This window comes from Micromonospora sp. NPDC007208, from assembly GCF_042869175.1.
Taxonomy (GTDB): Bacteria; Actinomycetota; Actinomycetes; order Mycobacteriales; family Micromonosporaceae; genus Micromonospora; species Micromonospora foliorum.
The window spans coordinates 56,659-113,092 of record NZ_JBIAFG010000020.1; the positions used below are offsets into that span (position 1 = coordinate 56,659).

Annotated in this window: 56 protein-coding genes and 1 pseudogene (2 of these 57 running past the window's edge); 45 read left to right on the forward strand and 12 right to left on the reverse strand. The window is 73.1% G+C overall.

Going from position 1 to position 56,434, the window contains the following annotated elements; translation table 11 throughout:
• The 19 genes from mraY to ACFYL6_RS29430 form a co-directional block, all read left to right on the forward strand.
• Positions 1-987 carry the 3' portion of a phospho-N-acetylmuramoyl-pentapeptide-transferase gene (gene mraY, locus ACFYL6_RS29340; protein ID WP_030334519.1) on the forward strand. It extends 138 nt beyond the left edge of the window, so 987 of the gene's 1,125 nt are visible here — the last part of the coding sequence; the start codon falls outside the window, past its left edge; it ends in the stop codon at positions 985-987.
• Between the two features lie 223 nt (positions 988-1,210).
• Positions 1,211-2,656, forward strand: a complete 1,446-nt coding sequence (locus tag ACFYL6_RS29345; RefSeq protein ID WP_387176310.1) for an FtsW/RodA/SpoVE family cell cycle protein — start codon at positions 1,211-1,213, stop codon at positions 2,654-2,656.
• A complete protein-coding gene (gene murG / locus ACFYL6_RS29350) occupies positions 2,656-3,762 on the forward strand; it encodes an undecaprenyldiphospho-muramoylpentapeptide beta-N-acetylglucosaminyltransferase (protein WP_328652834.1) in 1,107 nt (368 codons plus the stop codon). The genes ACFYL6_RS29345 and murG overlap by 1 nt, the downstream gene beginning before the upstream one ends.
• A complete protein-coding gene (gene murC, locus ACFYL6_RS29355) occupies positions 3,759-5,324 on the forward strand; it encodes a UDP-N-acetylmuramate--L-alanine ligase (RefSeq protein ID WP_387176206.1) in 1,566 nt (521 codons plus the stop codon). Before murG ends, murC begins: the two co-directional genes overlap by 4 nt.
• Positions 5,321-6,139, forward strand: coding sequence for a cell division protein FtsQ/DivIB (locus ACFYL6_RS29360; protein WP_387176208.1), 819 nt, complete (start codon positions 5,321-5,323; stop codon positions 6,137-6,139). The genes murC and ACFYL6_RS29360 overlap by 4 nt, the downstream gene beginning before the upstream one ends.
• A gap of 244 nt (positions 6,140-6,383) precedes the next feature.
• Positions 6,384-7,499, forward strand: a complete 1,116-nt coding sequence (gene ftsZ, locus ACFYL6_RS29365; RefSeq protein ID WP_238660715.1) for a cell division protein FtsZ — start codon at positions 6,384-6,386, stop codon at positions 7,497-7,499.
• Between the two features lie 9 nt (positions 7,500-7,508).
• Entirely contained in the window at positions 7,509-8,252 is a 744-nt protein-coding gene (locus ACFYL6_RS29370; protein WP_387176210.1) for a YggS family pyridoxal phosphate-dependent enzyme, read from the forward strand.
• Positions 8,253-8,443: 191 nt separating this feature from the next.
• Positions 8,444-9,136 (forward strand): cell division protein SepF, encoded by a 693-nt coding sequence (locus ACFYL6_RS29375; protein WP_387176212.1) that lies wholly within the window; start codon positions 8,444-8,446, stop codon positions 9,134-9,136.
• A 30-nt stretch (positions 9,137-9,166) separates the two neighbouring features.
• Positions 9,167-9,472, forward strand: a complete 306-nt coding sequence (locus ACFYL6_RS29380) for a YggT family protein (RefSeq protein ID WP_030334503.1) — start codon at positions 9,167-9,169, stop codon at positions 9,470-9,472.
• 44 nt (positions 9,473-9,516) lie between these two features.
• Entirely contained in the window at positions 9,517-10,326 is an 810-nt protein-coding gene (locus tag ACFYL6_RS29385) for a DivIVA domain-containing protein (protein WP_387176214.1), read from the forward strand.
• An 80-nt stretch (positions 10,327-10,406) separates the two neighbouring features.
• Positions 10,407-11,201, forward strand: coding sequence for a hypothetical protein (locus ACFYL6_RS29390; protein ID WP_387176216.1), 795 nt, complete (start codon positions 10,407-10,409; stop codon positions 11,199-11,201).
• A 10-nt stretch (positions 11,202-11,211) separates the two neighbouring features.
• Complete coding sequence (locus ACFYL6_RS29395) at positions 11,212-11,517, forward strand: DUF167 domain-containing protein (RefSeq protein WP_196918900.1); 306 nt, start codon at positions 11,212-11,214, stop codon at positions 11,515-11,517.
• A 22-nt stretch (positions 11,518-11,539) separates the two neighbouring features.
• Entirely contained in the window at positions 11,540-13,039 is a 1,500-nt protein-coding gene (locus ACFYL6_RS29400; RefSeq protein WP_387176218.1) for a potassium/proton antiporter, read from the forward strand.
• A gap of 227 nt (positions 13,040-13,266) precedes the next feature.
• Entirely contained in the window at positions 13,267-13,686 is a 420-nt protein-coding gene (locus ACFYL6_RS29405; protein WP_238660711.1) for a TraR/DksA C4-type zinc finger protein, read from the forward strand.
• A gap of 64 nt (positions 13,687-13,750) precedes the next feature.
• Positions 13,751-14,365: a signal peptidase II gene (gene lspA / locus ACFYL6_RS29410; protein WP_387176221.1), complete on the forward strand. Its 615-nt coding sequence runs from the start codon at positions 13,751-13,753 to the stop codon at positions 14,363-14,365.
• Positions 14,362-15,306 carry an RluA family pseudouridine synthase gene (locus ACFYL6_RS29415; protein WP_387176223.1) on the forward strand — a complete coding sequence of 315 codons (945 nt, stop codon included), beginning with the start codon at positions 14,362-14,364 and terminating at the stop codon, positions 15,304-15,306. The genes lspA and ACFYL6_RS29415 overlap by 4 nt, the downstream gene beginning before the upstream one ends.
• A gap of 42 nt (positions 15,307-15,348) precedes the next feature.
• Positions 15,349-16,380 carry a hypothetical protein gene (locus ACFYL6_RS29420; protein WP_387176225.1) on the forward strand — a complete coding sequence of 344 codons (1,032 nt, stop codon included), beginning with the start codon at positions 15,349-15,351 and terminating at the stop codon, positions 16,378-16,380.
• A 74-nt stretch (positions 16,381-16,454) separates the two neighbouring features.
• The gene (locus tag ACFYL6_RS29425; protein WP_387176227.1) at positions 16,455-18,236 is read left to right on the forward strand and encodes an AAA family ATPase; all 1,782 of its coding nucleotides are present in this window, start codon (positions 16,455-16,457) and stop codon (positions 18,234-18,236) included.
• A gap of 56 nt (positions 18,237-18,292) precedes the next feature.
• Positions 18,293-19,117, forward strand: a complete 825-nt coding sequence (locus tag ACFYL6_RS29430; protein ID WP_387176229.1) for a DUF2567 domain-containing protein — start codon at positions 18,293-18,295, stop codon at positions 19,115-19,117.
• On the opposite strand, the gene ACFYL6_RS29435 is transcribed toward ACFYL6_RS29430, so the two are convergent.
• Positions 19,032-19,736: an LON peptidase substrate-binding domain-containing protein gene (locus tag ACFYL6_RS29435; RefSeq protein WP_387176231.1), complete on the reverse strand. Its 705-nt coding sequence runs from the start codon at positions 19,734-19,736 to the stop codon at positions 19,032-19,034. The genes ACFYL6_RS29430 and ACFYL6_RS29435 overlap by 86 nt on opposite strands.
• 106 nt (positions 19,737-19,842) lie before the next feature.
• Between ACFYL6_RS29435 and hisD the strand changes: the two genes are divergently transcribed.
• From hisD to hisF, 12 genes are all read left to right on the forward strand, one after another.
• Positions 19,843-21,165: a histidinol dehydrogenase gene (gene hisD / locus ACFYL6_RS29440; protein WP_387176233.1), complete on the forward strand. Its 1,323-nt coding sequence runs from the start codon at positions 19,843-19,845 to the stop codon at positions 21,163-21,165.
• Positions 21,162-22,235 carry a histidinol-phosphate transaminase gene (locus ACFYL6_RS29445; protein ID WP_387176235.1) on the forward strand — a complete coding sequence of 358 codons (1,074 nt, stop codon included), beginning with the start codon at positions 21,162-21,164 and terminating at the stop codon, positions 22,233-22,235. Before hisD ends, ACFYL6_RS29445 begins: the two co-directional genes overlap by 4 nt.
• The gene (hisB, locus tag ACFYL6_RS29450; RefSeq protein ID WP_030334475.1) at positions 22,232-22,843 is read left to right on the forward strand and encodes an imidazoleglycerol-phosphate dehydratase HisB; all 612 of its coding nucleotides are present in this window, start codon (positions 22,232-22,234) and stop codon (positions 22,841-22,843) included. Before ACFYL6_RS29445 ends, hisB begins: the two co-directional genes overlap by 4 nt.
• Positions 22,843-23,013 carry a hypothetical protein gene (locus ACFYL6_RS29455; RefSeq protein ID WP_354945317.1) on the forward strand — a complete coding sequence of 57 codons (171 nt, stop codon included), beginning with the start codon at positions 22,843-22,845 and terminating at the stop codon, positions 23,011-23,013. Before hisB ends, ACFYL6_RS29455 begins: the two co-directional genes overlap by 1 nt.
• Positions 23,014-23,026: 13 nt before the next feature.
• Positions 23,027-23,659 (forward strand): imidazole glycerol phosphate synthase subunit HisH, encoded by a 633-nt coding sequence (gene hisH, locus ACFYL6_RS29460; RefSeq protein WP_387176237.1) that lies wholly within the window; start codon positions 23,027-23,029, stop codon positions 23,657-23,659.
• A gap of 36 nt (positions 23,660-23,695) precedes the next feature.
• On the forward strand, positions 23,696-24,019 hold the full coding sequence (locus ACFYL6_RS29465) for a hypothetical protein (protein ID WP_355423004.1): 324 nt from the start codon (positions 23,696-23,698) through the stop codon (positions 24,017-24,019).
• A gap of 14 nt (positions 24,020-24,033) precedes the next feature.
• A complete protein-coding gene (gene priA / locus ACFYL6_RS29470) occupies positions 24,034-24,759 on the forward strand; it encodes a bifunctional 1-(5-phosphoribosyl)-5-((5-phosphoribosylamino)methylideneamino)imidazole-4-carboxamide isomerase/phosphoribosylanthranilate isomerase PriA (protein ID WP_238661682.1) in 726 nt (241 codons plus the stop codon).
• A complete protein-coding gene (locus ACFYL6_RS29475; RefSeq protein ID WP_350861187.1) occupies positions 24,756-25,145 on the forward strand; it encodes a RidA family protein in 390 nt (129 codons plus the stop codon). Before priA ends, ACFYL6_RS29475 begins: the two co-directional genes overlap by 4 nt.
• Before the next feature lie 80 nt (positions 25,146-25,225).
• Complete coding sequence (locus ACFYL6_RS29480) at positions 25,226-25,672, forward strand: MarR family transcriptional regulator (protein ID WP_238661684.1); 447 nt, start codon at positions 25,226-25,228, stop codon at positions 25,670-25,672.
• 5 nt (positions 25,673-25,677) lie between these two features.
• Positions 25,678-26,109: an organic hydroperoxide resistance protein gene (locus ACFYL6_RS29485; RefSeq protein ID WP_387176312.1), complete on the forward strand. Its 432-nt coding sequence runs from the start codon at positions 25,678-25,680 to the stop codon at positions 26,107-26,109.
• Between the two features lie 47 nt (positions 26,110-26,156).
• Entirely contained in the window at positions 26,157-27,152 is a 996-nt protein-coding gene (locus ACFYL6_RS29490; RefSeq protein WP_387176240.1) for an NADP-dependent oxidoreductase, read from the forward strand.
• Positions 27,153-27,225: 73 nt separating this feature from the next.
• A complete protein-coding gene (gene hisF / locus ACFYL6_RS29495; RefSeq protein ID WP_387176242.1) occupies positions 27,226-27,993 on the forward strand; it encodes an imidazole glycerol phosphate synthase subunit HisF in 768 nt (255 codons plus the stop codon).
• 5 nt (positions 27,994-27,998) lie between these two features.
• On the opposite strand, the gene ACFYL6_RS29500 is transcribed toward hisF, so the two are convergent.
• Positions 27,999-28,460, reverse strand: a complete 462-nt coding sequence (locus ACFYL6_RS29500; protein WP_091407765.1) for a hypothetical protein — start codon at positions 28,458-28,460, stop codon at positions 27,999-28,001.
• 101 nt (positions 28,461-28,561) lie between these two features.
• A complete protein-coding gene (locus ACFYL6_RS29505) occupies positions 28,562-29,233 on the reverse strand; it encodes a YitT family protein (RefSeq protein WP_387176244.1) in 672 nt (223 codons plus the stop codon).
• Between the two features lie 59 nt (positions 29,234-29,292).
• Here ACFYL6_RS29505 and ACFYL6_RS29510 point away from each other — a divergent pair, with 59 nt between their 5' ends.
• Entirely contained in the window at positions 29,293-30,747 is a 1,455-nt protein-coding gene (locus ACFYL6_RS29510) for a PLP-dependent aminotransferase family protein (protein ID WP_387176246.1), read from the forward strand.
• A gap of 66 nt (positions 30,748-30,813) precedes the next feature.
• On the opposite strand, the gene ACFYL6_RS29515 is transcribed toward ACFYL6_RS29510, so the two are convergent.
• The 3 genes from ACFYL6_RS29515 to ACFYL6_RS29525 all read right to left on the reverse strand — a co-directional run bounded on the left by ACFYL6_RS29515 (position 30,814) and on the right by ACFYL6_RS29525 (position 34,482).
• Positions 30,814-32,640 carry an AMP-dependent synthetase/ligase gene (locus tag ACFYL6_RS29515; protein ID WP_387176248.1) on the reverse strand — a complete coding sequence of 609 codons (1,827 nt, stop codon included), beginning with the start codon at positions 32,638-32,640 and terminating at the stop codon, positions 30,814-30,816.
• Positions 32,641-32,777: 137 nt separating this feature from the next.
• Positions 32,778-33,653 carry a terpene synthase gene (locus tag ACFYL6_RS29520; RefSeq protein ID WP_387176250.1) on the reverse strand — a complete coding sequence of 292 codons (876 nt, stop codon included), beginning with the start codon at positions 33,651-33,653 and terminating at the stop codon, positions 32,778-32,780.
• 199 nt (positions 33,654-33,852) lie between these two features.
• Complete coding sequence (locus ACFYL6_RS29525; protein ID WP_387176252.1) at positions 33,853-34,482, reverse strand: TIGR03085 family metal-binding protein; 630 nt, start codon at positions 34,480-34,482, stop codon at positions 33,853-33,855.
• 173 nt (positions 34,483-34,655) lie between these two features.
• On the opposite strand from ACFYL6_RS29525, the gene ACFYL6_RS29530 reads away from it, so the two are divergent.
• From ACFYL6_RS29530 to ACFYL6_RS29540, 3 genes are all read left to right on the forward strand, one after another.
• Complete coding sequence (locus ACFYL6_RS29530; RefSeq protein ID WP_387176254.1) at positions 34,656-36,539, forward strand: ABC transporter ATP-binding protein; 1,884 nt, start codon at positions 34,656-34,658, stop codon at positions 36,537-36,539.
• Positions 36,536-38,323, forward strand: coding sequence for an ABC transporter ATP-binding protein (locus ACFYL6_RS29535; RefSeq protein WP_387176256.1), 1,788 nt, complete (start codon positions 36,536-36,538; stop codon positions 38,321-38,323). Before ACFYL6_RS29530 ends, ACFYL6_RS29535 begins: the two co-directional genes overlap by 4 nt.
• Before the next feature lie 84 nt (positions 38,324-38,407).
• On the forward strand, positions 38,408-39,157 hold the full coding sequence (locus tag ACFYL6_RS29540; RefSeq protein ID WP_387176258.1) for a DUF2470 domain-containing protein: 750 nt from the start codon (positions 38,408-38,410) through the stop codon (positions 39,155-39,157).
• A gap of 31 nt (positions 39,158-39,188) precedes the next feature.
• On the opposite strand, the gene ACFYL6_RS29545 is transcribed toward ACFYL6_RS29540, so the two are convergent.
• The 3 genes from ACFYL6_RS29545 to ACFYL6_RS29555 all read right to left on the reverse strand — a co-directional run bounded on the left by ACFYL6_RS29545 (position 39,189) and on the right by ACFYL6_RS29555 (position 41,384).
• A complete protein-coding gene (locus ACFYL6_RS29545) occupies positions 39,189-39,785 on the reverse strand; it encodes a TetR family transcriptional regulator (RefSeq protein ID WP_387176260.1) in 597 nt (198 codons plus the stop codon).
• 91 nt (positions 39,786-39,876) lie between these two features.
• Positions 39,877-40,632 (reverse strand): ABC transporter permease, encoded by a 756-nt coding sequence (locus ACFYL6_RS29550; RefSeq protein ID WP_387176262.1) that lies wholly within the window; start codon positions 40,630-40,632, stop codon positions 39,877-39,879.
• Complete coding sequence (locus ACFYL6_RS29555; protein ID WP_387176264.1) at positions 40,629-41,384, reverse strand: ABC transporter ATP-binding protein; 756 nt, start codon at positions 41,382-41,384, stop codon at positions 40,629-40,631. Before ACFYL6_RS29555 ends, ACFYL6_RS29550 begins: the two co-directional genes overlap by 4 nt.
• A 595-nt stretch (positions 41,385-41,979) precedes the next feature.
• Here ACFYL6_RS29555 and ACFYL6_RS29560 point away from each other — a divergent pair.
• The 4 genes and pseudogenes from ACFYL6_RS29560 to ACFYL6_RS29575 all read left to right on the forward strand — a co-directional run.
• A pseudogene (locus ACFYL6_RS29560) lies at positions 41,980-42,264 on the forward strand (phosphoribosyl-AMP cyclohydrolase); the annotation flags it as partial.
• Positions 42,265-42,525: 261 nt separating this feature from the next.
• Positions 42,526-42,957 (forward strand): phosphoribosyl-AMP cyclohydrolase, encoded by a 432-nt coding sequence (gene hisI / locus ACFYL6_RS29565; protein ID WP_387176314.1) that lies wholly within the window; start codon positions 42,526-42,528, stop codon positions 42,955-42,957.
• Between the two features lie 58 nt (positions 42,958-43,015).
• Positions 43,016-44,569 (forward strand): anthranilate synthase component I, encoded by a 1,554-nt coding sequence (locus tag ACFYL6_RS29570; protein ID WP_387176266.1) that lies wholly within the window; start codon positions 43,016-43,018, stop codon positions 44,567-44,569.
• Complete coding sequence (locus ACFYL6_RS29575) at positions 44,566-45,135, forward strand: Trp biosynthesis-associated membrane protein (RefSeq protein WP_387176268.1); 570 nt, start codon at positions 44,566-44,568, stop codon at positions 45,133-45,135. The genes ACFYL6_RS29570 and ACFYL6_RS29575 overlap by 4 nt, the downstream gene beginning before the upstream one ends.
• A 119-nt stretch (positions 45,136-45,254) precedes the next feature.
• Here ACFYL6_RS29575 and ACFYL6_RS29580 read toward each other — a convergent pair whose 3' ends face one another.
• Complete coding sequence (locus tag ACFYL6_RS29580; RefSeq protein WP_387176270.1) at positions 45,255-45,521, reverse strand: hypothetical protein; 267 nt, start codon at positions 45,519-45,521, stop codon at positions 45,255-45,257.
• 487 nt (positions 45,522-46,008) lie between these two features.
• On the opposite strand from ACFYL6_RS29580, the gene trpC reads away from it, so the two are divergent.
• From trpC to trpA, 3 genes are read left to right on the forward strand one after another with little or no spacing between them, the layout of a single operon-like run.
• On the forward strand, positions 46,009-46,812 hold the full coding sequence (gene trpC / locus ACFYL6_RS29585) for an indole-3-glycerol phosphate synthase TrpC (protein ID WP_030334428.1): 804 nt from the start codon (positions 46,009-46,011) through the stop codon (positions 46,810-46,812).
• Positions 46,813-46,850: 38 nt separating this feature from the next.
• Positions 46,851-48,089, forward strand: a complete 1,239-nt coding sequence (trpB, locus tag ACFYL6_RS29590) for a tryptophan synthase subunit beta (protein ID WP_387176272.1) — start codon at positions 46,851-46,853, stop codon at positions 48,087-48,089.
• A 1-nt stretch (position 48,090) separates the two neighbouring features.
• Complete coding sequence (trpA, locus tag ACFYL6_RS29595; RefSeq protein WP_387176274.1) at positions 48,091-48,894, forward strand: tryptophan synthase subunit alpha; 804 nt, start codon at positions 48,091-48,093, stop codon at positions 48,892-48,894.
• 278 nt (positions 48,895-49,172) lie between these two features.
• On the opposite strand, the gene ACFYL6_RS29600 is transcribed toward trpA, so the two are convergent.
• Positions 49,173-49,817 carry an NUDIX hydrolase gene (locus ACFYL6_RS29600; protein WP_387176276.1) on the reverse strand — a complete coding sequence of 215 codons (645 nt, stop codon included), beginning with the start codon at positions 49,815-49,817 and terminating at the stop codon, positions 49,173-49,175.
• A gap of 102 nt (positions 49,818-49,919) precedes the next feature.
• Here ACFYL6_RS29600 and lgt point away from each other — a divergent pair, with 102 nt between their 5' ends.
• Positions 49,920-51,101, forward strand: coding sequence for a prolipoprotein diacylglyceryl transferase (gene lgt, locus ACFYL6_RS29605; RefSeq protein WP_387176278.1), 1,182 nt, complete (start codon positions 49,920-49,922; stop codon positions 51,099-51,101).
• Between the two features lie 15 nt (positions 51,102-51,116).
• A complete protein-coding gene (locus ACFYL6_RS29610) occupies positions 51,117-52,304 on the forward strand; it encodes an FAD-dependent oxidoreductase (protein ID WP_387176280.1) in 1,188 nt (395 codons plus the stop codon).
• A gap of 36 nt (positions 52,305-52,340) precedes the next feature.
• Here the strand turns inward: ACFYL6_RS29610 and ACFYL6_RS29615 are convergent, their stop codons facing one another.
• Entirely contained in the window at positions 52,341-53,186 is an 846-nt protein-coding gene (locus tag ACFYL6_RS29615; RefSeq protein ID WP_387176282.1) for a GNAT family N-acetyltransferase, read from the reverse strand.
• 144 nt (positions 53,187-53,330) lie between these two features.
• Between ACFYL6_RS29615 and gltB the strand changes: the two genes are divergently transcribed.
• A protein-coding gene (gene gltB, locus ACFYL6_RS29620; RefSeq protein WP_387176284.1) for a glutamate synthase large subunit crosses the window boundary here: on the forward strand, positions 53,331-56,434 show its 5' portion. The gene runs 1,609 nt beyond the window's last position; only the first 3,104 of its 4,713 coding nucleotides appear in the window; its start codon is at positions 53,331-53,333; its stop codon lies off the right edge, out of view.

The window sequence follows — 56,434 nt, forward strand, 5'->3', positions numbered from 1 at the left end:
AAGGGCACGCCCACGATGGGTGGCGTGGTCTTCATCCTGGCCACGGTGATCGCGTACGTGGCCGGGCACCTGGCCCTGACCACCCTGCCGGACCAGCAGATCGCCCAGGTGGAGCCGACCATCACCGCGTTGGTGCTGCTGGGGCTGATGGTCTTCTCCGGCGCGGTGGGTTTCCTCGACGACTTCCTGAAGGTGCGCAAGCGCAACAGTGCCGGGCTGAACAAGCGCGGCAAGTTGCTCGGCCAGATCCTGGTCGGTGCGGTCTTCGGGGTGATCGCGCTGTGGTTCCCGAGCACGATGACCAACGGTTCGGGCCTGGCGACCAACACCGAGACGGTGGGCAGCACCACGCTGAGCTTCATCCGGGACATCGACTTCCTGGAGGTCAGCAAGGTCGGCGCGGTGATCATCTTCATCTTCGTGGTGATGGCCGCGACGAACGGCGTCAACCTCACCGACGGCCTGGACGGCCTGGCCACCGGCGCGTCGGTGATGGTGCTCGCCGCGTACGCGCTCATCGCGTTCTGGCAGTACCGGCACTGGTGCGCCGACCCGAACTACACCCAGCCGTACTGCTACGAGGTCCGTGACCCGTTGGAGATCGCGCTGATAGCCGGGGCGGCGGCCGGGGCCTGTGTGGGCTTCCTCTGGTGGAACACGTCCCCGGCACGGATCTTCATGGGCGACACCGGGGCGCTGGGGCTGGGCGGTCTGATCGCCGGGATGGCGATGTCCACCCGCACCATCCTGCTGCTGCCGATCATCGGCGGGCTCTTCGTGATCATCACGATGTCCGTGGTGATCCAGATCATCTCCTTCAAGACCACCGGTAAACGGGTGTTCCGGATGTCCCCACTTCAGCACCACTTCGAGTTGGCCGGCTGGAGCGAGGTCAACATCGTGGTGCGGTTCTGGATCATCGCCGGCATCGGTGTGGCCATCGCCCTCGGCCTGTTCTACAGCGAGTTCCTCGCCAACATGACCTGATCCGCGGGGCCGACACGCCCGAGGGGGCGTTCTGGGGGTATCGGGCGTGTTCAGCGGTGATGATGTCGGGGTGGGGGAGGACATCGGCACTGAGGGCAGGGCTGGCGGGCGGGCGCGACGGCCGTCGGGCACGGCGGGGCGTACCGGGGAGGCGGTCGCGCCGACCGACGACGCCCGGGGGCCGGAACCGGGCGCGGCGGCGCGGGAGGCGGAACCGGCGCCCGTGCCGCTGCGCGGATTCGACGCGGCCGGCGGGCTCGCCGCGCTGCGCGGCCTGCTGGACCGGCCGCTGGCCAGCTACTACCTGCTGTTGTCGAGCGCCGGCCTGCTGCTGCTGATCGGGCTGACCATGGTCTTCTCGGCGACCAGCGTGAAGGACTACGCCGAGGACGGCAACGCCTCGGCCTCGGTGACCAAGCAGGCCATCTTCGCGGTGATCGGCATCGGCGCGTTCTGGGCCTGCCAGCGCCTGCCCGCCAGCACCTACCGTTCGCTGGGCCGGCCGTTGCTGTTCACCTCGATCGCCCTGCTGGTGGTGCTCAACCTGCTGGTCGCCTACGCCCGGCTGACCAACCAGCGGTCGGCCGGGTTCGGGCCGGTCGAGGCGCGACTGAACTGGCTGTTCGTCGGCGGGATCCAGCTCCAACCCTCCGAGCTGGCCAAGTTCGCGATGGTGCTCTGGGGTGCGCACCTGGTCGCCCGCAAGGGCGCCGCACTGGGTTGGTGGCGCGAGCTGGCCACCCCGCTCTTCCCGGTGGTGGGCCTGCTCTTCGTCCTGGTCGGCTACAACGACACCGGCACGATGCTCTGTCTGCTGGCCCTCGTCGTGGGCCTGCTCTGGGCCGCCGGGGTGCGGATGCGGGTCTTCGGCGCCCTGGCCGCAGCCGGTCTGGTCGGGATCGGCCTGCTCGTCGCGGTGGCCTCGCTGGGCGCCGGCTCCGGCGAGCGCGGCGCGGACAACTACCGCCTCGCCCGGCTGGACATGTTCTTCAATCCACCGGACCCGGAAACCTGCAAACTCGGCGACTGCCTCCAGTTCTACCAGGGGCGGCTGGCCATCGAGCACGGTGGCTGGTTCGGTGTCGGGCTGGGCAAGGGCAGCCTGAAGTGGGACTGGCTACCCGAGGCGCACAACGACTTCATCTTCGCGATCATCGCCGAGGAGTTGGGCGTGATCGGGTGCGTCGTGGTGCTCAGCCTGTTCGCGGTCATCGCGTACACCGGGTTCCGGATCGCCCGCCGGGTCGACGACCCGTTCCGCCGGCTCGCCGCCACCGCCGTGACCACCTGGCTGGTCAGCCAGGCCGTGATCAACATCGGTGGGGTGGTCGGGCTGCTGCCGATCACCGGCCTGCCGCTGCCGTTCATCTCCGACGGCGGAAGTGCGCTGGTGGTGACGTTGGCCGGCATCGGCATGCTGGCGTCCTTCGCCCGTGCCGAACCCGATGCGGCCAGAGCACTGCATGCCCGTCCGCCGGCCCGGTGGGTCCGACTACTCTGGGCCCCGTTGCCGCCGCTTCCCGGCCGGCGTCGCCGACCGGCGACGCCGCCCGCTGGCCGAGGGTCCGTGCCCCGGTCCCGCGAGCGGCGCCATGACGATCAGGCCGCGCCGCGCGGGGTCCGACAGGACCGAAGCCGCAAGGGTACGGCGAGCGAGAGGAGACGCTGATGGGTCCGCTGCGTTCGGTGGTGCTCGCGGGAGGTGGCACCGGGGGGCACGTCTACCCGCTGCTCGCCTTCGCCGACTGCCTGCGCCGACACGACCCGGGCGTCCGGATCACCTGCCTCGGCACACCCCGGGGCATGGAGAACGACCTGATCCCGCCACAGGGCTACGACCTGCGGCAGATCCCGGCGTACCAGCTCCCCCGGTCGGTCAACATGAACCTGGTCCGCACACCGGGCCGGATGTGGACCGCGGCGCGCGCCGCGGGCAAGGTGATCGACGAGGTGCGCGCCGACGTGGTCGTCGGCTTCGGCGGGTACGTCTCGGTGCCGGCCTACCTGGCCGCGTGGCGTCGTGAGCTGCCCATGGTGATCCACGAGGTGAACGTGCCACCGGGCGTGGCCAACAAGCTGGGCATGAAGTTCACCAAGAACGTGGCCGTCGGCTTCCCGAACCAGCCGAGCCAGGCCGAGTCGCTGCGGGACGCGACAGTGGTCGGTGTGCCGTTGCGCCGCAGCATCGCCGGTCTGGACCGGTACGCGCTGCGCAACGCCGCCCGCGCCCACTTCGGGCTCCGCCCGGACCTGCCGGTGCTCTTCGTGTCCGGCGGCTCGTCCGGCGCCCGCTCGATCAACCTGGCGGTCTCCGGGGCGGCCAAGGAGCTGGCCCGCAACGGCGTGCAGGTGCTGCACGTGATGGGCGCCCGCAACGAGCCGGTGCCGATCCCCACCGACCTGCCGGTGCCGTACGTGACGCTGCCGTACCTGTCCGAGATGGAGCTGGGCTACGCCGCCGCCGACCTGATGCTGGCCCGGGGCGGGGCGATGACCGTCGCCGAGGTGGCCGCGATCGGGCTGCCCACGATCTACGTGCCGTACCCGCACAGCAACCAGGAGCAGCGGCGCAACGCCCTGCCCGTGGTGGAGGCCGGCGGTGGGCTGCTGGTCGACGACGCGGAGCTCACCCCGGACTGGCTGGAGCGCACCGTCATCCCGCTCATCCGGGACCCCCAGCGGCTCTACAACATGGGTGCCGCCGCCGGGTCGTACGGCCGGCGCGACGGCGACGAGGCGCTGCGTTCCTTCGTGCTCGCGGCGGTGGCCCGATGACCGCGCAGTTCACCCCGGCCGGCACGCTCACCGCCGAGGACCTGGGCGCCGTCCACCTGATCGGGGTGGGTGGGGTGGGCATGCTCGGCGTGGCCCGGCTGCTGCTCACCCGCGGCATCCGGGTCTCCGGCAGCGACCTGCGGGAGTGGCCGTCGCTTGCCGGCCTGCGGGCGCTCGGCGGCACCATCCACCTCACCCACGAGGCGACCAACCTCGACGGCGTCGACACCGTCGTCTACTCCTCGGCCATTCCGCAGGACCACCTGGAGCTGGTCGAGGCACGTCGGCGCGGCCTGCGGGTGCTGCACCGCTCGGAGGCGCTCGCGGCGGCGATGACCGGCCGTCGGGCGGTGGCCGTCGCCGGCACGCACGGCAAGACCACCACCACCTCGATGGTGACGATGGTGCTCCAGCAGGCCGGAGTGGACCCGTCCTTCGTGATCGGCGGGGAGATCTCCGAGGTCGGCTCGGGCGCCCACCACGGCACCGGCGAGCACTTCGTGGTCGAGGCGGACGAGAGCGACCGCTCGTTCCTCATCTACCGCCCGTACGTCTCGATCATCACGAACGTCGAGGCGGACCACCTGAACACCTACGGCGACTACGCGACGCTGGAGGCGGCGTTCGTGGAGTTCGCCCGCCTCACCGACCCGGACGGGTTCATCATCACCTGCGCCGACGACCCGGGTGGCCGGCGGCTGGCCGAGAGCCTGCGGTCCGAGGGACGGCGGGTGTTCACCTACGGCGAGGCCGCCGACGCCGACCTGCGGTTGACCGACATGGTCTCCTCCGCACGCGGGGTGCGCTACCTGGCCGCGATCGACGGCCGGTCGCTGGGCGAGTTCCGGCTGCCGGTGCCGGGGCGGCACATGGGGCTGAACAGCGCCGCCGCGGTGCTGGCCGCGTACCTGCTGGAACTGCCGCTGGAGGCGGCGGAGGCCGCGCTGGCGGTCTTCCCCGGGGTGCGACGGCGCTTCGAGCGCAAGGGTGTCGCGGACGGCGTGCTGGTCTACGACGAGTACGCCTACCACCCGACCTCGATGACGTTGGCGATGCAGACCCTGCGCGAGGTAGCCGGGGACGGCCGGCTGATCGTCGTCTTCCAGCCGTACCGGCTCTACCGCACCCGGGACAACCAGGCGGAGATCGCCGAGGCGCTGGCCATCGCCGACGAGGTGGTGCTGTTGGAGGTCTTCGGGCCGGGCGAGTTGCGCCAGCCGGGCGAGGGCTCGGCGGCGCTGATCGCGGCGGTGGACCTGCCCGCCGACCGCAAGGTCTTCGTGGAGTCGTGGGAGCAGGCCCCGGTCGAGGTGGCCCGTCGGGCCCGCTCGGGGGACGTGGTGGTCACCATGGGCGCCCCGCCGATCTCGCTGATGGGCGACGAGCTGTTGGCCGCCCTGGGTGAGCGTACGGCCGGTTCGACACCGACCGCGACCGTCGACCCGGCGGCCACCACCCCGGCGATCGGTGATCCGGTGCCGGGTGGGGCCACCTCCGGTGGCGACGGCGCGGCTCTCGGTGGCACCGCCGTGCCCGGCGGCTCGGCGTCTACGGCCGGATGAGTCCCGGCCCGGCCCGAGGGCGGACCAGCGCCGCCGACGGTGGCGCCCCGCGCCGGGGTCCGGCCCGCCGGTGGCAGTTGGTCCGGGCGGGCCGCGACGCGGTGCCGCCCTCGACCCGTCGGTTCATGGCCCGTGCCCGGCAGCGTCGCATGCGTGCGGCGCTGCCGTGGGCGGTGGCCGCCGGGGTGCTCGCCCTGGCCGGGCTGGTCGCCTGGACGGTGCTCGGCACCGGGCTGTTCGGCGTGCGCGAGGTCCGCGTGGAGGGCGCCGACCTGGTCACTCCGGTGCAGGTGCATGACGCGGTCGGCGTACCGGACGGGGTGCCGCTGGCCCGGGTGGACCTGGCCGCCGCCGCCCGTCGGGTGGGCGCGCTGCCGGCGGTCGAGCGGGCCACCGTCTCCCGGGACTGGCCCGGAGCGCTGGTGGTGCGGGTGACCGAGCGGACGGCGGTGGCGGTGGTGCCGCAGGGGGAGGCGTTCGCCCTGATCGACCGGAGCGGGGTGGCGTTCCGGACGGTGGAGCGACGTCCCGACGAGCTGCCGCAGGTGACGGTGGCCCGGCCGGCCGCCGACGACCCGGGCACCCGGGCCGCGCTGGAGGTGCTCGTCGCGCTGACGCCGCAGCTGCGCGCGGAACTGGTGGACGTGAACGTGGCGGGGTTGGCCCGGATCAGTCTGCGGTTGCGGGGGGACCGGACGGTGGTCTGGGGCGACGCGAGCCGAGGGACGGACAAGGCCCGGGTGGCCACCGCGCTGCTCGACGAGGACACCGACCGGATCGACGTGAGCGCTCCGGATGTGGTGACCTTTCGTTGATCGGTGAGCGTGCGCGACGTGACCCGTCGCGCTCCGCTCGGCGACACGCCGCCCGGGTCCTTGGCTCATCGCGCGGTGGCGCTTACGTTGCCTCGAAGAGCTTCAGTGGTTGACATAACTGTAAGCCTCTAGTAGAGGGTTAGGGTTCACCCCTGATCCTCGCTGGTGACAGCTGTCGTCGGCCGCTGGTCTGGCCACGCCGTACCCGGTCGGCCGAAGCCAATCTCGAAGGAAAGGACCGGAGATGACACCTCCGCACAACTACCTGGCGGTCATCAAGGTCGTCGGCATCGGGGGTGGCGGCGTCAACGCCGTCAACCGGATGATCGAGGTTGGGCTCAAGGGCGTCGAGTTCATCGCGATCAACACCGACGCGCAGGCGCTGCTGATGAGTGACGCCGACGTCAAGCTCGACGTCGGCCGCGAGCTGACCCGTGGCCTGGGGGCCGGGGCCAACCCGGACGTCGGTAAGAACGCCGCCGAGGACCACCGCGACGAGATCGAGGAGGTGCTCAAGGGCGCCGACATGGTCTTCGTGACCTGCGGCGAGGGCGGCGGCACCGGCACCGGTGGCGCGCCCGTGGTGGCCAACATCGCCCGCAAGCTCGGCGCGCTGACCATCGGTGTGGTGACCCGGCCGTTCTCCTTCGAGGGCAAGCGCCGCCAGGTGCAGGCCGAGACGGGAATAGACGAACTCCGCAACCAGTGCGACACGCTTATCGTCATCCCGAACGACCGGCTGCTGGCCCTGGGCGACCGCAACATCAGCATGATGGACGCGTTCCGCACGGCCGACCAGGTGCTGCTCTCGGGTGTGCAGGGCATCACCGACCTGATCACCACCCCGGGTCTGATCAACCTGGACTTCGCCGACGTCAAGAGCGTGATGAGCGGCGCCGGTAGCGCGTTGATGGGCATCGGCAGCGCCCGCGGCGAGAACCGCGCGGTCGAGGCGGCCGAGGCGGCCATCTCCAGCCCGCTGCTGGAGCAGAGCATGGACGGCGCGCGGGGCGTGCTGCTCTCCATCGCCGGCGGCTCCGACCTGGGCCTGTTCGAGATCAACGATGCCGCCCAGCTGGTCACCGACGCGGCCCACCCGGACGCCAACATCATCTTCGGCGCGGTCATCGACGACGCGCTCGGTGACGAGGTGCGGGTGACGGTCATCGCGGCGGGCTTCGACGGCGGTACGCCCGCGTACAAGGCGGCCGAGCCGACCCGCAAGTCCAACACCAACCAGCCGGCACCGCAGAGCACTCCGGTGCCGGCGCCGGCCACCAACCCGGCTCCGGCCCAGTCGCCGCGTCGCGTGCTCTTCGACGACGTGGACGTTCCCGACTTCCTCAAGAACGGGTCCTGAGCACCGCCGATGACCGACAGCTCAGCCACGGTACGACCGGACCGGCACGCCGAACTCGCGGCGGGTCTGGCACAGGTTCGGTCCCGGGTCGACGACGCCTGCGCGCGGGCCGGCCGGGACCGCGCCGAGGTCACGATGATCGCGGTGACGAAGACCTACCCGGCCAGCGACGTGGTGGCGCTGGCCGGGCTCGGGGTGACCGACATGGGGGAGAACCGCGACCAGGAGGCGGCCGGCAAGGCCGCCGAGGTGGCTGCCGCCGGGGTCCGTCCCCGCTGGCACTTCATCGGGCAGTTGCAGCGCAACAAGGCCCGCTCGGTGGTCCGCTACGCCGACGTGGTGCACTCCGTCGACAGTGTCCGGCTGGCCCGGGCGTTGGCCACCGCGACGGCCGACCGGCAGGCGCCGCTCGACGCGCTGATCCAGGTGAGCATCGACGGCGACTCCGCCCGGGGCGGAGCACTGCCCGATTCGGCGGATCCGGGCTCCGGACTGGAGCCGGTGGCCGAGGCGGTGGTCGACGCGCCAGGGCTGCGTCTGGTCGGTCTCATGGCGGTCGCTCCGTTGGGCTGGGAGCCGGAGCGGGCGTTCGCCCGGCTCGCGGAGGTTGCCGACGTGTTTCGGGCCGTCCATCCGGGAGCCACCGCGCTGTCCGCCGGTATGAGCGGAGATTTCGAAATCGCGATCCGTTACGGCGCGACACATGTCCGCGTCGGTAGCGCGTTACTCGGAATGCGTCCCACGCTGCGGTAGCCTGACCGCGAGACAAGCAAATTACATCAGTGTTGTTTCAGGGGCGGGCGTCTCCTAGTCGGGGGTCGTGGCGCGCGACGCGAATCGCGCGCCGGGGGATTGCTGTTCCGGTCCGATGGGCATGGTTGTCCACTCGCGACGGGCGACATGGCACGGGGGCGCGTGCCGCACGGCGGACGGAAGGGCGCGGGATGGGTGCACTGCGCAAGGCGGGGGTCTGGCTCGGTCTGGTCGAAGAAGACGACGAGCGGGCCTACGACGACGGTGGCTACGACAAGGGTGGCTACCGCGACTCGCGGTACCGGCAGAGCCGGTACGCCGAGGAGTTCGCCGACGACGACGAGGACGACGCCGAGGAGCCGCCGGCTCCCCGGCCGCGCGACAGCGGGCGGGGTCGACTCTCCGAGCGGCCGAGCGGGCGGTTGAGCGAGTCCGAGCGCGGTGACGGTGAGCGGCCGGAGCGGAGCGAGCGGTCCAGCGTACGGTCGATCACCCGGTCGTCGGCGGGCGAGACCTCTGGTGCGCTGACCTACCACACTCGGGACAACCTGGCTCTCGCGCCGCAGGTCACGTCGCGTGAGCGGGCCCTGCCCGAGGAGGAGCAGCGTTACCAGATCACCACGCTGCACCCCACCACCTACCGGGAGGCGCGCACCATCGGCGAGCACTTCCGCGACGGGGTCCCGGTGATCATCAATCTCACCGAGATGGATGAGGCCGATGCCCGCCGTCTGGTGGACTTCGCCGCCGGACTGGCGTTCGGCCTGCGCGGTACGATCGAGCGCGTGACCAATCGGGTGTTCCTGCTCTCACCGGCTAACGTCCAGGTCACCGCTGAGGACAAAGCCAAGATCGCTGAGGGCGGCTTTTTCAGTCTGAGTTGACCCCGCCCGACCCGAGGGACGTCGCTGACCGTGTTGTCGATCTTACTGCAAGTGCTGTACCTGATCCTTTATGTCTTCCTGCTCCTTCTTCTGTCCCGGTTCGTGTTGAGCGCCGTCCTGCAGTACGGCCGTCGCTGGCAACCGGGGCGTGGAGCATCGGCAGGATTGGAATCCGTGTGGAGCGTCACTGATCCCCCTCTCAACGCGTTGAGGCGTGTGATCCCTCCGCTGCGAATTGGTACCGTGAGCATCGACCTGGCCTCCCTTGTGCTCCTGGTTATCCTGTTCGTGCTGATGGAGTTCGTGTTAGGGCCGTCGATCAGGGCATCTGCCTGATGACCGACGCGCTTTCGCGGCCGCAACTGACCCGAGGAGTTTCGATGCCGCTGACCCCGGCCGACGTCCACAACGTCGCCTTCAAAAAGCCGCCGATCGGCAAGCGGGGGTATGACGAGGAGGAGGTCGACGCCTTCCTGGATGAGGTCGAGCGCGAGCTCGCCCGTCTCATCGAGGAAAACAACGAGCTGCGCGCCCAGGTGGAGCGCGGCGGCCGTGGCGGTGCCCCCGCCGGCCCCGGCGGCGACGCCCGACTCGCGGCGGAGCTCAATGACGTCAAGGCCCAACTGGACCGGGTGCAGCGCGACAAGTCGGCGGCCGAGCAGGCTGCCCGCGCGATGCAGGCCGAGTTGGAGCAGGTCCGCGCGGCCGGCGGCCCGGCCGGCGGCGTCACCGGTGACGGTGAGCAGCAGGCCCTGCGCGTGCTGATGATGGCCCAGCGCACCGCCGACGACCACGTGTCCGACGCTCGCCGCGAGGCCGACCAGCTGCTGTCCGAGGCTCGTGGCAAGGCCGAGGAGGTGACCCGGGAGGCGCGCGCGAAGGCTGACGCCCTTGAGCGGGACGCCCGCCAGCGGCACCAGGAGGCCATGGGCGGCCTGGACGCCAAGCGCACGGCGCTGCAGAAGCACATCGAGGAGCTCAAGCAGTTCGAGCGCGAGTACCGCACCCGGCTCAAGGCGTACCTGGAGAGCCAGCTGCGTGACCTCGACGGTCGCGGCCAGGGCCTCGAGGCCGAGATGACCCGCTCCGAAGCCGGCCGGGTCGCTGGCGGCAACGGGCTGGCCGCAGCCGGTCTCGCTGGTTCGTACGGCGGCGGCGGGCGTTCCGGCGCCCTCGAAGCCGGACGCTGAGCACCGGCCGGCGATCGCTGTCCGCCAATGGTGACGGTCGCCGGCCCGGCCTGGACGGTTCGACGCGGCGGGGGTGAGCCGTGATAGTCGCAAGTCTTCTGCTCATCCTCGTCGCGGTGGTGCTACTGGTGCTCGGCCTGGCCGGTGGCTCCAGCTTCTTGTTGGTCATCTCCATCGCGGCCAGTCTGCTGGCCGCCGTGGCGTTGGTGGTGGGCGCCCGCCAGGCAGCCGCCAACCGCGCCATGGCGGATCCCGGCCGGACCGACCGGCAGCACCCCGACGCACCCCGCACGGCCAGCCAGGCCACGCCGGGTGTCGCGTACGGGCCGCCGCTGGTCGAGCCGGAGGTGCCGGTCCAGCACGTGCCCACGACGTTTGGTACCGGCGGCACCGGGTGGCGGCAACCACCCGGGCCGCCGGTCGACCATGTGCCGCCGATCGACGAGGCGTCGCCGTTCGACTCGCGCGTCGACGACGCGGCACCGTCCCACCCGCCGCCCCTCGACGAGCCGTCGCCGTACGACCAGGCGTCGCCTTTCGTGAGCGCGGCGGACGAGGCGCCCTCGCGGGCCCGGCCGGTCAGCCCGGCGTCGCCCGTCGCGGTGTCGACCGACGACGTGTTCGACCGCGCGGTCCCGGTCGACGAGCCGGCCGCCCAGCAGATCACGGCCGCCGAGGCGGCCCGGGTGGCGCGGCTGCTCGACGCCGTCGAGGTGGTCGACGGCCGCCCCCGCTACCACCTCGACAGCTGCCCCCACCTGGTTGGCTGGCAGCCCGAGACGTTGCCGGTCGCCGAGGCCGTGGAACTCGGCTTCACCCCGTGCGCGCACTGCGCGCCGGCGACCGCTCTCCTCGCCGACGCCCGGCCGATCTGAAGCGGCGCCGGTGCCCGCACAGGACACGCTCACCGTGGCGGTACGGGTGAAGCCCGGCGCCTCCCGGGACCGGGTGGGTGGCCGCTTCGACGGCCCGCACGGGCCCGCCCTCGTGATCGCGGTCCACGACCCGGCCGTCGACGGTCGGGCCACCGAGGCGGCCCGCCGGGCGTTGGCCGGCGCGTTGGGCGTCCGACCGGCGGCGGTGTCCCTGCGTACCGGCGCGGCCAGCCGGGACAAGCTCTTCCTCGTCGATCGGCCCGGCCCGGAGCTGCCCGAGGTGCTGCGCCGCCTGCGCGACGGATCCGCCGAGTGAGGACAGCCCAGGCAAGGCAGCCGTGACGCCCGGGCTGGACATCGCGCTGCTGCTCGGCGCGGCCGTGCTGCTGGTCGCGGTCGGCGCGGTGCGACTCTCCACCCGGCTCGGCGTGCCCAGCCTCCTGGTCTACCTGGCCTTGGGCGTGGCGATCGGCGAGAGCGGGTTGGGCATCCGTTTCGACGACGTCGAGCTGACCCGGACCCTCGGCTTCTGCGCGCTGATCGTGATCATCGCGGAGGGCGGCCTCACCGCCCGGTGGACCACGCTGCGCCCGGTGCTCGGGCTGGCCTCCGCGCTCTCCACGGTCGGCGTGATCGTCAGCATCGTGGTGGTCGGCGTCGCCGTGCACCTGCTGCTGGGGCTGGACTGGCGGCTGGCCCTGCTCTACGGCGCGGTGCTCTCGTCCACCGACGCGGCGGCCGTCTTCGCCACCCTGCGCCGGCTGCGGTTGCCGCCCCGGCTGGTGGCGACCCTGGAGGCCGAGTCGGGGATGAACGACGCCCCGGTGGTGCTGCTGGTGGTGCTGCTGTCCCACCAGAGCTTGTCGCACCCGTGGTGGTACGAGGTCGCGCTGGTCTGTTACGAGCTGGGCGTCGGTGCGGCGGTGGGCGTGGCCGCGGGCGTCGCCGGCACCTGGGCGCTGCGCCGGGCGGCGCTGCCCTCGGCCGGGCTCTACCCGATCGCCGCGGTGGGCATCACCGTGCTGGCGTACGCCGCGGGTGCGGTTCTGCACGCCTCGGGCTTCCTCGCCGTCTACGTGGCCGGGGTGCTGCTGGGCAACGCCCGCCTGTCGCACCGGCAGGCGATTCTCGGCTTCGCGGACGGGCTGGCCTGGCTGGCCCAGATCGGGTTGTTCGTGCTGCTCGGGTTGCTGGCCTCGCCGGGCCGGCTGGACGCGGCGGTGCTGCCCGCGGTGGTCGCCGGGCTGGCCCTGGTGCTCCTGGCCCGGCCGCTGTCGGTGGCCGTCTCGGCGGTGCCGTTCCGGGTCGGTCTTCGAGAACAGGCGTTCCTGTCCTGGGCCGGGCTGCGCGGGGCGGTGCCGATCGTGCTGGCCACCATTCCGCTCTCCGAACGGGTGCCCGGCGCGGAGCGGCTCTTCGACGTGGTCTTCGTGCTGGTGGTGATCTTCACGCTGGTGCAGACCGGGACGCTGGGGCCGTTCGCCCGCCGGTTGCGGGTGACCGCGCCGGCCGAGGCCACCGAGATCCACGTGGAGACCGCGCCGCTGGAGCGGATGCGGGCGGACCTGCTCCAGGTGGAGGTGCCGCCCGGCTCGCGACTGGCGGGCGTGCACGTCGACGAGTTGCGGCTCCCGCTGGGCGCGTCGGTGACCCTGGTGCTGCGCGACGGCGTGGGATTCGTGCCCGCACCGGACACCCGGTTGAAGACCGGCGACAGTCTGCTGATCGTGGCGACCGCCGGGGTGCGGGACGCCGCGGAACGGCGGTTGCGGGCGGTCAGTCGGCGGGGTCGTCTGGCCCGATGGTTTGGTGAGTACGGGGATGAGGCGGTCAATTGATCTGCTAGCGTTCCCTTTGCCCCAGTTAGGCAGGGCTAGGGGCTGTTAGACGGTGCGACGGTGCGGCACGTTGTCGGACGCCTGTACGTTCCGTATTCTTGCCAACCTCCGGAGTGCGCGGCCAATCGTCGCTGCGCGCCCCTTTTCGTACATAGGGGACGCCCTGGTCGGCGCCCCCTGACCCAGGCGCCGCGGACCGCGCGGTTCCCCGGCCGAGGGAGCGACCCATGGCGAAGCCATCCGACACCAGGACCGCCGGGCGCAAGCCGGTGGCCAAGGCCACCCGCAGCAGCGCGGAGACCGAGAAGATCCGGGCGGCGCTGGCGGCGCGGCGGGACGAGCTTCGTGCCGAGTACGATCAGACGCTGAGTGAGATCACCGAGCTGCAGCGCGATCGGCTGACCGACTCGGCCGGGGACGACCAGGCCGACACGGGCACCAAGACGCTCGAGCGGGAGCAGGAGATCTCTCTCGCCAACAGCATTCTGGAACGGATCACGCAGGTGGAGCGCGCTCTGGAGCGTCTCGACGAGGGTGGTTACGGCTGGTGCGAGCGGTGCGGCAACCCGATCCCGGTCGAGCGCCTCGCCGCCTTCCCGTCGGCCACCCAGTGTGTGACGTGCAAGCAGCTGGAGGAGCGGCGCTGAGGTCCGTTCCCCGGCGGCGATGAGACGGTGAGCGATCACCGCCAAGACTGTCGATGGGGAGCGAATGACCGCAGTACCGTCCGCCGAACCCGGCCGCACCGACCCGGGCGGCGGCACCCGCCGGCCCCGGGCCGTCGCGATTCTCGCCGGAGTCGCCCTGGTGGCCCTGCTGGCCGACCTGGTCACCAAGCACCTCGCGCTGGCCGCGCTGACCGACCGGGAGCCGGTCCGCCTGCTCGGCGGGTTCGTCTACCTGAGCCTGACCCGCAACAGCGGCGCGGCCTGGAGCATCGGCTCCGACCACACCTGGGTCTTCCCGCTGATCACCATCGGGGTGGTCGGCTGGATCGTCTGGATGGCGCTGCGCCTGCGCTCGCTGCCCTGGGCGATCTCCCTCGGCCTGGTGCTCGGTGGCGCGTTGGGCAACCTCGTCGACCGGATCTTCCGGGCGCCGTCCCCCTTCCACGGGCACGTGGTCGACATGATCAGCCTCTTCGACCCGTACGGTCAGGTCTGGCCGGTGTTCAACCTGGCCGACAGCTCGCTGGTCTGCGGCGTGCTGCTGGCCGTCCTGTTGGAGCTGACCGGCCGCCAGCGTGACGGCCGGCGGGCGGGGCGCGACGGCGGCCCGGCCACCGCGGACGCCGCACCGGGCGCCGAGCAGCGGGAGCGGGCATGACCTCCGCGTTCGCCGCTGGCGGCGACCACCGTTCCCTTCCGGTTCCGGACGGCCTCGACGGCATGCGCCTGGACCAGGCCGTGTCCCGCCTGTTCGGGCTCTCCCGCACCGCCGCCGCGGCCCTGGTCGACGCCGGAGACGCCCTGGTCGACGGGGCCGCCCGGCCCAACTCGCACAAGGTCAAGGCCGGCTCCTGGCTGGACGTCACGCTGCCCGCCCCGGTCGCACCGCCGACCGTGGTGCCGCAGGCGGTGCCCGGCCTGCGGGTGGTCTACGCCGACGACGACATCGTCGTGGTCGACAAGCCGGTGGGGGTGGCCGCCCACCCCAGCCCCGGGTGGACCGGGCCCACGGTGATCGGCGCGCTCGCCGCGATCGGGCACCGCATCTCCACCAGCGGCGCCGCCGAGCGCCAGGGCGTGGTGCACCGGCTCGACGTGGGCACCACCGGGATCATGGTGGTGGCCAAGAGCGAGCAGGCGTACACGGCGTTGAAGCGGGCCTTCAAGTACCGCGAGGTCGACAAGGGCTACCACGCCGTGGTGCAGGGTCACCTGGACCCGCTGCGGGGCACCGTCGACGCGCCGATCGACAGGCACCCCACCCACGACTACCGCTGGGCGGTGGTCTCCGGCGGCAAGCCGAGCATCACCCACTACGACACCCTGGAGGCGTTCCCGGCGGCGAGTCTGGTCGACGTCCGGCTGGAGACCGGCCGGACCCACCAGATCCGGGTGCACTTCTCCACCCTGCGGCACCCCTGCGTGGGTGACCTCACCTACGGCGCCGATCCCACCCTCTCGGCCCGTCTCGGCCTGGCCCGACAGTGGCTGCACGCCCGCGAACTGAGCTTTGTGCACCCCCGAACGGGGGACGAGGTCCGGTTCGTCAGCGACTACCCTGACGACCTGGACCGTGCGCTCCAGATCCTGCGTGACTGAGCGGCGACCGCCCGACACCGATCCACAGAGGGGATCCCGCCCGTGCGCGCCGGCAACCTGCTGCGGCAGCTGGACCAACGGCTGCTGCCGCCGCTGACCCGGGCCGTGGCCCGGCTGGGCGACCGGTCGCCGCGCTCCGGCGTGCTCAGCTGGGCCGCGGTGCTCTCCGCGGCGGCGGTGTTGGGCACCGCCGTCTGGGCGGTCGACGACACCCCGGTCGGCGACCGGACGGTCGGCGAGGTGACCCGGGTCGGCGTTGCCGACGGCGACTCCGTCCCCGGCTACCTGCGGTCGGCCGCGGCCGACCTGGCCGCGCTGCCCGCGTCCGCCCCGACCGCCGAGGGCGGGACGTACGCGCTGGTCACGCTCGACGCGTACCTGCCACCGCAGCGGCTGGCGACGGTGCTCGGCGACGTCGGCGTCTCGACCGTCTTCGGGCGGGTTCCGCTGCCCGGTCGGCAGACCGAGATCGTCAAGATCCCCGCGCTGCGGGTGCCCGACGACGTGGTCGCTGGCATGGCACAGGTGGCGGCCCGCAAGGAGGCCGAGGCCGCCGACTACCGGGCCCGGGCCGCCGCGGTCGACGGCGACGGGGTGGGCGAGCGGGAGCTGCGGGACCAGTACGCCAGCGGCGCCGAGGTGGCCGCCGCCGAGGCGGTCGCGTACGGCACCGGCTGCGCCTGCGTCTACGCGGCGGTGGTTCGCGCGACACCGGTGGCGCTGCGCGGGGTCGCGGCCCGGCCGGATGTGCGGGCGGTCGACCCCGCCCCCGAGGTGTACCGACTGGACCGCACGGTCTTCACGCCGCCCCTGCCCGAGCAGCGTGACGTGGTGCGTCCGCCGGCCGACACCGGGCCGAGCACCGCGCCGATCCCGGCCGAGCTGCCAGCGCCGGCGAAAAGCGCACCGGCACCCCCGACCCCCGTGGGCGAATCGTCGGAACCCGCACCGGTCGTGACGATTCCGTCATCCGAACCGTCGGCGCCGGAGCCCGCTCTGTCGCCGCCGTCGAGCGTCACCACCTCGCCGGACGCCACCGTCGCCGAGCAGTCGTCGCCGCCGCCGTCGTCGTGATCTGGGTCGGCTGGTGTGCGTTCTGAGGTGTGGTCCGAATAGGGTTGGGTTCGTAGCCTGTCAGACAGAGATCGATGGCGCTGGGAGGGCGGGCCGTGGAGGGCAGTGAGACCGGCTGGGGCCGGCCGGCCGAACCAGCGCCGCGGTGGCGCGCGTTGTTGGACCGTGCCCGGGGCGGTCGCGGCGCGGAACAGACCGAGCCGGAACGGCGCGGCGAGGAGCCGTCGCCGGACCCGCTGCCACGGCGTGCGGCCCCCAACGGCTACGCCGGGCGGGCACCCGCCATCGGGCATCCGGCCGACCTGTCGTACGGCGCGGAGCCTGGTTACCGGGCCGAGGCGACCTACCGGGTAGACCCCGCCTACCGGGCCGAGCCCACCTACCGGGCGGAGCCGGACTATCGCGCGGAGCCGGACTACCGGGCCGAGCCCGCGTACCGGACCGAGCCGGGCTATCGGGCCGAGCCGGACTACCGCGCCGAGCCGGCGTACCGGACCGAGCAGCCGGACTACCGCGCCGAGCCCGGCTACCGGGCCGAGCCCGAGCCCGGCTACCGGGCCGAGCCCGGCTACCGGGCCGAGCCCGGCTACCGGGCCGAGCCAGGCTATCGGGCGGAGCCGGGCTATCGGGCCGAGCCGGACTACCGCGCCATGCCGGGCTACCGGGCGGAGCCGGACTACCGGGCCGAGCCGACGTACCGGGCCGAGCCTGAGCCGCCGCCGCGCGGCCCCGACCCGGTCCCGTCGCGCTACGCCTTGCTGGACAACGGCTACCGGGCGGGCAACCCGCCGGTGGAGTCGCGGTACGCCCTGCTGGAGACCGGCTACCAGCCGGAGACCGGCTACCCGGCGACCGCGCCGCCGCCCGCACCGATCGCCGCCGCGCCGGTTGCCTCGCCGCCGGTTGCCCCGCCGCCGGTTGCCCCGCCGCCGGTCGCCGCGCCGGTCGCCCCTCCCGTCCCGCCGCCACCCACCCCGACGGTCGGCTCGGCGATCGCCGAACGTGCCTACCCGGCCCGGATCGAGTGGCGGCCACCGGCCGTCGACCAGGAGCAGGAGCGCGCCAACGGGGTGCTCCAACGGGACCTGGGCACGCCCCGGGTGTTCGCCTTCGCCAACCCGAAGGGCGGCGTGCACAAGACGACCGCCACCGTGCTCGCCGCGGCGACGATCGGCAGCGTCCGCGGCAAGGGCGTGCTGGCCTGGGACGACAACGAGCTGCGCGGCACCCTCGGCCTGCGCGCCGGCAGCGCCCGGCACGCCCGGACGATCCGGCACCTGATCAGCGACCTGGCCCAGATCGAGATCCTGGAGGACGCGACCCTGCTGGACCGGCTGGACGACTACCTGCGGCACGCCTCCGACGGCTCGTACGACGTGCTGGCCGGCGAGGAGAGCCCGCGCTTCGCCCAGCGATTGGACCAGTTCACCGTGCGACGGGTGCTGGAGTTGCTGCGGCGTACCCACGACGTGGTCTGCGTGGACACCGGCAACAACGTGGAGAGCCCCAACTGGCGCACGGTGATGCAGGCCGCCGACCAACTGGTGGTGACCACCGTGCCCCGGGAGGACGCGGCGTTCAGCGCGGACTGGATGCTCGACCTGCTGCACGAGGAGGGCATGGGCGAGTTGGCGGACAACGCGATCACCCTCATCTCCTGCCCGACCCCCGGTCGCTCGACCCTCCAGGACGACCTGGAGCGGCACTTCGCCACCCGTACCCGAGGGGTGGCCGTCGTGCCGTACGACCCGGCTCTGGAGACCGGGTCGTCGATCGAGTACCACCAGCTCCAGCCGGAGACCCGGCAGGCGTGGCTGCGGGCCGCCGCGGTGATGGTAGAGCCGTTCGCCCGGTGAGCTGGTCTGCCGCCACCGGAGCCCCGGCCTCGCAGCGGGCCTGAGAGGATCATCGGGTGAGCCCGGACAACCCCGACCCTGAGCGGCCCGTCGACGAGGCCGACCAACCCGCGCCACCCCGCACGCCGGACGCGAAACCGCCGGCGGTCGACCCGTCGGACGCGCCGGACGGGTTCGGCCCGAGCCAGCTGCCGGCCTCGGCGGCGTACCAGAGCTCGCTGGAGCTTCGGTTCGACGAGCCGCGCCGTCCGCTGCGTGCCGTGGCGACGGTGCTGGGCGCCGTGCTCGCGCTGGCCGCGCTGGGTGTCCCGCTCGGGCTGCTCTGGGCCGCGCTCGCGCCGGACACTCCGGTGCTCAAGACCGCCGAGGGGGCGATCTACGCCGAGCCGCAACCGGAGCAGCCGATCGCCGCCGACGGCTGGTTCAGCCTGCTCGGGCTCGCCTTCGGGCTGCTCGTGGCGCTCGCCCTGTGGTTCGTGCTGCGTCGGCGGCGCGGCCCGATCGGGCTGCTCGCCGCGGTGCTCGGCGCTCTGGCCGCCGCGCCGGTGGCCTGGCAGGTGGGGCGGCGGATCGGCCTGGCCACCTTCGACCGGTTGCTGGACACCGCCCCGGCCGGGCAGGCCTTCAGCAAACCCGCCGACCTGCGCGCCGGTGGGGTGGACTGGCTGCTCGGCGTGCTGCCGGTGCCGCACGGCAACCTGCTGCTGCCGGCGTTCGGGGCCGCGGTCATGTACACCCTGTTGGCCGGCTGGTCGCGGTGGCCGGGGCTGCGCCCGGAGCCCGAACCGGGGGAGTTCAGTTGGGTGTCGGCGGGGACGCCAGCTCCGCCAGCGGCACCGGAACCGCCCGCACCTGACGCAGCAGAGCCGCCTCGCGGTTGAGCAACCGCAGCTCGGCGCGGAGCCGGGAGGCGGTGTCGTCGATCGCCAGCAGCCGCTGCCGGTCGTCGACGGTCAGCGCCGCGGTCGCCGCCACCAGGTGCGAGAGCACCGTCGGGTCCTCCGGCAACTGCTCGGAGATCTCCTCCGGGTCGGAGCGGATAAGGCCGAGGTACTGCCGGAACACCGCGATCACCCGGGCGGCCAGCAGGTCGGCCACCTCGTCCGGGCCGCCCGGGTCGGGCAGCCACTCGACGTCGGCGGTGAGGTAGGGCTCGGCGCTGTCGTCGACCTCTGCGATCCGGAACCGGCGGCGGCCGACCGTGACGATGTCGAAACCGCCATCGGCCAACTCGGTCACCTGGCGCAGCTCGGCGGTGCAGCCCACCTCGTGCAGCGTCACCTCGCCGACGCCCGGCATCGCCCGGCCCCCGGGACCGGCGGGCGCGACCTCCCAGCCGGCCTGGATGGCCACCACGCCGAACTCACGCGGGGCGCCCTCGGGCAGGTCGACCAGGTGTCGGACCAGCGCCCGGTAGCGCTCCTCGAAGATGTGCAACGGCAGCACCAACCCGGGAAAGAGCACCGTTGCGAGCGGGAACACCGGCAGCCGTGCGGTCACATGGTCGAGCCTAACCAATCTCGCCCTCCGGGGCGTGGCCCGGCTCACCGTCCCGGCGGACGGGCGGCTCGGGTGGACGTCGGGCCGGCCGCCTAGACTCGCAAGAGTGCTGAATCGGATCGACCTGCGCGACGGTCTCGGTGACCCGCGCCGCCTGCTGCCCCGTGCCCAGCTCGACGTGTCCGTCGCCGTCGAGCGCATCCGGCCCCTGGTGGAGGCGGTCCGTGAGCATGGGTACCCGGCGATCCGGGAGGCAAGCGAACGGTTCGACGGCATCTCCCCGGAGGTGCTGCGGGTGCCGGTCGAGGCGATCACCGAGGCCGAAGGGGTGCTCGACCCGGCGGTGCGCGCCGCGCTGCTGGAATCCATCGCCCGGGCGCGTCGGGTGCACGCCGACCAGCGGCGCACCGACCACACCACCCCGGTGGTGCCCGGCGGCACGGTCACCGAGCGGTGGCTGCCGGTCGACCGGGTCGGCCTCTACGTGCCCGGTGGCCTGGCGATGTACCCGTCGACAGTGGTGATGAACGTGGTGCCCGCCCAGGCGGCCGGGGTGCGCTCGCTGGTGGTGGTCAGCCCGCCGCAGAAGGACAACGGCGGCCTGCCCGACCCTCGGGTGCTCGCCGCGTGCGCGCTGCTCGGCGTCGACGAGGTGTACGCCGTCGGCGGCGCCCAGGCGGTGGCGATGCTGGCGTACGGCGCGGCGGTGGACCCGGCGGGTGAGTTGCGCTGCGACCCCGTCGACCTGATCACCGGCCCCGGCAACATCTGGGTGACGGCCGCCAAGCGGCTGTTGCGCGGCGTGGTCGGCATCGACGCCGAGGCCGGGCCGACCGAGATCGCCATCCTGGCCGACGACACGGCCGACCCGGCGCACGTGGCCGCCGACCTGATCAGTCAGGCCGAGCACGACCCGCTCGCCGCGAGCGTGCTGGTCACCCCGTCGGTGGCGTTGGTCGAGGCGGTCGAGGCCGAGTTGGCCCGGCAGGTGCCGGCGACCAAGCACACCGAGCGGGTCACCACGGCGCTGACCGGTGAGCAGAGCGGTGTGGTCCTGGTCGACGACCTCGAGGCGGGGCTGCGGGTCGTCGACGCGTACGCGGCCGAGCACCTGGAGATCCAGACGGTCGACGCCCGGGAGTGGGCGCTGCGGGTCCGCAACGCCGGGGCGATCTTCGTGGGTGCCTGGTCGCCGGTGTCGCTCGGCGACTACTGCGCCGGCTCCAACCACGTGCTGCCCACCGGCGGTTGTTCCCGGCACTCCTCCGGCCTGTCCGTGCAGTCCTTCCTACGCGGCGTGCACCTGATCGAATACACCGAGGCCGCGCTGCGCGACGTGGCCCCGCACGTGGTCACCCTCGCCAACGTGGAGGACCTGCCCGCGCACGGCCAGGCGGTCCAGGCCCGCTTCCCGGGAGGGGCGGCGTGACCAGCCTGGACGATCTGCCGATCCGGGCCGACCTGCGCGGGCTGTCGCCGTACGGGGCGCCGCAGCTGGACGTGCCGGTGCGGCTCAACACCAACGAGAACTCCCACCCGGTGCCGGAGCCGGTGGCCGAGGCGATCGGCAAGGCGCTCGCGGCCGAGCTGCGCGAGCTGAACCGCTACCCGGACCGGGACGCGGTGGCGCTCCGCGCCGACCTGGCCGAATATCTCGGGCACGGGCTCACCGTCGAGCAGGTGTGGGCGGCCAACGGCTCCAACGAGATCCAGCAGCAACTGTTGCAGGCGTTCGGCGGGCCGGGGCGCAGCGCGCTCGGCTTCGTTCCGGCGTACTCGATGCACCCGCTGCTGGCCCTCGGCACCGGCACCCGGTGGGTGCCCGCCGCGCGCGGCGTCGACTTCGGGTTGACCGCCGAGGAGGCGGTCGCCCAGGTCCGCGAGTACCGGCCGGACGTGGTCTTCCTCTGCTCACCGAACAACCCCACCGGCACCGCACTGGACCCGGCGGTGATCGCCGCGGTGCTCGACGTCGCGCCCGGCATGGTGGTCGTCGACGAGGCGTACGCCGAGTTCGCCCGACCCGGGACGGTCAGCGCCCTCGCGGTGTTGCCCGGCCACCCCCGGCTGGCGGTCACCCGGACGATGAGCAAGGCGTTCGGCTTCGCCGGCGGCCGACTGGGTTACCTGGCCGCCGACCCGGCGGTGGTCCGGGCGGTGCAGCTCGTCCGTTTGCCGTACCATCTCTCCGCGCTCACCCAGGCCGCCGCACGCGCGGCGGTGGCCCACCGCGATGCCCTTCTCGGTACGGTGAGCGCGATCATGGTGCAGCGGGACCGGATCGTGGCGACGCTGCGCGAGCGGGGGTTGCGGGTCGCCGACAGCGACGCGAACTTCGTGCTCTTCGAGGTGGGCGGCGACCAGACCATCGTCTGGAACGCCCTGCTGGCGCAGGGGGTGCTGGTCCGTGACGTCGGCCTGCCCGGCTGGCTGCGGGTGACCGCCGGCACCGCCGCCGAGACCGACGCCTTCCTTTCTGCAATGGAGACTTCGCAATGAGTCGGACCGCCCGGGTGGAGCGGATCACCAAGGAGACCAAGGTCCTCGTCGAGATCGACCTCGACGGCACCGGCGCCGCCGAGATCAGCACCGGCGTCGGCTTCTACGACCACATGCTGCACCAGATCGCGCGGCACGGCGGCTTCGACCTGACCGTGCGCACCGTGGGTGACCTGGAGATCGACGCGCACCACACGATCGAGGACACTGCGCTCGCCCTGGGCGCGGCGTTCGACCAGGCGCTGGGCGACAAGGCCGGCATCCGACGGTACGGCTCGGCGACCGTGCCGATGGACGAGGTGCTGGTCCGGGCCGCGGTGGACCTCTCCGGTCGGCCGTACGTGGTGCACGACGAGCCGGTGCTCGCGCCGTACATCGGGCCGGTGTACGCGACAAGCATGACCCGGCACATCTGGGAGTCCTTCGGCCAGGCGGCCCGGGTCACGCTGCACGTCGACGTGCTGCGGGCGGCCCGTCCGGGTGGCCACCCGGACGCGCACCACGTGGTGGAGGCGCAGTTCAAGGCGGTCTCCCGCGCGTTGCGCGAGGCCACCTCGATCGACCCGCGTTCGGCCGGCGCGATCCCGAGCACGAAGGGCGCTCTCTAATGGGTGCCGCGTTGCCGACGTTGCTGCTGATCCTGGCCGGGGTGCTGGTGGGTGGCACCTGGTCGCTCTACCGGCAGGGCGCGCCGAAGGCCGCCGTGCTGATCACCGCGGCGCTCGCGGTGCTCGCCACGGTCGCCGGGGTGCTGCGCCTGCTGCCGGACAACGGGTGATCGGGGTGACGACATGAGTGACGTGGTGGTGCTCGACTACGGCTCGGGCAACCTGCGCTCGGCGGAGCGGGCGCTGGCCGCCGCCGGTGCGGACGTGCGGGTGACCGACGACCTGGCCGCGGCGGCTGCCGCCGACGGTCTGGTGGTGCCGGGCGTGGGCGCGTACGCGGCCTGCATGGCGGGGATCGAGGCGCTGGGCGCCGGCCCGGTGATCGCCGAACGGGTGGCTGCCGGCCGACCGGTGCTCGGCATCTGCGTGGGCATGCAGGTGCTCTTCGAGCACGGCGACGAGCACGGCGTGGTGACCAAGGGGCTGGGGCTGCTGCCCGGCGGGGTGACCCGGCTGGCCGCCACCCGGCTGCCGCACATGGGCTGGAACACGGTCCGGGCACCCCGGGGGTCGGTGCTGTTCGCCGGGTTGCCGGAGCAGAGCCGGTTCTACTTCGTCCACTCGTACGCGATGGGCGACCCGGCGGCGCTGGCCGGTGCCGGTGCCACGGTGACGACCGCCCACCACGACACGGACTTCGTCGCGGCGGTGGAGCGTGGCTCGTTGTCGGCGGCCCAGTTCCACCCGGAGAAGTCCGCCGACACCGGTGCCGCGTTGCTGCGCAACTGGCTCGCCACGTTGCCCAGCGGTGGCTGAGCGCCGTCGCGCGGTGCCCGACCGGCGGGCGTCGCGGTGAGCCGGGAGCGCGCCCGCCGACGGGCGGAGCGGGAGGCGGAGCAGGCCCGGGAACGGGCGGTCCGGCAGCGCCAGGTCGCTCGCCGGCAGCGCCGTCGCGCGGTGGTCCGCGGGTTGACGCCGCGGCTGCGGCGGGGTCGCTCCGGGCGGCTGGCCCGGCACACTCGGGGTGAGCGGGCCGCGATCGTGCTGCTCACCGGCGCGGCGTTGATCCTGATCTGGACGTTCGTCGACAACCTGGCGCTGCGTATCGCGCTGATCGTGCTCTTGCTGCTCGTACTGCCGGCGATCGTCGTGATCGCCCTGGACCGTCGTACCTGATCGAGGAGAAGACCTTGAGCCTCACCCTGTTACCCGCCGTGGATGTCGCCGACGGCCGGGCCGTCCGGCTCGTGCAGGGCGCCGTCGGAAGCGAGAGCATCTACGGCGAGCCGCTGGACGCGGCGCTGGCCTGGCAGCAGGACGGCGCCGAGTGGATCCACCTGGTCGACCTGGACGCGGCGTTCGGTCGGGGCACCAACGCGCACCTGCTCGCGGAGGTGGTGCGCCAGTTGGACGTGAAGGTGGAGCTCTCCGGGGGCATCCGTGATGACGAGTCGCTGCGCGCGGCGCTGGGCACCGGGGCGGCCCGGGTGAACATCGGGACCGCCGCCCTGGAGGACCCGGTCTGGTGTGACCGGGTGGTCGCGGAGTACGGCGACCGGGTGGCGATCGGGCTGGACGTGCGGGGGCACACCCTGTCGGCGCGGGGTTGGACCCGCGACGGCGGTGACCTGTACGAGGTGCTGGAGCGGCTGGACAAGGCGGGTGCGAGCCGGTACGTGGTCACCGACATCACCAAGGACGGCACGATGCGCGGGCCGAACCTGGATCTGCTGCGCGAGGTGTGCGCCCGTACCGACCGGCCGGTGATCGCCTCCGGTGGGGTGTCCACGCTGGACGACCTGCGGGCGTTGGCGACCCTGGAGTCGGCCGGGGTGGAGGGCGTGATCGCCGGCAAGGCGCTCTACGCGGGTGCCTTCACGGTGGCCGAGGCGCTGCGGACGCTGGCCGAGGCGTGACGGCGACCCGGCTGGGGTCGGGTGGCCCGTGGGAGCAGCGTTACGGATACTCCCGGGTGGTCCGGGCTGGTGAGCGGGCCTGGACGGCCGGTTGCACCGCCACGGTGGACGGCCGGGTGGTGCACGTCGGTGACGCGGCGGCGCAGACCGCGCAGGCGCTGCGGATCGGCCTGGCCGCGCTCGCCGAGGTGGGTGCGGAGCCGGGCGACGTGGTCCGGACCAGGATGTACGTGACGGACCGGTTGCACGCCGACGAGGTGGGCCGGGCGCACAACGCGGTCTTCGGCGCGGTCCGGCCGGCGGCGACCCTGGTGGTGGTGGCCGGTCTGCTGGACCCGGAGCACCTGGTCGAGGTGGAGTTGGAGGCGTATCTCGGCGACCGCTGAGGTACGCGCCCGGAGGGCCTGCTGGCCGGCCCGCGGCCCGATAAGTTGTGCACAACTTAATTGTGGGCTACGGTTCAGCGGTGACCGATGACCTGGTGCTGCGCCGGCAGGTGTGCTTCGCGCTCTACGCCGCGTCGCGCGCACTGACCGACGTCTACCGGCCGATCCTCGACGAGGTCGGGTTGACCTACCCGCAGTACCTGGCGCTGCTGGTGCTCTGGGAGCGTCCCGACGACGCCCCCACGGTGTCCGAGTTGGGCGCCGAGCTGCGGCTGGACTCCGGCACGCTCTCCCCGCTGCTCAAGCGGCTGGAGGGGGCGGGCCTGGTGGTGCGCCGGCGGTCGGCCCGCGACGAGCGGCGGGTCGAGGTGGGCCTCACCGAGCAGGGCCGGGCGCTGCGCGAGCGGCTCTGCGACGTCCCGCTGCGGATCGCGCAGGCCACCGGCCTGGGCTTCGGCGAGCTCGTCGCGCTGCGCGACACCCTCACCCGGGTCACCGACACCATCCACCGACAGAAGGAGCAGTGACCATCATGCAGGTGCTCTACACCGCGTCCGCGACCGCCAGTGGCGACGGCCGGGACGGCCACGTCGAGACCTCCGACGGCACGTTCGCGCTCGACCTGGCCCTGCCGAAGGAGATGGGCGGCGCCGGCGGCGGGGCCAACCCCGAGCAGCTCTTCGCCGCCGGTTACGCGGCCTGTTTCCACAGCGCGCTGCGGCTGGTGGCCCGCCGGGCCAAGGCCGACGTGACCGGTTCCGTGGTCGGCGCCGAGGTGGGCATCGGCCCGAACGGCAGCGGCAGCTTCGGCCTCGCCGTGCAACTCGTCGTCGACCTGCCCGCCGCGTCCCGCGAGGTCGCCGAGCAGATCGTCGAGCAGGCCCACCAGGTCTGCCCGTACTCCAACGCCACCCGTGGCAACGTCGACGTGACCCTGACCGTCCGCGAGACCCTGCCCGCGTGACCTCGCGGCCCCAGGCCCCCACCCGCGGACGAGAGGACGACCACCCCATGACCAGCAACCGCGAGATCCACCTGGCCAGCCGCCCCCAGGGTTGGCCCACCGACGACACCTTCCGGCTCGTCGAGACCGAGGTTCCGACGCCCGGACCGGGCCAGATCGTGGTCCGCAATCAATACATGTCCGTCGACCCGTACATGCGCGGACGGATGAACGACGTCAAGTCGTACGTGGCGCCGTACGCGCTCGACGCGCCGCTCGACGGTGCCGCGATCGGCGAGGTGGTGGCCAGCGAGGCGGAGGGCACCGCCGTCGGGTCCACCGTCCTGCACGGGCTGGGCTGGCGGGAGTACGCGCTGCTCGACGCGACCGCGGCCCGTCCGGTCGACCCGAGCGTCGCCCCGGTCAGCGCGTACCTGAGCGTGCTCGGCATGACCGGGCTGACCGCGTACGCCGGGCTGCTGGAGGTGGCCGCGATGAAGCCCGGCGAGACGGTCTTCGTCTCCGCCGCGGCCGGCGCGGTCGGCAGCCTGGTCGGTCAGATCGCCAAGCTCAAGGGCGCCGGCCGGGTGGTCGGCAGCGCCGGCTCGCCGGCCAAGGTCGAGCGGCTGCTGGCGCTGGGCTTCGACGCCGCCTTCGACTACCACGACGGGGTCCGCGAGTCGCTGCGGGCGGCCGCCCCGGACGGCGTCGACGTCTACTTCGACAACGTCGGCGGCGACCACCTGGAGGCGGCGATCTCGGCCATGAACCTGCACGGCCGGGCCGCGATCTGCGGCATGATCTCGCAGTACAACGCTACCGAGCCGTCGCCCGCGCCGCGCAACCTGGCCCTGGTCATCGGTAAGCGGCTCACCCTGCGCGGCTTCCTGGTCAACGACCACAACGACGTGCGGGCGGCGTTCGTCCGCGACGTCGCCGGCTGGCTGCGCGAGGGCACGCTGTCCTACGACGAGACGATCGTGGACGGCATCGAGAACGCCCCGGAGGCGTTCATCGGCGTGCTGCGCGGCGACAACCTCGGCAAGATGCTCGTCAAGGTGTGACGTAGACCTCGTACGCGGCGGCCGACCCGATCGGGTCGGCCGCCGTCGCGCGTACGGAGGATAGGCTCGCGGCATGACGGTGGCGGTACGGGTGATCCCCTGTCTGGACGTGGACGCCGGACGGGTGGTCAAGGGGGTCAACTTCCTCGACCTGCGCGACGCTGGCGACCCGGTGGAGCTGGCCGCCGCGTACGACCGGGCCGGCGCGGACGAGCTGACCTTCCTCGACGTCACCGCGTCCTCCAGCGACCGGGGCACCATGCTCGACGTGGTGCGCCGCACCGCCGAGTCGGTGTTCATCCCGCTGACCGTCGGCGGTGGGGTCCGGCAGGTCGCCGACGTGGACACGCTGTTGCGCGCCGGGGCGGACAAGGTCGGCGTGAACACCGCCGCCATCGCGCGTCCGGAGCTGATCGCCGAGATCGCCGACCGGTTCGGCCGGCAGGTGCTCGTGCTCTCCCTCGACGTGCGTCGGTCGCCGAACGGCGGCACGCCCAGTGGCTTCGAGGTGACCACGCACGGGGGTCGGCGCGGCACCGGCATCGACGCCGTGTGGTGGGCGCACCGGGGCACCGAGCTGGGCGCGGGCGAGATCCTGCTCAACTCGATGGACGCCGACGGCACCAAGGCGGGCTTCGACCTGGAGTTGATCGCCGCGGTGCGAGCGGTGGTGGACGTGCCGGTGGTGGCCAGTGGGGGCGCCGGCGAGGTGGCCCACTTTCCGCCCGCGATCGGCGCCGGCGCGGACGCGGTGCTCGCCGCCAGCGTCTTCCACTTCGGTGAGCTGACCGTCGCCGAGGTCAAGGACGCGCTGCGCCTCGGCGGCCATCCGGTGCGCTGAGCCGGTCAGCGCTCGCCGGAGTGCCCCTCCGGTGACCGACGCGGGGTGGGGATCGAACGGACCGCGTACTCCTGGACGGCAGCCGCGTGGTCGGCCTCGTCCAGGATCCAGTCCGCGCTGCCGGGCGCGTGCCGGCGGGTCAGCACACCCTGCACGGTGTCCACCATGGTCGCCACACCCGCACGCGGGCGGGTACGCCACAGCTGCTCACCCTCGGCGGTGATCCGGAACCAGCCGTCGGCGACGCTGACCAGCCCGGCGCCGACCAGCCGCTGCACCGCGGCCTCCACCTCGTGTCGCTGCGGGATCGCGTGGTTGAGGTGGTCGGCGGTGGAGAGCACGTCGGTCAGGCGGACGCCCTCCGGCCGTCGACTTGTCGCCGACCGACGGTGCCGTCCGGCCCCGCTCGCGATGACGAGCGACACGAAGATCCAGGCGTCGTTCCAGCGCCAACCGTTCTCCCCCATGCAGAGATGATGACGGCGCGCGTCGCGGAAGGGAACACCCACCCTCCAACCGGTACGCGGCACCACCGCCACGTACCGGTCCGCGGACGGTCGGTGAGGGTTCAGCCCGCCGGGGTGGCCGGCGCGGGGCTACCCGGCGGAGGCGCGGCGCCATCGGGTGCGGCGCCCTCCGGCACGGCGAACAGCGGGATGAAGAACTGGGCCAACGGGCCGATGGCCAACGCGTACGCGACGGTGCCCACGCCGACCGTGCCGCCGAGCAGCCAGCCCAGCGCCAGCACGGTGACCTCGATGACGGTGCGCACCAGCCGGACCGACCGGCCGGGCCGCCGCGCGACGTACCCGGTCATCAGGCCGTCGCGGGGGCCGGGCCCCAACCGGGCGCCGAGGTAGAGGGCGGTGGCGGCGCCGTTGGCGACGATCCCGGTGACCAGCATCGCGATCCGGACGCTGAGCGGGCCACCCGCGGGCAGCAGGGCCAGGGTGGCGTCCACGACCAGGCCGATCACCACGACGTTGCTGACCGTGCCGAGGCCGGGCCGCTGCCGCAGGGGGATCCAGAGCAGCAGGACCAGTGCGCCGACGCCGATGGTGACCGTGCCGAAGGAGAGCCCGGTCAGCTCGGAGAGGCCCTGGTGGAACACGTCCCACGGGTCGAGGCCCAGGTGGGAGCGGATCATCAGGGCCATGCTGACGCCGTAGAGCGCGAGCCCGAGGTAGAGCTGGACCAACCGTCGAACCGGCCGGTGCCGCAGATTGCCAAGCAGTGCCATGCATGCCACCCTAGGTGCCAATCCTCGTCGAGGAAGAAGCCAATATCCGAGGAGTGGCTATGACCGGGCAGGTGCGCGGCGTCCAATTGGCCCGTCTGCTCGGGCAGTGGCATGCCCTGCCGGGCCGCCGCCGCAGCCCCGACTACGCCGCTCTGGCCGGCACCGTGCGCGGGCTGCTCGCCGACGGCCGGCTGCCGCTGGGCGTCCGACTGCCGGCCGAACGGGAGCTGGCCGAGGCGCTGCGGATCAGCCGGACCACGGTCACCGCCGCCTACCGCCAGCTACGCGAGACCGGGCACCTGGCCAGCCGTCGGGGCGCCGGCAGCTGGACGATGCTGCCCGGCAACCACCGGGTGGCCAGCACCGGCCTGTGGACCCCGCTGGACGACCGGGAGATGCTCGACCTCGGCGTCGCCGCGCTGGCTGCCCCGCCGCAACTGCTGTCGGCCGCCCGGGCCGCCACCGAGGACCTGCCCCGCTACCTGAGCGGAGCCGGTTACCACCCGACCGGCATCATCGAGCTGCGCGAGGCGGTGGCCGACGCGTACACCGCCCGGGGTCTGCCCACCTCGCCCGACCAGATCATGGTCACCAGCGGCACCCAGCACGCACTGGATCTGGTGCTGCGGCTCGCCCTGGCCCCGGGCGGCACCGTGCTGGTCGAGTCCCCGACCTACCCCAACGCCCTCGCCGCGCTGGCCGGCCGGCGGGCCCGGATCACCACCCACGGTCTGGCCGCCGACGCCGGCTGGGAGCCCGACCTGCTGCTGGGCAGTCTCCGGCAGACCCGGCCCAAGCTGGCCTACCTGATTCCGGAGTTCCAGAACCCGACGGGGCACCTGATGCCCGCCTCGCTGCGCGAGCGCGTGGTGGCCGCCGCGCACGCGGTCGGCACCGACCTGATCATCGACGAGTCCTTCGTGGACCTGTCGATGGACGGCACCGAGCTGCCACCCCCGGTCGCCACCTACGACCGGCACAGCCGGGTGGTCAGCATCGGGGGAATGAGCAAGCCCTACTGGGGTGGCCTGCGGATCGGCTGGGTACGCGCGTCCGCGCCGCAGGTGCAGCGGCTGGCCGCCGTGCGGGTCGGGGTCGACATGGCCAGCCCCGTGCTGGACCAACTGGTCGCGGTGCACCTGCTCGCCGACGCCGAGGCCATCGTCGCCGACCGTCGCGTCCAGTTGGCCGTCCAGCGGGACGCCCTGCTCGGCGCGCTGGCGCACCGGCTGCCGGAGTGGCGGGTCACCGTGCCCCGGGGTGGCGTGACGCTCTGGGCCGAGCTGGACGGCCCGGTCTCGAGCGCGCTGGCCCGAGCCGCGGAGGAGGTCGGCGTACGGCTGGCGCCCGGCCCCCGGTTCGGCCTGGACGGCACCCTGGAACGTTTCCTGCGGCTGCCGTTCACCCTGCCCGCGGCGGACCTCGTGGAGGCCGTCGGACGGATCGCCGCGGTCCGCTACGACCTGGACCGGGCCGGCCGCCAGCGGTGGCGCGAGCCGGCCGTCATCGCCTGAGCGCCCCTCGGCCACGAATGCCGGTGGCCCCGCACCCGAGCGGGGTACGGGGCCACCGGCGACGCGTCAGAGCTCGGCGAGGGTGCCGGCGTACATCTTGTCGATCTCGGTGGCGAAGTTGCTCTCCACACCACGCCGCTTGATCTTCAACGACGGGGTGATCTCGCCGTCCTCGATGGTCAGGTCGCGTGGCAGGATGGCCACCTTCTTGATCGTCTCCCAGCGGTTGAGCTTGGCGTTGAGCTGGGCGACGTACTCCTCGACCATCGTCTGGGCCTCAGCCGACGCGACGATCTCGGTGTAGCTGCGCCCCTCCAGCGGGCCGCCGGCGACCCAGCCCCGGATCGCGTCCGGGTCCAGCGTGACCAGCATCGTGCAGAAGTTGCGGGCCTGACCGACGACGACCGCCTGCGAGGTGTACGGGCAGATGGCCTTGAACATGCCCTCGATGTGCGACGGCGCGATGTACTTGCCGCCCGAGGTCTTGACCAGGTCCTTCTTGCGGTCGGTGATGCGGAGGTAGCCCTGCTCGTCGAGGGTGCCGATGTCACCGGTCCGGAAGAAGCCGTCCTCGGTGAACGAAGCGGCGGTCTCCTCCGGCAGGTTGTGGTAGCCGCGCATCACCGGCCGACCCCGCACCAGGATCTCCCCGTCGGTGTCGATCTTGCACTCCAGGTCGCCCATCGCCCGGCCCACCGTGCCGATCCGCAGCCCGGCCGGGGGGTTGACGAAGTTGCCGGCGCTGGTCTCGGTCAGGCCGTAGCCCTCGGAGATCGGCAGGTTCGCGGCGGCGAAGAAGGTGGCAATCTCCGGGCTGAGCGGCGCGGCGCCGGACACCAGCACCCGCATCCGGCCGCCCAGGCGGGCCTGGAGCTTGCTGAACACCAGCTTCTCGGCCAGCCCGTAACGCAGCTTCAGCCCGGCCGGCACCGGCTTGCCGGCCTGCTCCAGGGTGACCTTCTCCTTGCCGACGCCGACCGCCCAGCCGAAGATCTTCGCCTTCGCGCCGCCGGCGCCCTGCGCGGTGGTCACGGCCTTGTTGTAGACCTTCTCGAACACCCGGGGAGCGCCGCACATCAGCGTCGGACGGATGACCGAGAGGAGGTCGACGAGCTTGTCCACCCGCCCGTCGACGTAGGTGGGCAGGCCGACGTGGATGGCGCCGCAGAGCAGGGTCTTGCCGAACGAGTGGGCCAGCGGCAGCCACAGGTACTGCAGGTCGTCGTCGCGCAGCAGCCCAACCTCCGCCTGCGCCACGGCCTCCCAGCACCAGCCGCCGTGCAGCAGCTCGACGCCCTTGGGTTGGCCGGTGGTGCCGGAGGTGTAGATCAGGGTGGCCAGGTGGTCCGGGCCGATGCCGGCCACCAGCATGTCGATCAGCTCCGGCTCGGCGGCCAGCGCCTGCGCGCCGCGCTCCTCCAGCTCGGCGAGCGTCAACTGCGGAATCGCGGCGGTCGGGTCGACGGTGCCGTCGAGGAGCACCACGTGGGTGAGCGCGGGCAGGGTCGCCCCGGCGATCTTCGCCGCCTGGGCCGGATTCTCCGCGAACAGCACCTTCGAGCCGGAGTCGGCGATGATGTACGTCGCGTCGGCCGGCTCGGTGGTCGGGTAGACGGTGGTGGTCGCGCCGCCGGCGCACATGATGCCGAGGTCGGCGATCACCCACTCCAGCCGGGTGTTGGCGAGGATCGCGACCGGGTCCTCCTGGCCGACGCCCAGGCCGTGCAGGCCGGCGGCGACCGCCTTGGCACGTTGGCCGACCTGCGCCCAGGTCAGCCAGACCGGCCCCGAGTCGTCGGGGTTCGGGGACGCGAACGCGTTCCGGTCGGGGGTGGCCGCCACGCGCTTGAGGAACATGTCCGGGATGGAGCGGTACGGTACATCGAGAGCCATCGCTGTAGCCGCCTTCGGGGGTGGTGGCGTGACGGTCGTCACGTCATGATGGTTACCGAAGAGTATTGCCTGTCGGCGTGCATCGGCTAGCCCCGGTGATCGTCCGGCCGTCCCGTCCCACCAACCGGTACGGTCGATCAGGCGTACCGGGCAGCCACCACTGACCAGTCGTAGGTGGCCCGGACCCAGTTGCGCCGGGCGGCCAACGCGTCGCGGATCCGGTCGTCGCCGGCGGCGCGGAGTGCCTCCTCCGCGTCCAGGTACGTCGCCAACCCCTGGTTGAACCGGTGTGCCGCACTCCGCAGCGCGGTCGCCTCGTCCGCGTTGCTGTCCTGGGCGATCACCGTGACCAGGTTGTGCGCGTCCGGGTCGGCCTGGCTCTCCTTGCCGTAGGAGAAGAGGTCGTTGCACCAGCAGACCAGGTCCACCGCCAGCAGGTCCAGGGCGACCAGCCCCGGGTCGGCGCGCTGGGTCGGCCCGGAGGGCCGTGTCGACGCCAGGTCGGTCAGGGTGAGGCAGGGGTGCACGCCGCCGATGTGCCGGCGCAGTTGCACGTACTCAGCCACCTCCGGTACGCGCCGACGCTCCCGGTTGCCCGCCTCCCAGAGCAGCGCCAGCAGGTACTCCCGCATCTGGCTGACGAACCGCAGCAGCAGCCCCGCGTGGTCGTGCAGCCGGGTCCGGCGGCAGAGGTCGTGCAGCGCGTCACCCAGTGGCCCGACCGCGGGCGGTACGACGGCCGGGTCACCGCACCGGTCCAGCACGTCGAGCAGGGTGCTGATCGCCGGGCCCATGCGGACCGGGTCGGCGCCGAGGCCGTCCTCGTCGCAGGCGTCGTCCATCACGAAGAGCCAGCTGATCAGGTCGGTGAGCAGCCGCAGCCCCTCGGTCGAGCCGTCCGGGCAGGCGCGACCGGCCAGCCCGGCGGCGTCGGCATGTTCCAGGCGGCGCACCCGTTGGCCGGAATCGACCAGCCCGAACGCGCGCGCCCACTCGATGCTCTCACTCGCCACCTGATCCGTGGCCCGATGGCGGCCCGTGGGAAACGGGGGTTCCCGCAGCGCCGAAATCGCGAAGTCCCGCACAATGCGCCCCCACTTCGTGCCGCCCGGCGCGGAGCGGCGCGGTGAAGCGTACGGGAGGAGGTATCAGTATGTTTCGCTGGGTGTGGGAAATTCCACAGCTATCCCGTGACCGTTTACGCACACAGAGTCACATGCCCAGGTTGGCGGCGCGCAGTCGCCGAGCCGCCTCCGCCGAACCGCTCAGCTGGACCCGGGCCACCCGTTGCCGGCCGGAGAAGAACAGCACCAGCTCGGCCGGGGCGCCGACCAGGCGCAGCGGCTCGCCGCCGCGACCGACGGAGACCTCGCCGTGGCCGGGCGCCTGCACGTAGAGGTCCGCCGGAAACCGGCGCAGTGCCAGCCGGGCCATCGGGGTCGCACGTTTCCAGAGCGCGCTCTGCAGGCCGGTGGGCAGATCGCGCGGCTGCCACCCGGAGCCGGCCCGTCGGACGTCCTCGTGATGGATGAAGAACTCCATCGTGTTGGCCAGTTCGTCGGTCACGGGGTTGCTGACCGGGCTCCAGAGCGGCGGTCGCCGCACCTGCTCCACCAGTTCGGGGTAGGGCTGTGCGGCGAGTCGCCGGCGGACCCGCTCGGCGTAGCCGCGCAGCGGTGGCAGCACGATCCCACCCGCCGCGTCCGGACGGCGCTCCCGCAGCACCAGATGCGCGGCGAGGTCACGGGTCGCCCAGCCCTCGTTGATCGTCGGGGCGGCCGGCCCGAGGGCCAGCAGAAGATCGGCCAGCGCCTCGCGCTCGGCTCGGGCGTACCGCGGCATGGCCCGATCGTAGGCCCGGTGGCCGGTCGGCGCGCGACGGCGGACACCCGTCGGCGGACGGCGGCACGCCGCCGTCCGGTACGTGATGGTCGACATATCCAGTCAGGGTCGGCGGTGCTGGCCTTGACCGGTAAGGATGAGGGAGATAATTGCGGCTTACGGCGGGGGAGAGTGTGGCGAGCAAGACAAGTCGGGACGTTCTCAGTCGAGGGCTGGGGGTCCTGCGGCAGGCCATCCGTGAGCAGCCGCGGATCTTCGCGGTGGCGGTCGTCGGCAGCGTGCTCTTCGGCGGGATGATCATTGTCAGCGCCCGGGTCGTCGGGTCGGTCATCGGAGAGGTGGCGCTCCCGGCCATCGAACGCGGCGAGGTGGGCGCCGGCACCCTGGCGCTGGCCGCGACCGCGTTGTTCGGGATCAGCGTGCTGCGGGTAGCGGGCATCTTCGGCCGCCGCCTCGGTGCCGGCTACATGCAGTACCGCCTCCAGGCCTCCTACCGCCGCAGGGTCACGCGCCGCTACCTGGAGCTGCCGCTGTCCTGGCACCACCGCAACTCCACCGGCACCCTGCTCTCCAACGCCAACTCCGACGTGGAGGCGGCCTGGTACCCGATCGCGCCGCTGCCGTTCGCCGTCGGCACGTTGGTGATGCTGGTCGGCGCGATCGTGTCGCTCTTCGCCACCGACTGGGCGCTCGCCCTGGTCGGGCTCGCGGTCTTCCCCGCGCTGTTCGCGCTCAACGTCGTCTACTCCCGCCGGATGGCCCCCCGGCAGGCCCGGGCGCAGCGGCTGCGCGCCGAGGTCAGCGGCATCGCCCACGAGAGCTTCGACGGCGCCCTGGTGGTCAAGACGATGGGCCGCGAGGCCCAGGAGACCGCCCGGTTCGCGGGCCGCGCCGGTGAGCTGCGCGACTCGCTGATCGCGGTTGGCCGGCTGCGCGGCATCTTCGACCCGCTGCTGGAGACGCTGCCCAGCCTCGGCACCCTGGCCGTGCTCGTGGTCGGGGCGTTCCGGCTGCGCCAGGGCGCGATCAGCGTGACCGAGTTGGTCAGCGTGGCCTTCCTCTTCACCGTGCTGGCCTTTCCGGTGCGGGCCATCGGTTGGGTGCTTGCCGAGCTGCCGCGCAGCGTCGCCGGCTGGGACCGGGTCCGCCGGGTGCTCGACGCCACCGGCGAGATGCCGTACGGGCAGCGGGTGCTCGACCCGGCCGGCGCCGGCCCGGCCACCCTCACCTTCGACGACGTGCACTACTCCTACCCGCCGGCCGAGGCGCACCCGCCCGGCGCGCAGGTCCTCGGCGAGGTCGGCTTCACGGTGCCGTCCGGTCGGACGGTGGCCCTGGTGGGGCCCACCGGTGCAGGCAAGTCCACCATCGCCTCGCTGGCGGTGCGCCTCGTCGACCCGGACTCCGGGACGGTGCTCCTGGACGGCGTGGACGTGCGCGAGCTGACCTCCGCGTCGCTGGCTAGCACGGTGGCCCTGGTCGCCCAGGTGCCCTTCATCTTCGACGACACGGTCCGCGCCAACATCGCCCTCGACCGGCCCGGTGTCGACGACGAGGTGGTCTGGGCGGCGCTGCGGCTGGCCGAGGCGGACGGTTTCGTCGCCGCGCTCCCCGATGGTCTGGACACCATGGTCGGCGAGCGCGGCACCTCGCTCTCCGGCGGCCAGCGCCAACGGCTCACCCTGGCCCGCGCGCTGGCCGGTCGACCGCGCCTGCTGGTGCTCGATGACGCGACAAGCGCGGTCGATCCTCGAGTGGAGGCGGCCATCCTGGCAGGGCTGCGGTCCTCGACCGCGCAGGCGGGGGTTCCGGCCGCGTCGATCCTGGTGGTGGCGTACCGCCGGGCCACCATCGCGCTCGCCGACGAGGTCATCTACGTGGAGCAGGGACGGGTGATCGCCCGGGGCACCCACAGCGAGTTGTTGGCCACCGTGCCCGGGTACGTCGACCTGGTCACCGCGTACGAGCAGGCCGAGGTCGAGCGTGCGCAGGAGAGTTCGTACGGCGACGACGTGGCGCCGCTGCCGTCGGGCCTGGAAATCGAGGTGGATCGGTGACGACTACGGAAACGAGTGACACGCAGGAGGCCCGGGAGGAGACGACCTGGCAGACCCTGCGTCGGGGCCTGGCGCTCTCGCCGGAGCTACGGACCGGCCTGGCCGGCACGTTGGCCCTGGCGTTGGTCTACATGGTCGGCCGGGTTGCCGTGCCGGTCGCCGTGCAGCAGGGCATCGACCGGGGCCTCGTCGGTGGTCTGAATCTGAACGTGGTCTGGTCGGTGGTGGCGATCACCGCGGCGATCCTGACGATCACCACGATCTGCGGCTACCTGATGATGCGCCGGCTGTTCACGGTCAGCGAGACGGCGCTGGCCAACGTCCGGACCAGGGCGTTCCGACATGTGCACGACCTGTCGATGTTGCACCAGCAGTCCGAGCGGCGGGGTTCGCTTGTCTCGCGGGTGACCAGCGACGTCGACCAGATCACCCAGTTCCTCCAGTGGGGTGGGGTGATCCTGCTGGTCAACCTCGGTCAGCTGGTGGTCACCACCGCCGTCATGCTGGCGTACTCCTGGCAGTTGACCCTTGTGGTGTTGGCCGCGTTCCTGCCGGCGGTGTTCGTCATCCGGCAGTTGCAACGCCGCCTCGGCACGGCGTACGCGACGGTGCGTCAGCGCACCGGGACGCTGCTCGGCGCGATCGGCGAGAGCGTGGTGGGCGCGCCGGTGATCCGGGCGTACGGGATCGCCGGGCGCACCGAGCGGCGGCTGGACGAGGCAATCGACCGGCAGCGGCTGGCGCAGCAGCGGGCGATCCGGATCAGCATCGTGGGCAGCTCGGTGGGGGAGTTGGCGGCCGGGCTGGCGCTGGCCGGCGTGGTGGTGCTCGGTGTGCTGTTGGGGGTGGACGGCACGCTGTCGATCGGCCAGCTGACCGCGTTCCTGTTCCTGGTGACGCTCTTCATCCAGCCGGTGCAGATCGCGACCGAGGTGCTCAACGAGGCGCAGAACGCGATCGCCGGCTGGCGTCGGGTGCTGGACGTGCTGGACGTCGCTCCGGACGTGGCCGACCCGGGGGAGCAGGGGCGGGAGCTGCCGGGCGGGCCGCTGGACATCCGGTTCGCCGGTGTGCGGTTCGCCTATCCGGGTGGTCCGCCGGTGCTGCACGACATCGACCTGGAGATCCCGGCGAAGAGCCGGGTGGCGGTGGTCGGTGAGACCGGCAGCGGCAAGACCACCTTCGCGAAGTTGCTGACCCGTCTGATGGACCCGTCGGCCGGCGCGGTGCTGCTGTCCGGGGTGCCGCTGACGGATGTCCGGTTCGGCTCGCTGCGCTCGCGCGTGGTGATGGTGCCGCAGGACGGGTTCCTCTTCGACGCGACGGTGGGGGACAACGTCCGGTTCGCTCGGCCGGAGCTGACCGACGAGCAGTTGAGCGCCGCCTTCACCGAGCTGGGCCTGTCGGACTGGCTGGAGGGTCTGCCGGCGGGCCTGGACACTCCGGTCGGGGAGCGCGGCGAGGCGCTCAGCGTCGGCGAGCGCCAGCTTGTCGCGTTGGCCCGCGCGTACGTGGCCGACCCGGACCTGCTGGTGCTCGACGAGGCGACAAGCGCGGTGGACCCGGCGACCGAGGTGCGGTTGCAGCGCACGCTGGACGCGGTCACCCGGGGTCGGACCACGCTCGCGATCGCCCACCGGCTCTCCACGGCCCAGGCCGCCGACGAGGTGATCGTGGTGGACCGGGGCCGGGTGGTCCAGCGCGGCCCGCACGACGAGCTGGTCCGCGACGCCGACTCGGTGTACGGCCTGCTCTACGCCTCCTGGCTGGAGCAGACCCGGTGAGGTGCGGCGGTGTGGTGGACGCCGGCGGGCGGGTGCTCTAGGCTCCGGGTTAGGTAAGCCTAACCTTTGAAGGAGGTCGCGCCCATGCGGCCCAACTCCGCCGAGATCGTCCGTACCCTCGTCGCCGGCCGCCTGCCCGGCCTCGTGCACCTGGCCCACCGGCCGGGCCCGCACCACGCCCGGCACGTCACCGACGCGGACGGGCGGGTGCTGCTGCTGGTGCCGGTGGCCAGCCACCTGGCCGCCGCCCTGCAACCGGCCGCCGGAGGCAGCGACGTCGCGGTGGTGCTCGACGTGCTCGACCTGCCGCCCGCCGCGGGCGCGCCCGGCCTGGGTCGCGCCTGGGTGTCCGGCTGGGCGGCCGAGCTGCGCGGCGACGAGGCCCGCCACGCGGCGGTCGACTTCGCCGCGGTGGAGCCCACCGGCGACCTGCTCGACCTGGGCACCCGGTTCCGGCTGTTCCGCTTCGAGGTGGTCGAGGTCCGCTGGGAGCGGGCCGGCGTCGTGCGGCGGATCGACCCGGTGGAGTACGCCGAGGCCGAGCCGGACCCGGTGCACCCGGTCGAGGCCCGCCTGCTCGCCGACCTCGCCGAGTGCCATGGCGCCGAGGTGACGGAGTACCTGCGCCGGCAGCTCGGGTTGACCGCGCAGACCCCGGACGGGCCGCCCCGGGTGGTGCGCATCGACCGCTACGGGCTGGTGGTCGCCCTCGGCCAACCCGGTGCCCGGCGTCGGGTCCGGCTGGCCTTCCCGGGCCCGGTGGCCGACCCGGCCGAGCTGCCGCGGCTGCTGCCGCCGCTGCGCCTCACGGCCGACGCCCGTCCGCCACGCTGACCAGGCACGCAGGGTCGGCCGGGCTGTCGGGTCAGCTCGGCAGCGGACCGGTGATGTAACGCTGGATGGTCGGACCGACAGCCGCGGCCAGCGTTTCCGGGTCCGCCGAGGCGACCGGCTCCAGGCGCACCACGTGCCGCATCATGGCCAGGCCGATCATCTGGGTGGCCACCAGGGAGCCCCGCAGCGGTAGTTCGGCCGGGTCGACGTCGAAGTTTTCGAGCACCCGGCGCAGCACCTGCGTGGTGATGAACTCGCGTAGCAGCCGGGCGGTCCACTCGTTGCTGACCGCCGAGCGCAACAGGGCCACCCCCGCGCTGCCGGCCGGAGAGTCCCAGACTCCGAGGAAGATGCGCACCATCCGCTCGCCGACGGCGTCCCGGTCACCGGCGAGCACCTGCGGCACCAGCTGACCAGGATCGACCGGAAAGTTCATGGCGGCCAGGAAGAGCTGGTCCTTGCTGCCGAAGTAGTGGTGCACCAGTGCCGGGTCGACCTCCGCCGTGCCGGCGATGGCCCGGATCGAGGCGGCGTCGAAGCCACGTTCGGCGAACGCCGTCCGCGCCGCGTCGAGAATCGCCTCCCGGGTGCCCGGTTTGCCGGGTCGCCGGCCGGTCCGCCGCGTCATCGCCGCCCTTCGTTCGTCCACCTGGGCCCGTCGTGGCCCGGCCCACCACGGGGTCGGCTGCCGCGCTGGCCGCCGACCCCAGCGCCGGCGGTCAGCCGCTGCGTCGACGCAGGGTGGCCGCCGCGAGCACCAGCGCCAGCACCACCGCGCCGAGCACCACCGCGACATCCCGCCACATCCGGCCGGTCGGCTCGGCGTGGGCGCCGACCTCCTGCAACGCCTCGATGGCGTACGACAGGGGGAAGGCGTCACTGAGCGCCTGGAGCCAGCCGGCCATCTGGTCGCGGGCCACGAACAGCCCACAGAGCAGCAGTTGGGGGACCACCACGACTGGCAGGAACTGTACTGCCTGGAACTCGGTGCGCGCGAAGGCACTGCACAGCAGCCCGAGGGCGACGCCGAGCACGGCGTCGAGCACGGCGATCCCGAGTACCAGCCCGATGCTGCCGGCGGTGTCCAGGTCGAAGATCCAGTACGCCACGGCGGCGGCCACGGCGGCCTGCACGGCGGCGGCCAGCCCGAACGCGATGCCGTACCCGAAGAGCAGATCGAGCTTGCCCAGCGGTGTGGTGAGCAGCCGCTCCAGCGTGCCCGAGGTGCGTTCCCGCAGCATGGCGATGCTGGTCACCAGGAACATGATCACGAAGGGGAAGATGCCGAGCATCACCAGCGCGATCCGGTCGAAGGTGCTCGGCTGGCCGGGCGGGGTCGGCTGGTCGGCGTACATGAAGTAGACCAGGGTGAGCAGGACGGCCGGCACCACCACGAGCAGCGCGATGGTCCGCCGGTCGTGCCGGAGTTGACGCAGGATGCGGCCGGTGGTGGCGGCGAGGATTCGCGGGTTCATGCTGTCTCCCGTGCGGCTGGCTCGTCGGTGCTGGTGGAGGCGGCCTCGCCGGCCCGGATGAGCCGCAGGAACGCCTCGTCGAGGTCGTCCACACCGGCGGCGGCGCGGATCGCGGCCGGGCTGTCGTCGGCGATCAACCGACCCTGGCGGATCAGCAGCAGGCGGTCGCAGCGCGCCGCCTCGTCCATCACGTGGCTGGACACCAGCAGGGTGGTGCCGGCGGCGGCCATCGCGTGGAACCGGGCCCACAGGTCGGCCCGCAGCACCGGGTCCTGACCGACGGTCGGCTCGTCGAGGATGACCAGCTCCGGCTCCCCGACCAGGGCACACGCAAGCGAGGCTCGGCTGCGTTGACCGCCGGAGAGGGTGCCGACCAGTTGACCGGCGGCCTCGGCCAGCCCGACATCGCTGATCGCCCGATCGGCCTCGGTGCGCCCACGCCCGTACAGGGCCGCGAAGTAGCGGGCGTTCTCCCGCACGGTCAGGTCGGCGTAGACGCTCGGCGCCTGGGTCAGGTAGCCCACCCGGTGCCGCAGCGCCGGGGTGCCCGCCGGTTGGCCGAGCACGGTGACGGTCCCGCCGCTGACCAGCTGCACGCCGACCACGGCGCGCATGAACGTGGTTTTGCCGCTGCCGCTGGGGCCGAGCAGCCCGGTGACCGCCCCGCGCGGGACCCGGCAGCTGATGCCGTCCAGCACCCGCCGCCCACCCCGGTCGACGACCAGGTCTCGGACGGCTATCGCATCGTCCATCACGCACCTCCACAGAAACTCATCACCTGTTGAACTCAACGCTAGATGAAATACTGCGGCGTGCGCAACGCCGCGCCGATGTCCGGCTGGCGACCGTCGCGCGGAGCGCGAGAACGGGCAGTAGGCTCCGGACCGGACACGAAGTCCGCCATCGGGCATTGCGCGCTGATCGGACGTACGGCACGATGGCGCGGTGGGTCACGCTCCGTTACCGGATAGCGGTTTTCTCGAGGATTGGGCCGCGCGGTTGCGGCAGGCCGCCGAGCGGCCGGTCGTCGGCATCCTGTTGCGCGGCAGCCATGCCCGCCGCGCCGCCACCGCACACAGCGACGTCGACCTCGACGTGTTGGTGGGCGGCGCCCCGTACGCGGCCCGCCGGGCCTACCTGGCGGAGTCCGCAGGCCAGGTCACTCACGTCTCGGTGGCCGCCCGCGACGTCCGGTCCTGGGTGGACCGCCTCGGCGAACCGGCCGACTGGGCGTTCGGGCTGCCGGTCACCGCGCCGGCGCGGCTGCTCTGGGCCGACCCGCACTGGCGGCCCCGGATCGACCTGCCGGTGCTCTGCCAGCCCGCCGAACCACCCCGACTGGAAGAGATGATCGCCACGCTGGGTAAGGCCGCCGCCGCCCGCGCGGCCAGCGACCGCCTCGGGGTCCGGCTCGCCGTCGCCGACCTGGCGCGGCTCTGCCCCTCCGTGCTGCGCCCGGCCAACCCGTCGGTGCGGGTCCACTCCCGCCGGGCGGCCTTCGCGGCGGCCCTGGAACTGCCGGTGGCCCCGCCCGGCTACCGGACGGACATGCTGCTCTGCCTCGGGCTGCGTCCGGGCGCTACCGGGCAGCTCTGGGCCGCCGCCGTACGGCTGGTCGCCGGCACGCTGCCGTTGATCCGGCCGTACGCCGAGGAGATCGCCGACACGGCCGGCGCGGACCTGGCCGCCGCCCTGGTCGACGGCCGGCTGGACCGCTACGTCGCGCAGCTGGCCCGGCCGGCCGGCCCCCCGCCACTGCCCGGGCCCTCGTCGCTGTCCGGGCCCTCGTCGCAGCCTCGACTCTCGCCGCAGCATCGGCCCTCGGGGCCTCCGCCGTCGCCCTGGCGGGAGCGGTCGGCGGTGCCCGCGCCGCGTGCGGGAGAATTGGTGACTGTGCCCGTACCTGACCCGCCGGTGACCGGCGTCCCCAGCGATCCGAACGAGCTGGCCGCGCCCGCGCCGGCGCGCCCGTCCCGGCTCGACCCGGCCATCGCGGCCCGGCTGCGCCGCAGCGCCGACGGCCTGGTCGCCGCCGTGGTGCGTGCGCACGACTCGGGTGAGGTGCTGATGGTCGCCTGGATGGACGACGAGGCGTTGCACCGCACCCTCACCACCGGCCGGGCCACCTACTGGTCGCGCAGCCGACGCGAATACTGGATCAAGGGCGCCACCTCCGGTCACCACCAGTACGTGCGGTCGGTCGCCCTGGACTGCGACGGGGACGCGCTGCTGGTGAGCGTGGACCAGGTCGGCGCGGCCTGCCACACCGGCCACCGCACCTGCTTCTTCACCGAGCTTCCCGTCACGGGGACCGAGGCCCGGTGAGCGCGAGGAGCGCCGCGCGGCGCAGCCGCACAGTCGCGAACGAAAGGCAGGTCGGGCAATGACCGACGGCACCCTCAGCCCCGACCTGGCCACCTTCACCGAGCTGGCCGCCCACTGGCGGGTCGTGCCGGTCACCCGGCGGCTGCTGGCCGACGCGGAGACCCCGGTCGGGGTCTACCGCAAGCTGGCCGGCGGACCGGGCACCTTCCTGTTGGAATCGGCCGAGCAGGGCGTCGGCTCGGCCGGCATGGCCTGGTCGCGGTACTCGTTCATCGGCGTACGCAGCAGCGCGACCCTGATCGAACGCGACGGCGTGGCGACCTGGCTCGGCCAGCCGCCGGCCGGGCTGAGCACCGAGGGTGACCCGGTGCGGATGCTGCGGGAGACGGTTGCGGCGTTGGCCGGCCCGGTCGGGGACCCGTCCGACGGTCTGCCGCCGTTGACCGGGGGCATGGTCGGCTACCTCGGCTACGACCTGATCCGGCGCTTCGAGCGGTTGCCCGAGCTGACCGAGGACGACCTGGGCGTCCCGGAGCTGGGCATGATGCTCGCCACCGACCTGGTGGTACTCGACCACTACGACGGCTCGGCGATCCTGGTCGCCAACGCGGTGCTGCCACCGTTGGACGCCCCGGACCGCGCACCGCAGGTCGCCGCCGCCTACCACCACGCGGTGGGCCGGTTGGACGCGATGACCACGGCTCTGTCCCGGCCCATCCCGCCGATGATCTCCACCGTCGAACGTCCGCCGGCCGGCGAGGTGCTCTGCCGTACGCCTGACGGCGGTTACCCGAAGGCGGTGGAGGCGGCCAAGGAGGCGATCCGGGCCGGCGAGTGCTTCCAGATCGTGCTCTCCCAGCGCTTCGAGCGGACGACCCACGCCGACCCGCTGGACGTCTACCGGGTGCTGCGGACCAGCAACCCCAGCCCGTACATGTACCTGCTCCGCTTCGACGGGTTCGACATCGTCGGCTCGTCCCCGGAGGCGCACCTGAAGGTCACCGGGGCCGCAGACGGGCGCCGCCGGGCGTTGCTGCACCCGATCGCCGGTACCCGGCCGCGAGGTGGCACCCCCGCCGCCGACGCCGCGCTCGCCGCCGAGCTGCTGTCCGACCCGAAGGAACGGGCCGAGCACGTGATGCTGGTCGACCTCGGCCGCAACGACCTGGGTCGGGTCTGCCAGCCCGGCAGCGTGGAGGTGCCCGAGTTCGCCACCATCGAGCGGTACAGCCACGTCATGCACATCGTCTCCACCGTCACGGGCACGCTGCGTGACGACCAGACCGCCTTCGACGCGCTGGCCGCGACCTTCCCGGCCGGCACGCTCTCCGGGGCGCCCAAGGTGCGCGCCATGGAAATCATCGAGGAGCTGGAGCCGGTCCGTCGTGGCCTCTACGGCGGCACCGTCGGCTACTTCGGCTTCGGCGGCGACCTGGACATGGCGATCGCCATCCGGACCGCGCTCATCCGCGACGGCCGCGCCTACGTGCAGGCCGGGGCGGGGGTGGTCGCCGACTCGGACCCGGCCGCCGAGGACCAGGAGACGCGGAACAAGGCCGCGGCCGTCCTGGCCGCGATCGCGGCCGCCGAAACCCTCCGGCCGGCCCGGTGAACGGCCGGCGCGCGTTGACGTACGCCGTGCTGTTCTGCCTGGCCGGCGCGGGCCTGGCGCTGTGCGCCGCGACGCGCAGCTGGTCGGTCGAGTTGACGGTACGTCCGGCGCCGCTGCCGCCGGTGCGCGACACCCGCAGCGGTGCGAGCCTGCTGCCCTGGCTGCCGGCGTTGGCCCTGGTGACCCTGGCCGGGGGTGGCGCGGTGCTGGCCACCCGGGGCCGCCTGCGTCGGGTGCTCGGGGTGCTGCTCGGCGTGCTCGGTCTGGCCGTGGCGGCCGGCGGCGGGTATGGGCTGGTGGCCGACGTCGGCGGCGCGGTGAGCCGGCAGTGGCCGGCGTTGTGCCTGCTCGGCGGCCTGCTGGCCGCCGTGGGCGGCTGGTGGACGGCGGTGCGGGGCGGTGACTGGCCGGCGATGGGGGCGCGGTACGAACGTCCGGCGCGGACGGCTCCGGAGGCCTCGTCGGTGCAGAGCGACCCGGCCGGGCAACCGACGCCGTTGGCGGGGCGGCGGACCACCGAGGCGTGGGACGCGCTGGACCGGGGCGAGGACCCGACGGCCGACTGACGCAACGGCTGCGGTGACCGACTGACGCACCGGCCGTGGTGACCGACTCACGTAACGGCCGTGGTGGCCGACTGAGGCGGTTGCCGTGGTGGCCGACTGAGGCGACGGCCGGCGGGCTGTCAGCCGACCGGCTGGCGCTCCCACTGGGCGCGGCTGCTGGCGGCGCGGGCGGCGGTCAGCTCGGCGACCAGGCGGTTCAGCTCGGCGCGCTGGTCGGCGCGGGCCCGGTCGGCGCAGACCGCCTCCCAGGCGTTGCCCCGTGCCGTCCGCATCCGTCCCTCGCCCACCACGGCCCGTTCCACGCTGTGCACCACCCCCACGGCGAGCGACGCCACCGTCCGCGAGATGGTGGTCAGTCCGATCGTGTGCGGCTCGGAAATGCTCATGGTCACCTCGCACGAGGAGTTGCTGCGGTCGGGGCAGGCGTGCCATCGAGTCTGCCCGAGGACGATGCTCGCCGGTCGACGTTTCGCCGCGGTGACCGCCCGGTCAACTGTCCCGCCTCGGCCGTGACCAGGGACCGTCCGTTCGGCCTTGAGCTTGCTCACAACATCGATCGGCGTCGTTCTCGGAGGGCGCGGACCCGAAACTGGTGGCATGATCGATGGATCGGCCCGGTCTGACTGCGGCCGCCAGGCTCCACACCGCGTGACGGTGGTCGATACCGGAGGTGGCGCTGCGTGACAACCCGTTCACGGCAAGTCGGCCATTATGCCGCAGCCCTTTTCGTGAGCAGCGCCATACCCCCGGCATTCGGCGTCGGTCGGCTGCCCCTAGCATCGGCCCATGACGCCCGGAGAGGGGAGTCCGTTCGTGACTGCTGAGCATGCGCACGCGGAGGGGGACGAGGCCGGCCAGGCAGCGTCCGTAAGCGTGCTCGACGAGATCCTGGCTGGCGTACGTGAAGACGTCGCCCGACGCCAGGAGCAGGTTCCGCTGGAGCGGATCCGTGAACTGGCAGCGGCGGCGCCGCCGCCCATGGACGCGTACGCGGCGCTGCGCAAGCCCGGCGTGGCCGTGATCGCCGAGGTGAAGCGCTCGTCGCCGTCCAAGGGCCGGCTGGCCGAGATCGCCGACCCGGCCGACCTCGCGGTCGACTACGCGGCCGGCGGGGCGCGGGCGATCAGTGTGCTGACCGAGGGGCGCTGGTTCGGCGGTTCGCTGGACGACCTGGCGGCTGTCCGTGCCGCGGTCACCGTGCCGGTGCTGCGCAAGGACTTCGTGGTCTCCAGCTACCAGATCCACGAGGCGCGCGCGCACGGCGCCGACCTGGTTCTGCTGATCGTCGCCGCACTCGAGCAGAACGTCCTGATGGGTCTGCTGGAGCGGATCGAGTCGCTGGGCATGACCGCTCTGGTCGAGGTGCACGACGAGGAAGAGGCCGACCGGGCGCTGGAGGCCGGCGCGCAGGTGATCGGGGTCAACGCCCGTGACCTGCGTACCCTGGAGGTCGACCGGTCGGTGTTCGAGCGGATCGCGCCCGGCCTGCCCAGCAGCGTCGTCAAGATCGCCGAGTCCGGCGTTCGTGGCCCGCACGACCTGATCCGGTACGCCTCCGCGGGCGCCGACGCGGTCCTCGTGGGCGAGGGCCTGGTCACCCAGAAGAGCCCCCGCGAGGCGGTCGCCGAGTTGGTCAACGCCGGTAACCACCCGGCAACGCCCCGGCCGGTGCGCTGACCCCGCGCCGGTCTGACGTCCCAGCGAGAGGATTCCCGATGAGCGCCGACGCGCTGGCCCCGGTGGCCGGCCCGCAGCCCGACTCCGCCGGCCACTTCGGCCGCTTCGGCGGTCGGTTCGTTCCCGAGGCCCTGGTGGCCGCGCTGGACGAGCTCGACGGGGCGTGGCGTACGGCGATGGAGGACGAGTCCTTCCGGGCCGAGTTCGGCGCCCTGCTGCGCGACTACGCCGGCACGCCGTCGCTGCTCTACGAGGCCCGGCGGTTCTCCGCGAAGGTCGGCGCGCGGGTGCTGCTCAAGCGGGAGGACCTCAACCACACCGGTGCGCACAAGGTGCGCAACGTGCTCGGCCAGGCGCTGCTCACCAAGCGGATGGGCAAGACCCGGGTGATCGCGGAGACCGGCGCCGGGCAGCACGGTGTCGCCACCGCGACCGCCGCAGCCCTGTTCGACCTGGAGTGCGTGGTCTACATGGGCCAGGTCGACACCGAGCGGCAGGCGCTCAACGTGGCCCGGATGCGGATGCTCGGCGCGACAGTCATTCCGGTCACCAACGGTTCACGCACCCTCAAGGACGCGATGAACGAGGCGATGCGCGACTGGGTGGCGAACGTCGACGAGACGCACTACCTGATCGGCACCGCCGCGGGCCCGCACCCGTTCCCGGCGATGGTGCGCGACTTCGTCCGAGGCATCGGTGACGAGGCCCGCCAGCAGTGCCTGGACCTCACCGGCGGGCTGCCGGACGCCGTCACCGCCTGCGTCGGCGGCGGCTCCAACGCGCTCGGCATTTTCCACGCGTTCGTGGGCGACGAGGCCGTGCGTTTGTACGGCTTCGAAGCGGGCGGCGACGGGGTGGCCACCGGCCGGCACGCGGCGAGCATCACCGGCGGGTCCGCCGGGGTGCTGCACGGCACCCGTACCTTCGTGCTCCAGGACGCCGACGGGCAGACCCTGGAGTCGCACTCGATCTCGGCCGGCCTGGACTATCCCGGCGTCGGGCCCGAGCACGCGTGGCTGCACGACACCGGCCGGGCGAACTACCTGCCGGTCACCGACGACGAGGCGATGGCCGCCTTCGAGTTGCTGTGCCGCACCGAGGGCATCATCCCGGCGATCGAGAGCGCACACGCGCTCGCCGGCACCGTCACGCTGGCCCCGAAGCTCGCCGCGGAGCTGGGCCGGGAGCCCACCATCGTGGTCAACCTCTCCGGGCGGGGCGACAAGGACGTGCACACCGCCGGCGACTACTTCGGCATCCTCGACAAGGAGCGGTGAGATGAGCCGGATCGGGGTGGCCTTCGACAAGGCCCGCGCCGACGGACGGGCACTGCTGGTCGGCTGCATGCCGGCTGGTTTCCCCACCGTCGAGGGCAGCATCGCCGCGATGACCGCCATGGTCGAGGCCGGTGTCGACGTCATCGAGGTGGAGATCCCCTACTCCGACCCGGTGATGGACGGGCCGGTGATCCAGCGGGCCAGTGACATCGCGCTGGCCGGGGGCGTACGCACCGCGGACACGATGCGCATCATCGAGGCGGTGGCGGCCACCGGCGCTCCGGTGGTCACCATGACCTACTGGAACCCGGTCGAGCGGTACGGCGTGGACGTCTTCGCCCGTGACCTCGCCTCCGCCGGCGGCACCGGCCTGATCACCCCGGACCTCATCCCCGAGGAGGCCGACGAGTGGCTGGCCGCCTCGGACGCGCACGGGCTGGACCGCACGTTCCTGGTCTCGCCGTCGTCCACCGACGCCCGCTTGGCGATGACGGTGGGGCACTGCCGCGGCTTCGTCTACGCGACCGCCGTGATGGGGGTGACCGGTGCCCGGGCGCGTACCTCGGACGCCGCCCCGACGCTGGTCTCCCGGGCCCGCGCGGTCACCGACCTGCCGATCGGCGTCGGCCTGGGTGTGGGCACCGGCGCGCAGGCCGGCACAGTCGCCGGTTACGCGGACGGGGTGATCGTGGGCAGTGCGCTGGTCCGGTGCGTGCTCGACGCGTCCACCGAGGCCGACGGGCTGGCCGCCCTACGCACGCTCAGCGCCGAACTCGCCGAGGGCGTCCGTAACCCCACCCGCTGAGCCCGTCCCCGCCGACCCTGTCCTCGCCGGGCCCGGCCCGCCGTGCCCGGCCCCGCCGGCCCTGTCCTAGCTGGCCCAGCTCGCTGAGCCCGGCCCGCCTCGGCGCTCGTGCCGACGCGGCCGACCGAACCGCGCAGCGCGGGGGCATGTATGTCTGGGGAGCGGTATGACTGTGAGTCATATTGATGACTCACAGTCATATACCGCTTAACCGCGTGTGGCCTGGCAGGCGAGGCTGTCCGCGAGCACGCGACGGACCTCGGAACGGTTGCGGCCTGTCAGGGGTGCAGGGACGGGTCAGCGGCCTCACCGCGTTGCTCCGGAGGCTGCCCCGCCCCCGGATGCCCGTCCTGGCCGGTCGCGCGTCGCTGCTCGTCGTGGCTGGTCTCCGGCCGCTGCCCGTCCTGGGCGCTTGTCGGCCGGCCCTCGCCGGCTGGGCGAGCCACCGGCAGTGGCGCGGCGGCGATGCCGGGCGCCCGGGGGACGTCGCGGAGCACGCCGGAGCGGCCGGCGGTCGCGTCGGTGACGGCGGCCCGGGTGAGCGGGGTGACCACCTCGGGCAGCGCGTCGGGGGAGTGCCAGGACAACCGGCAGCCCGGCGGCGGGTCGGTGACGGGTCGGACCCCGGCCGCGCGGGCCCGGAACACGTGCACGAGGACGTCGGGCAGCGGCCCGGCCCGTCCGGCCGCGGCCTCCCCGGAAGGGCCGGTCAGGTGGTAGACGCCGACCAGGTCGATCAGCTCGATGTCCCAGCCGGTCTCCGCGCGGATGTCTCGTAGGGCCGCCCGCACCGGGCCCTCGGCCGGACGCAACCGCCCGCCGGGCAACGCGTAGCGGCGCGCACCGCGGCCCTGCTGGCAGAGCAGCACCCGACCGGTGTCGTCGGTGACGACCGCGGCGACCGCCCAGGTGAGCGCGCTCATGGACAAAGAGCCTACGGCGGTGCAAACCAGAAGTCACCGGGATGCGCGCTCCAGCGGCCCGGGGTGCCGCTGCGGGGGTGTGCAGCGGTAGCGTGTGCACCCGTGACCCTCGCCTCGCTCTCCCCCCAGGCGGCCCTGCCCAGTCCCAGCACCGCGGTCTGGCAACTCGGGCCGGTGCCGATCCGGGCCTACGCGCTCTGCATCATCGCCGGCATTGTGCTGGCCTGCTGGGTGACGGAGCGCCGGCTGCGGCAGCGCGGCGTCGCACCGGGCGCGGTGCTCGACATCGCCGTCTGGGCGGTGCCCGCGGGCATCATCGGCGCCCGGATCTACCACGTGGTCACCTCACCGGAGAAGTACTTCGGCGCCGGTGGGGACCCGATGAAGGCGTTCGCCATCTGGGAGGGCGGTCTCGGCATCTGGGGCGCGGTCGCCGGCGGCGCGGTCGGTGCCTGGATCGCGGCCCGACAGCTCGGCATTCCGTTCGGCGTGGTGGCCGACGCGCTGGCCCCCGGGCTGCCGCTGGCCCAGGCGGTCGGCCGCATCGGCAACTGGTTCAACAACGAACTCTTCGGTGGCCGGACCACCCTGCCGTGGGGCCTGGAGATCCACCGGATGGACCCGGACAACCCCGGGCACGCGCTCCGGGACGACGCCGGGCAGCCGATCCTCGAACCGGGTCTCTACCAGCCCACCTTCCTCTACGAGGCGCTGTGGAACCTCGGCGTCGTGGCCCTGGTGCTCATCGTCGACCGCCGGCTCAAGCTGGGCCGGGGCCGTGCGTTCGCGCTCTACGTGATGGGTTACACCGTCGGCCGGTTCTGGATCGAGCTGATGCGCACCGACGAGGCCAACCAGATCCTCGGCGTCCGGCTCAACGTCTGGACCGCCGCCCTGGTCTTCCTCGGCGCCCTCATCTACTTCGTCCGGGTGCGTGGCCCTCGCGACTACCTGATCCCGCTCGGCCCGGCGGGGGCGACGACCCCGCCTCCCACGTCCGACCTGTCCCAGGTCGACCTCTCCGAGCGGGAGACCCCGGCGCGGGCCGCCGCGCCGGAGGGCTACCGGGTGGTGAGCGAGGAGCAGTACGCCGCCTGGCAGGACACCGGCGTCGTACCGCCGGCGCCCGACGACGACACCCGGCCGGCTGACGGCGAGCAGTCCGGCGAGGCGGCAGCCACCGACCTCGCGTCGGGCGACGACGAGCCTGCGGACGATCCGTCCGCCGCTCGCACCGACCGGGCCGACGCCACCGGCGCGCGTCCCGCCGACCGGGACAGCTGAGCGGGGGCGGCACCGATGCGAAGCGCGGTGGTGGTCGGCGCAGGGGTCGGTGGCCTCGCGGTGGCCGGCGCGCTGGCCCGTGCCGGCTGGCAGGTCACCCTGTTGGAACGCGCCGAACGGGTCCGACCCGAGCCGACCGCCGTGGTGCTCTGGCCCAACGGCGTCCGCGCGTTACAGGCCCTCGGCCTCGGCGCCGGCCTGGCCGCCATCGCCACCCCGTTGCCCGACGGCGGGGTCCGTCGCCCGGACGGGCACTGGCTCGTGCAGCCCCGGCCCATCCCGGCCGACCGGATGCCCGTGGTGGTGCACCGGGAAGATCTGCACGACGCGCTGATCGCCGGCCTCGGTGACCGGGTCGAGCTGCGTACCGGAGTGACCGTGCGGCACGTCCGCGTCGAGCCGGGCGAGCGACCGGGAGTCAGCGACGGGCGGCACACCATCGAGGCCGATCTGGTGGTCGCCGCCGACGGCACGGACAGCGGCATCCGCCGCCAACTCGCGCCCGAGTCCCGGGTGGTCAGCTCCGGGTGCGCCGCCTGGCGGGCCGTCATTCCCTGGTACCAGGCACCTCGACTGCCCGACGACCAGCCGCTGGCCGGTGAGATCCTCGGTGCGGGTTACCGGTTCGTGGCCGCGTCGCTGGGCGAGCGCGGCTCCTCGGGCGGGTCCACCCGGGGTGGCATCTACTGGGTGGCCACCGCCGCCGGTGCGCCCCGCCCCGAGCCTCCGGAGACCCAGCTCGCCCTGCTGCGCCGCTGGTACGCGGGCTGGCCCGCGCCGGTCGGCGCGCTGCTCGACGCCACCGACCCGACCGACCTGGTCCAACAGGAGGTTCGCGAGCTACGCCCGCTGCCCCGCGCGTACGGCTTTCCGGTCGGGCCCGGTGGGGTGGTGCTGCTCGGTGACGCGGCGCACGCCATGCCGCCGCACCTCGGGCAGGGCGCCTGCCTCGCGTTCGAAGACGCCGCCACGCTCGCGTCGCTGCTGCGGGAGGCCCGGCTGCCCGACGCCGTCCAGGCGTACGACCGGGTGCGCCGCCCCCGGGCCGCGACCGTGGTCCGGCAGACCCGGCGGATGTCGGCGGTGCTCCAGACCCGGGGCCGGTTGGCGCTGCGGGCCCGGGACGCCGCACTGGGCACGATCAACTCGCGACTGCTCTCCAGCGCCGTCGCCTCCGCCGCCCAGTGGCGCCCCCCGACCTGACCCCGGTCCCGGGGCGGGTCAGGGGAGTGGCGCAGGTCAGGGGATGAGGGCGGCGGGTTCGGCGATGCAGGCGGTGCCGATCCGGCGGAAGCCGACCCGCAGGTAGACCCGCGCGATCTCCTCGCTGCCCGCGGAGAGGAAGACCAGCTCGGTGCCGGCGGCCAGCAGTTCCCGGGCCAGGGTGGCGGTGAGCGCGGCGCCCAGCCCGCGTCGCCGGGCGGACGGCAGGGTGGCCACCCCGGCGATCTCCGCGACGTCGTCCACCCGCATCGCCATGCCGCTGGCCAGCGCGCCCTCGGTCGGCGTGCCGGCCAGCGCGGAGATCCGTCGGCCGTCGGCGATCCGGGTGCGCTCCTCGTCGAGCGCGGCCAGTTCGAGTTCGGTGACGGCGGCGTCGCGTTCGGCCGGGCCGGCCTCGCCGGGCGCGGTGCCGGCGGCGGCGAACGACACCGCTGCCACCGCACGTCGGGCGGCGACATCGGCGGCGAAGCCGGGGGAGTCCGCTGCCAGCACCCGCACCGCCGCGTCGGAGAGCGTCGCCGGGTCGGGCAGCGCGCTCGGGTCGAGCACCATCAGCGGCGCCTCCAACACGCTGAGCCCCGCCGAGCGGGCCACCGCCAGCAGCTCGGGCGTCGTCTCGTGCACCCACTCGAAGGCTTCCGGCAGGCCCAGCTTCCGTTGGCGCTCACGGACCGAGGTCACGTCGGCCAGCGACGGCGGCTCGGTGGCGTCGATCCGGGGGCGGGCGTAGAACGGCCAGCCGGCGCCTTCGCGGACGAACAGCACCAGCCCGCCATGATCCTCCGCAGCGGCGACGTCGCGGGGCACCGCGTCGTAGAAGCGTTCCAACCGGTCGAAGACGTGCTTGTGTCGCGGATCCACCGCGCGAGACTACACGTCCCAGCCAGTGGACGGTGTGATCAATCTCGGGTGGCCCTGCGACCCCGGCCCTAACGTAGACTCAATAGACCCACGGGCCGACGTCGTCCCCACCATGATCCAACCTGAGTGACGACAGGAGGCCCGGTGGCTCAGCCGTACGCGGACACAGAACAGCCGCACCCGCACAGCCCGCAGGCGTCCCCGACGCCCCACACCCGTCCGTCCGCCCAGGGCCTCTACGACCCAGCGCAGGAGCACGACGCCTGCGGCGTGGCCTTCGTGGCGGACCTGCACGGCCGGCGTTCGCACTCGGTCGTCGCCAACGGGCTCGGCGCGCTCTGTCGGCTGGACCACCGGGGCGCCCGTGGTGCGGAGCCGAACACCGGCGACGGCGCCGGCATCATGATCCAGGTGCCCGACGCGTTCCTGCGCGCGGTGGCCGACGTCGCGCTTCCCCCGGCCGGCGAGTACGCCACGGGGCTGGTCTTCCTTCCCGACGACGATGCCGCCGAGGCGCGCGCCCGACGGGTCATCGAGAAGTACGCGCTCGTCGAGGGCGCCGACCTGCTCGGCTGGCGGGACGTGCCGATCGACCCGAGTGACCTGGGCGAGACCGCCCTGGCGGCGATGCCCCGGGTCCGGCAGCTCTTCCTGGCCGCGCACCGCCTGACCGACGCACCCGACGGGCCGGCCGGCTCCCCGCTGCACGGCATCGAGCTGGACCGGGTGGCGTTCTGCCTGCGTAAGCAGGCCGAACGGGAGACCGCCGAGCGAGGCGTTCCGGCGTACTTCCCGTCGCTGTCCAGCCGCACCATGGTCTACAAGGGCATGCTCACGCCCGACCAGTTGCCGGCGTTCTACCCGGACCTGCGCGACGAGCGGGTGGACAGCGCCATCGCGCTGGTGCACTCCCGCTTCTCCACCAACACCTTCCCGTCCTGGCCGCTGGCGCACCCGTACCGGTTCATCGCCCACAACGGCGAGATCAACACGATCCGGGGCAACCGCAACTGGATGCAGGCCCGCGAGGCGCTGCTGCGCTCGCCGAACGTGCCGGGCAACATCCGGCGGGTCTTCCCGGTCTGCACCCCCGCGGCCTCCGACTCGGCGAACTTCGACGAGGTTCTGGAGTTGCTGCACCTGGCGGGGCGGAGCCTGCCGCACGCGGTGCTCATGATGATCCCCGAGGCCTGGGAGAACGACCCGGGAATGGACCCGGCGAAGCGTGCCTTCTACCGCTTCCACGCCAGCCTCATGGAGCCGTGGGACGGTCCGGCGTCGGTGGCCTTCACCGACGGCGAGATCGTCGGCGCGGTGCTGGACCGCAACGGGCTGCGCCCGGGGCGCTGGTGGCAGACCGACGACGGGCTCGTGGTGCTCGGCTCCGAGGCGGGTGTCCTCGACCTCGACCCGGCCCACGTGGTCGCGAAGGGGCGACTCCAGCCGGGCCGGATGTTCCTGGTCGACACCGTGGCCGGGCGGATCGTGCACGACGAGGAGATCAAGTCCGAGTTGGCCGCCGCCCAGCCGTACGGCGAGTGGCTGCACGCCGGGCTGATCGAGCTGAACGACCTGCCGGCGCGCGAGCACACCGTCTACACGCACGACTCGGTGCGCCGCCGGCAGCAGACCTTCGGCTACACCCAGGAGGAGCTGAAGATCCTGCTCGGGCCGATGGCCCGCACCGGCGCCGAGCCGCTCGGCTCGATGGGTACGGACACCCCGATCGCGCCGCTGTCCACCCGGCCGCGGCTGCTCTACGACTACTTCCACCAGCTCTTCGCCCAGGTCACGAACCCGCCGCTGGACGCCATCCGCGAGGAGTTGGTGACCAGCCTGGCGTCGACCATCGGGCCGGAGGGCAACCTGCTCGACCCGGGTGCCGCGAGCTGCCGGCAGATCGTGCTCCCGCACCCGATCATCGACAACGACGAGCTGGCGAAGATCCTCTCCATCGACGAGGACGGCGACCTGCCCGGCTTCAAGGCGGTCAGGGTCTCCGGGCTGTACCGGATCCGGGAGGGCGCCGCCGGGATCAAGGCACGGCTGACCGAGATCTGCCGGCACGTCTCCGAAGCGATCGAGGACGGCGTACGCATCCTGGTGCTCTCCGACCGGGACTCCAACGCCGACCTGGCGCCGATCCCGTCGCTGCTGCTCACCGCCGCCGTGCACCAGCACCTGGTCCGCGAGCAGACGCGTACGCAGGCGGCGTTGATCGTGGAGTCCGGCGACTGCCGGGAGGTGCACCACGCGGCGGTGCTGATCGGCTACGGCGCGGCGGCGGTCAACCCGTACCTGGCGTTCGAGTCGGTCGAGGACATGGTCGCCACGGGCACGTTGGCCGGTGTGGAGCCCGCCGCGGCGGTGCGCAACTACGCGAAGGCGCTCGGCAAGGGCGTCCTGAAGATCATGTCAAAGATGGGCATCTCGACGGTCTCCTCGTACTGCGGTGCGCAGGTCTTCGAGGCGGTCGGCCTGGACAGCCGGCTGGTCGAGCGCTACTTCCGGGGCACCCCCAGCCGCATCGGCGGGGTGGGTCTCGCGGGTGTGCACACCGAGGTGGCCGCCCGGCACGCGCTGGCCTGGCCCCCGGCCGGCACCGCCACCTCCGACCGGCTGGAGGTCGGTGGCGAGTACCAGTGGCGCCGCGAAGGTGAGCTGCACCTGTTCAACCCGGAGACGGTCTTCCTGCTGCAACACGCCACCCGCAGCCGGCAGTACGACGTCTTCCGGCAGTACACCGCCAAGGTCGACGCGCTCGCCGCGCAGGCCGGCTCGCTGCGCGGGCTGTTCACCCTGCGCACCGGGGTCCGTCCGGCGGTGCCGATCGAGGAGGTCGAGCCGGCCACCGAGATCGTCAAGCGGTTCGCCACCGGCGCCATGTCGTACGGGTCGATCTCGGCGGAGGCGCACGAGACGCTCGCCATCGCCATGAACCGGCTTGGCGGCAAGTCCAACACCGGTGAGGGCGGCGAGGACGTCGAGCGGTTGCACGACCCGGCGCGTCGTTCGGCGGTCAAGCAGATCGCCAGCGGCCGGTTCGGTGTGACAAGCGAGTACCTGGTCAACGCCGACGACCTCCAGATCAAGATGGCCCAGGGCGCCAAGCCGGGTGAGGGTGGTCAGCTGCCCGGCAACAAGGTCTGGCCGTGGATCGCCCGGACCCGGCACGCCACCCCCGGCGTGGGTCTGATCTCCCCGCCGCCGCACCATGACATCTACTCCATCGAGGACCTCGCCCAGTT

Excerpts from the sequence above, each read along its gene's own strand:
- murG (WP_328652834.1), top strand. The coding sequence starts at position 2,656 with ATGGGTCCGCTGCGTTCGGTGGTGCTCGCGGGAGGTGGCACCGGGGGG.
- murC (WP_387176206.1), top strand. The coding sequence starts at position 3,759 with ATGACCGCGCAGTTCACCCCGGCCGGCACGCTCACCGCCGAGGACCTG.
- ACFYL6_RS29360 (WP_387176208.1), top strand. The coding sequence starts at position 5,321 with ATGAGTCCCGGCCCGGCCCGAGGGCGGACCAGCGCCGCCGACGGTGGC.
- ftsZ (WP_238660715.1), top strand. The coding sequence starts at position 6,384 with ATGACACCTCCGCACAACTACCTGGCGGTCATCAAGGTCGTCGGCATC.
- ACFYL6_RS29370 (WP_387176210.1), top strand. The coding sequence starts at position 7,509 with ATGACCGACAGCTCAGCCACGGTACGACCGGACCGGCACGCCGAACTC.
- ACFYL6_RS29375 (WP_387176212.1), top strand. The coding sequence starts at position 8,444 with ATGGGTGCACTGCGCAAGGCGGGGGTCTGGCTCGGTCTGGTCGAAGAA.
- ACFYL6_RS29385 (WP_387176214.1), top strand. The coding sequence starts at position 9,517 with ATGCCGCTGACCCCGGCCGACGTCCACAACGTCGCCTTCAAAAAGCCG.
- ACFYL6_RS29405 (WP_238660711.1), top strand. The coding sequence starts at position 13,267 with ATGGCGAAGCCATCCGACACCAGGACCGCCGGGCGCAAGCCGGTGGCC.
- lspA (WP_387176221.1), top strand. The coding sequence starts at position 13,751 with ATGACCGCAGTACCGTCCGCCGAACCCGGCCGCACCGACCCGGGCGGC.
- ACFYL6_RS29415 (WP_387176223.1), top strand. The coding sequence starts at position 14,362 with ATGACCTCCGCGTTCGCCGCTGGCGGCGACCACCGTTCCCTTCCGGTT.
- ACFYL6_RS29425 (WP_387176227.1), top strand. The coding sequence starts at position 16,455 with ATGGCGCTGGGAGGGCGGGCCGTGGAGGGCAGTGAGACCGGCTGGGGC.
- hisB (WP_030334475.1), top strand. The coding sequence starts at position 22,232 with ATGAGTCGGACCGCCCGGGTGGAGCGGATCACCAAGGAGACCAAGGTC.
- ACFYL6_RS29455 (WP_354945317.1), top strand. The coding sequence starts at position 22,843 with ATGGGTGCCGCGTTGCCGACGTTGCTGCTGATCCTGGCCGGGGTGCTG.
- hisH (WP_387176237.1), top strand. The coding sequence starts at position 23,027 with ATGAGTGACGTGGTGGTGCTCGACTACGGCTCGGGCAACCTGCGCTCG.
- ACFYL6_RS29485 (WP_387176312.1), top strand. The coding sequence starts at position 25,678 with ATGCAGGTGCTCTACACCGCGTCCGCGACCGCCAGTGGCGACGGCCGG.
- ACFYL6_RS29490 (WP_387176240.1), top strand. The coding sequence starts at position 26,157 with ATGACCAGCAACCGCGAGATCCACCTGGCCAGCCGCCCCCAGGGTTGG.
- hisF (WP_387176242.1), top strand. The coding sequence starts at position 27,226 with ATGACGGTGGCGGTACGGGTGATCCCCTGTCTGGACGTGGACGCCGGA.
- ACFYL6_RS29500 (WP_091407765.1), bottom strand. The coding sequence starts at position 28,460 with ATGGGGGAGAACGGTTGGCGCTGGAACGACGCCTGGATCTTCGTGTCG.
- ACFYL6_RS29505 (WP_387176244.1), bottom strand. The coding sequence starts at position 29,233 with ATGGCACTGCTTGGCAATCTGCGGCACCGGCCGGTTCGACGGTTGGTC.
- ACFYL6_RS29510 (WP_387176246.1), top strand. The coding sequence starts at position 29,293 with ATGACCGGGCAGGTGCGCGGCGTCCAATTGGCCCGTCTGCTCGGGCAG.
- ACFYL6_RS29515 (WP_387176248.1), bottom strand. The coding sequence starts at position 32,640 with ATGGCTCTCGATGTACCGTACCGCTCCATCCCGGACATGTTCCTCAAG.
- ACFYL6_RS29525 (WP_387176252.1), bottom strand. The coding sequence starts at position 34,482 with ATGCCGCGGTACGCCCGAGCCGAGCGCGAGGCGCTGGCCGATCTTCTG.
- ACFYL6_RS29540 (WP_387176258.1), top strand. The coding sequence starts at position 38,408 with ATGCGGCCCAACTCCGCCGAGATCGTCCGTACCCTCGTCGCCGGCCGC.
- ACFYL6_RS29545 (WP_387176260.1), bottom strand. The coding sequence starts at position 39,785 with ATGACGCGGCGGACCGGCCGGCGACCCGGCAAACCGGGCACCCGGGAG.
- ACFYL6_RS29550 (WP_387176262.1), bottom strand. The coding sequence starts at position 40,632 with ATGAACCCGCGAATCCTCGCCGCCACCACCGGCCGCATCCTGCGTCAA.
- ACFYL6_RS29555 (WP_387176264.1), bottom strand. The coding sequence starts at position 41,384 with ATGGACGATGCGATAGCCGTCCGAGACCTGGTCGTCGACCGGGGTGGG.
- ACFYL6_RS29570 (WP_387176266.1), top strand. The coding sequence starts at position 43,016 with ATGACCGACGGCACCCTCAGCCCCGACCTGGCCACCTTCACCGAGCTG.
- ACFYL6_RS29580 (WP_387176270.1), bottom strand. The coding sequence starts at position 45,521 with ATGAGCATTTCCGAGCCGCACACGATCGGACTGACCACCATCTCGCGG.
- trpB (WP_387176272.1), top strand. The coding sequence starts at position 46,851 with ATGAGCGCCGACGCGCTGGCCCCGGTGGCCGGCCCGCAGCCCGACTCC.
- trpA (WP_387176274.1), top strand. The coding sequence starts at position 48,091 with ATGAGCCGGATCGGGGTGGCCTTCGACAAGGCCCGCGCCGACGGACGG.
- ACFYL6_RS29600 (WP_387176276.1), bottom strand. The coding sequence starts at position 49,817 with ATGAGCGCGCTCACCTGGGCGGTCGCCGCGGTCGTCACCGACGACACC.
- ACFYL6_RS29610 (WP_387176280.1), top strand. The coding sequence starts at position 51,117 with ATGCGAAGCGCGGTGGTGGTCGGCGCAGGGGTCGGTGGCCTCGCGGTG.